The 56,508-nt window shown below is 69.0% G+C and carries 53 protein-coding genes, 1 tRNA gene and 2 pseudogenes (2 of these 56 running past the window's edge); 25 read left to right on the top strand and 31 right to left on the bottom strand.

Features of this window, described 5'->3' with window-relative positions; all coding sequences use genetic code 11:
* On the top strand, positions 1–716 hold the 3' portion of the coding sequence (locus FHX42_RS24255) for an amino acid deaminase/aldolase (RefSeq protein ID WP_182546759.1). Its footprint begins 469 nt before the window's first position; the window shows 716 of its 1,185 coding nt (coding positions 470–1,185); its start codon lies beyond the left edge, outside the window; it ends in the stop codon at positions 714–716.
* Here FHX42_RS24255 and FHX42_RS24250 read toward each other — a convergent pair.
* On the bottom strand, positions 686–1,333 hold the full coding sequence (locus FHX42_RS24250; RefSeq protein WP_235987855.1) for a TetR family transcriptional regulator: 648 nt from the start codon (positions 1,331–1,333) through the stop codon (positions 686–688). The genes FHX42_RS24255 and FHX42_RS24250 overlap by 31 nt on opposite strands.
* Before the next feature lie 485 nt (positions 1,334–1,818).
* Here FHX42_RS24250 and FHX42_RS24245 point away from each other — a divergent pair, with 485 nt between their 5' ends.
* The gene (locus FHX42_RS24245; RefSeq protein WP_328796713.1) at positions 1,819–4,500 is read left to right on the top strand and encodes an L-tyrosine/L-tryptophan isonitrile synthase family protein; all 2,682 of its coding nucleotides are present in this window, start codon (positions 1,819–1,821) and stop codon (positions 4,498–4,500) included.
* Positions 4,501–4,913: 413 nt separating this feature from the next.
* Here the strand turns inward: FHX42_RS24245 and FHX42_RS24240 are convergent, their stop codons facing one another.
* Entirely contained in the window at positions 4,914–5,252 is a 339-nt protein-coding gene (locus tag FHX42_RS24240) for a hypothetical protein (RefSeq protein WP_182546810.1), read from the bottom strand.
* A 304-nt stretch (positions 5,253–5,556) separates the two neighbouring features.
* On the opposite strand from FHX42_RS24240, the gene FHX42_RS24235 reads away from it, so the two are divergent.
* The 4 genes from FHX42_RS24235 (at position 5,557) to FHX42_RS24220 (ending at position 12,700) form a co-directional block, all read left to right on the top strand.
* Positions 5,557–6,933, top strand: coding sequence for a helix-turn-helix domain-containing protein (locus FHX42_RS24235; RefSeq protein ID WP_182546758.1), 1,377 nt, complete (start codon positions 5,557–5,559; stop codon positions 6,931–6,933).
* A complete protein-coding gene (locus tag FHX42_RS24230; protein ID WP_182546757.1) occupies positions 6,933–7,886 on the top strand; it encodes a phosphotransferase enzyme family protein in 954 nt (317 codons plus the stop codon). Before FHX42_RS24235 ends, FHX42_RS24230 begins: the two co-directional genes overlap by 1 nt.
* A 1,075-nt stretch (positions 7,887–8,961) precedes the next feature.
* Positions 8,962–10,656, top strand: a complete 1,695-nt coding sequence (locus tag FHX42_RS24225; protein ID WP_182546809.1) for a BCCT family transporter — start codon at positions 8,962–8,964, stop codon at positions 10,654–10,656.
* Positions 10,657–10,999: 343 nt separating this feature from the next.
* Positions 11,000–12,700, top strand: a complete 1,701-nt coding sequence (locus FHX42_RS24220; RefSeq protein WP_182546756.1) for a BCCT family transporter — start codon at positions 11,000–11,002, stop codon at positions 12,698–12,700.
* An 82-nt stretch (positions 12,701–12,782) separates the two neighbouring features.
* Here FHX42_RS24220 and FHX42_RS24215 read toward each other — a convergent pair whose 3' ends face one another.
* Complete coding sequence (locus FHX42_RS24215) at positions 12,783–13,319, bottom strand: DUF6474 family protein (RefSeq protein ID WP_220480790.1); 537 nt, start codon at positions 13,317–13,319, stop codon at positions 12,783–12,785.
* A 182-nt stretch (positions 13,320–13,501) separates the two neighbouring features.
* Here FHX42_RS24215 and FHX42_RS24210 point away from each other — a divergent pair, with 182 nt between their 5' ends.
* The gene (locus FHX42_RS24210) at positions 13,502–15,148 is read left to right on the top strand and encodes a TM0106 family RecB-like putative nuclease (protein ID WP_182546755.1); all 1,647 of its coding nucleotides are present in this window, start codon (positions 13,502–13,504) and stop codon (positions 15,146–15,148) included.
* 73 nt (positions 15,149–15,221) lie between these two features.
* On the opposite strand, the gene FHX42_RS24205 is transcribed toward FHX42_RS24210, so the two are convergent.
* Together FHX42_RS24205 and FHX42_RS24200 are read right to left on the bottom strand one after the other, a co-directional pair.
* Positions 15,222–15,980, bottom strand: coding sequence for an SDR family NAD(P)-dependent oxidoreductase (locus FHX42_RS24205; RefSeq protein ID WP_182546754.1), 759 nt, complete (start codon positions 15,978–15,980; stop codon positions 15,222–15,224).
* Positions 15,981–16,032: 52 nt separating this feature from the next.
* On the bottom strand, positions 16,033–16,995 hold the full coding sequence (locus FHX42_RS24200) for an aldo/keto reductase (protein WP_182546753.1): 963 nt from the start codon (positions 16,993–16,995) through the stop codon (positions 16,033–16,035).
* 168 nt (positions 16,996–17,163) lie between these two features.
* On the opposite strand from FHX42_RS24200, the gene FHX42_RS24195 reads away from it, so the two are divergent.
* On the top strand, positions 17,164–18,474 hold the full coding sequence (locus FHX42_RS24195) for a UDP-glucose dehydrogenase family protein (protein WP_182546807.1): 1,311 nt from the start codon (positions 17,164–17,166) through the stop codon (positions 18,472–18,474).
* A gap of 117 nt (positions 18,475–18,591) precedes the next feature.
* A complete protein-coding gene (locus tag FHX42_RS24190; RefSeq protein WP_182546752.1) occupies positions 18,592–20,394 on the top strand; it encodes a gamma-glutamyltransferase family protein in 1,803 nt (600 codons plus the stop codon).
* Positions 20,395–20,501: 107 nt separating this feature from the next.
* On the opposite strand, the gene FHX42_RS24185 is transcribed toward FHX42_RS24190, so the two are convergent.
* From FHX42_RS24185 to FHX42_RS24140, 12 genes and pseudogenes are all read right to left on the bottom strand, one after another.
* A complete protein-coding gene (locus FHX42_RS24185) occupies positions 20,502–21,656 on the bottom strand; it encodes a glycerate kinase family protein (protein WP_182546751.1) in 1,155 nt (384 codons plus the stop codon).
* Between the two features lie 19 nt (positions 21,657–21,675).
* On the bottom strand, positions 21,676–23,199 hold the full coding sequence (locus tag FHX42_RS24180) for an SLC13 family permease (RefSeq protein ID WP_182546750.1): 1,524 nt from the start codon (positions 23,197–23,199) through the stop codon (positions 21,676–21,678).
* 159 nt (positions 23,200–23,358) lie between these two features.
* On the bottom strand, positions 23,359–23,988 hold the full coding sequence (locus FHX42_RS26890) for a serine hydrolase domain-containing protein (RefSeq protein ID WP_235987853.1): 630 nt from the start codon (positions 23,986–23,988) through the stop codon (positions 23,359–23,361).
* Positions 23,989–24,011: 23 nt separating this feature from the next.
* Positions 24,012–24,185, bottom strand: a pseudogene (locus FHX42_RS27205) (serine hydrolase domain-containing protein); the annotation flags it as partial.
* Between the two features lie 160 nt (positions 24,186–24,345).
* Positions 24,346–24,684, bottom strand: coding sequence for a DUF6895 family protein (locus FHX42_RS27935; RefSeq protein WP_407926320.1), 339 nt, complete (start codon positions 24,682–24,684; stop codon positions 24,346–24,348).
* Positions 24,576–25,280 (bottom strand): annotated as a pseudogene (locus tag FHX42_RS24170) (DUF6895 family protein); the annotation flags it as partial. The pseudogene FHX42_RS24170 and the gene FHX42_RS27935, both read right to left, overlap by 109 nt.
* Positions 25,280–25,675, bottom strand: coding sequence for a hypothetical protein (locus FHX42_RS24165; protein ID WP_182546748.1), 396 nt, complete (start codon positions 25,673–25,675; stop codon positions 25,280–25,282). The pseudogene FHX42_RS24170 and the gene FHX42_RS24165, both read right to left, overlap by 1 nt.
* Complete coding sequence (locus FHX42_RS24160) at positions 25,564–25,956, bottom strand: hypothetical protein (RefSeq protein WP_182546747.1); 393 nt, start codon at positions 25,954–25,956, stop codon at positions 25,564–25,566. Before FHX42_RS24160 ends, FHX42_RS24165 begins: the two co-directional genes overlap by 112 nt.
* A gap of 17 nt (positions 25,957–25,973) precedes the next feature.
* Entirely contained in the window at positions 25,974–26,237 is a 264-nt protein-coding gene (locus FHX42_RS24155; protein ID WP_220480789.1) for a hypothetical protein, read from the bottom strand.
* Positions 26,238–26,386: 149 nt separating this feature from the next.
* The gene (locus FHX42_RS24150; RefSeq protein WP_182546746.1) at positions 26,387–27,049 is read right to left on the bottom strand and encodes a response regulator transcription factor; all 663 of its coding nucleotides are present in this window, start codon (positions 27,047–27,049) and stop codon (positions 26,387–26,389) included.
* Positions 27,050–27,053: 4 nt separating this feature from the next.
* Entirely contained in the window at positions 27,054–28,478 is a 1,425-nt protein-coding gene (locus FHX42_RS24145) for a sensor histidine kinase (RefSeq protein WP_182546745.1), read from the bottom strand.
* Positions 28,468–28,779: a hypothetical protein gene (locus FHX42_RS24140; RefSeq protein WP_182546744.1), complete on the bottom strand. Its 312-nt coding sequence runs from the start codon at positions 28,777–28,779 to the stop codon at positions 28,468–28,470. The genes FHX42_RS24145 and FHX42_RS24140 overlap by 11 nt, the downstream gene beginning before the upstream one ends.
* Positions 28,780–28,933: 154 nt before the next feature.
* Between FHX42_RS24140 and FHX42_RS24135 the strand changes: the two genes are divergently transcribed.
* Positions 28,934–32,206 (top strand): glycosyltransferase, encoded by a 3,273-nt coding sequence (locus FHX42_RS24135; RefSeq protein WP_328796711.1) that lies wholly within the window; start codon positions 28,934–28,936, stop codon positions 32,204–32,206.
* 93 nt (positions 32,207–32,299) lie between these two features.
* On the opposite strand, the gene FHX42_RS24130 is transcribed toward FHX42_RS24135, so the two are convergent.
* Positions 32,300–33,544 (bottom strand): hypothetical protein, encoded by a 1,245-nt coding sequence (locus FHX42_RS24130; RefSeq protein WP_182546742.1) that lies wholly within the window; start codon positions 33,542–33,544, stop codon positions 32,300–32,302.
* A gap of 394 nt (positions 33,545–33,938) precedes the next feature.
* Here FHX42_RS24130 and msrA point away from each other — a divergent pair, with 394 nt between their 5' ends.
* Entirely contained in the window at positions 33,939–34,595 is a 657-nt protein-coding gene (gene msrA / locus FHX42_RS24125; protein WP_182546741.1) for a peptide-methionine (S)-S-oxide reductase MsrA, read from the top strand.
* 257 nt (positions 34,596–34,852) lie between these two features.
* On the opposite strand, the gene FHX42_RS24120 is transcribed toward msrA, so the two are convergent.
* The 3 genes from FHX42_RS24120 to FHX42_RS24110 form a co-directional block, all read right to left on the bottom strand.
* On the bottom strand, positions 34,853–35,461 hold the full coding sequence (locus FHX42_RS24120) for a lytic polysaccharide monooxygenase auxiliary activity family 9 protein (protein ID WP_182546740.1): 609 nt from the start codon (positions 35,459–35,461) through the stop codon (positions 34,853–34,855).
* 315 nt (positions 35,462–35,776) lie between these two features.
* Positions 35,777–35,848 (bottom strand) — tRNA-Gly (locus FHX42_RS24115).
* A 93-nt stretch (positions 35,849–35,941) separates the two neighbouring features.
* Positions 35,942–36,352: a PPOX class F420-dependent oxidoreductase gene (locus tag FHX42_RS24110; RefSeq protein ID WP_182546739.1), complete on the bottom strand. Its 411-nt coding sequence runs from the start codon at positions 36,350–36,352 to the stop codon at positions 35,942–35,944.
* 224 nt (positions 36,353–36,576) lie between these two features.
* Here FHX42_RS24110 and FHX42_RS24105 point away from each other — a divergent pair, with 224 nt between their 5' ends.
* From FHX42_RS24105 to FHX42_RS24065, 9 genes are all read left to right on the top strand, one after another.
* Entirely contained in the window at positions 36,577–37,014 is a 438-nt protein-coding gene (locus FHX42_RS24105; protein WP_182546738.1) for a DUF983 domain-containing protein, read from the top strand.
* Positions 37,015–37,177: 163 nt separating this feature from the next.
* Positions 37,178–38,452, top strand: a complete 1,275-nt coding sequence (locus tag FHX42_RS24100) for a GAF domain-containing sensor histidine kinase (RefSeq protein WP_220480836.1) — start codon at positions 37,178–37,180, stop codon at positions 38,450–38,452.
* Positions 38,445–39,359, top strand: a complete 915-nt coding sequence (locus FHX42_RS24095; protein WP_182546736.1) for a S49 family peptidase — start codon at positions 38,445–38,447, stop codon at positions 39,357–39,359. The genes FHX42_RS24100 and FHX42_RS24095 overlap by 8 nt, the downstream gene beginning before the upstream one ends.
* 74 nt (positions 39,360–39,433) lie before the next feature.
* Complete coding sequence (locus FHX42_RS24090; protein ID WP_182546735.1) at positions 39,434–40,255, top strand: LytR/AlgR family response regulator transcription factor; 822 nt, start codon at positions 39,434–39,436, stop codon at positions 40,253–40,255.
* A gap of 3 nt (positions 40,256–40,258) precedes the next feature.
* Positions 40,259–40,645 (top strand): DUF485 domain-containing protein, encoded by a 387-nt coding sequence (locus FHX42_RS24085; RefSeq protein WP_182546734.1) that lies wholly within the window; start codon positions 40,259–40,261, stop codon positions 40,643–40,645.
* A 192-nt stretch (positions 40,646–40,837) separates the two neighbouring features.
* Entirely contained in the window at positions 40,838–42,616 is a 1,779-nt protein-coding gene (locus tag FHX42_RS24080; protein WP_182546733.1) for a sodium/solute symporter, read from the top strand.
* Between the two features lie 54 nt (positions 42,617–42,670).
* Positions 42,671–43,012, top strand: a complete 342-nt coding sequence (locus FHX42_RS24075; RefSeq protein WP_182546805.1) for a rhodanese-like domain-containing protein — start codon at positions 42,671–42,673, stop codon at positions 43,010–43,012.
* A 32-nt stretch (positions 43,013–43,044) separates the two neighbouring features.
* Positions 43,045–43,920: a DUF4328 domain-containing protein gene (locus FHX42_RS24070; RefSeq protein ID WP_182546732.1), complete on the top strand. Its 876-nt coding sequence runs from the start codon at positions 43,045–43,047 to the stop codon at positions 43,918–43,920.
* Between the two features lie 162 nt (positions 43,921–44,082).
* Positions 44,083–45,036, top strand: a complete 954-nt coding sequence (locus FHX42_RS24065) for a DUF5926 family protein (RefSeq protein WP_182546731.1) — start codon at positions 44,083–44,085, stop codon at positions 45,034–45,036.
* A gap of 129 nt (positions 45,037–45,165) precedes the next feature.
* Here FHX42_RS24065 and FHX42_RS24060 read toward each other — a convergent pair whose 3' ends face one another.
* A complete protein-coding gene (locus tag FHX42_RS24060; protein ID WP_182546730.1) occupies positions 45,166–45,726 on the bottom strand; it encodes a ferritin in 561 nt (186 codons plus the stop codon).
* 354 nt (positions 45,727–46,080) lie between these two features.
* On the opposite strand from FHX42_RS24060, the gene FHX42_RS24055 reads away from it, so the two are divergent.
* The 3 genes from FHX42_RS24055 to FHX42_RS24045 all read left to right on the top strand — a co-directional run bounded on the left by FHX42_RS24055 (position 46,081) and on the right by FHX42_RS24045 (position 47,575).
* Positions 46,081–46,392 (top strand): ArsR/SmtB family transcription factor, encoded by a 312-nt coding sequence (locus tag FHX42_RS24055; RefSeq protein WP_182546729.1) that lies wholly within the window; start codon positions 46,081–46,083, stop codon positions 46,390–46,392.
* 65 nt (positions 46,393–46,457) lie between these two features.
* Complete coding sequence (locus FHX42_RS24050) at positions 46,458–47,072, top strand: SdpI family protein (RefSeq protein WP_182546728.1); 615 nt, start codon at positions 46,458–46,460, stop codon at positions 47,070–47,072.
* Entirely contained in the window at positions 47,069–47,575 is a 507-nt protein-coding gene (locus tag FHX42_RS24045) for a hypothetical protein (RefSeq protein WP_182546727.1), read from the top strand. The genes FHX42_RS24050 and FHX42_RS24045 overlap by 4 nt, the downstream gene beginning before the upstream one ends.
* A 64-nt stretch (positions 47,576–47,639) precedes the next feature.
* On the opposite strand, the gene FHX42_RS24040 is transcribed toward FHX42_RS24045, so the two are convergent.
* The 7 genes from FHX42_RS24040 to FHX42_RS24010 all read right to left on the bottom strand — a co-directional run bounded on the left by FHX42_RS24040 (position 47,640) and on the right by FHX42_RS24010 (position 53,477).
* Complete coding sequence (locus FHX42_RS24040; protein WP_182546726.1) at positions 47,640–48,713, bottom strand: sporulation-delaying protein SdpB family protein; 1,074 nt, start codon at positions 48,711–48,713, stop codon at positions 47,640–47,642.
* Positions 48,707–49,213 carry an SdpA family antimicrobial peptide system protein gene (locus FHX42_RS24035; protein ID WP_182546725.1) on the bottom strand — a complete coding sequence of 169 codons (507 nt, stop codon included), beginning with the start codon at positions 49,211–49,213 and terminating at the stop codon, positions 48,707–48,709. The genes FHX42_RS24040 and FHX42_RS24035 overlap by 7 nt, the downstream gene beginning before the upstream one ends.
* Positions 49,214–49,430: 217 nt before the next feature.
* Entirely contained in the window at positions 49,431–50,117 is a 687-nt protein-coding gene (locus FHX42_RS24030) for a sporulation delaying protein family toxin (RefSeq protein WP_182546724.1), read from the bottom strand.
* Between the two features lie 332 nt (positions 50,118–50,449).
* Positions 50,450–51,964: a tetratricopeptide repeat protein gene (locus tag FHX42_RS24025; RefSeq protein WP_182546723.1), complete on the bottom strand. Its 1,515-nt coding sequence runs from the start codon at positions 51,962–51,964 to the stop codon at positions 50,450–50,452.
* A gap of 141 nt (positions 51,965–52,105) precedes the next feature.
* Positions 52,106–52,306 (bottom strand): DUF397 domain-containing protein, encoded by a 201-nt coding sequence (locus FHX42_RS24020; protein WP_182546722.1) that lies wholly within the window; start codon positions 52,304–52,306, stop codon positions 52,106–52,108.
* Between the two features lie 71 nt (positions 52,307–52,377).
* The gene (locus FHX42_RS24015) at positions 52,378–52,596 is read right to left on the bottom strand and encodes a DUF397 domain-containing protein (protein ID WP_182546721.1); all 219 of its coding nucleotides are present in this window, start codon (positions 52,594–52,596) and stop codon (positions 52,378–52,380) included.
* On the bottom strand, positions 52,593–53,477 hold the full coding sequence (locus FHX42_RS24010; protein ID WP_182546720.1) for a helix-turn-helix domain-containing protein: 885 nt from the start codon (positions 53,475–53,477) through the stop codon (positions 52,593–52,595). The genes FHX42_RS24015 and FHX42_RS24010 overlap by 4 nt, the downstream gene beginning before the upstream one ends.
* A 195-nt stretch (positions 53,478–53,672) precedes the next feature.
* On the opposite strand from FHX42_RS24010, the gene FHX42_RS24005 reads away from it, so the two are divergent.
* Both FHX42_RS24005 and FHX42_RS24000 read left to right on the top strand, forming a co-directional pair.
* Complete coding sequence (locus tag FHX42_RS24005; RefSeq protein ID WP_182546804.1) at positions 53,673–53,954, top strand: zinc finger protein; 282 nt, start codon at positions 53,673–53,675, stop codon at positions 53,952–53,954.
* Positions 53,954–54,418 (top strand): hypothetical protein, encoded by a 465-nt coding sequence (locus FHX42_RS24000; protein ID WP_182546719.1) that lies wholly within the window; start codon positions 53,954–53,956, stop codon positions 54,416–54,418. Before FHX42_RS24005 ends, FHX42_RS24000 begins: the two co-directional genes overlap by 1 nt.
* A gap of 181 nt (positions 54,419–54,599) precedes the next feature.
* On the opposite strand, the gene FHX42_RS23995 is transcribed toward FHX42_RS24000, so the two are convergent.
* On the bottom strand, positions 54,600–55,958 hold the full coding sequence (locus tag FHX42_RS23995; protein WP_220480788.1) for a hypothetical protein: 1,359 nt from the start codon (positions 55,956–55,958) through the stop codon (positions 54,600–54,602).
* Positions 55,959–55,973: 15 nt separating this feature from the next.
* Positions 55,974–56,508, bottom strand: partial view of a DUF3558 domain-containing protein gene (locus tag FHX42_RS23990; protein WP_182546718.1) — the 3' portion only. 65 nt of this gene lie beyond the right edge of the window; 535 of the gene's 600 nt are visible here — the last part of the coding sequence; its start codon lies off the right edge, out of view; the stop codon is at positions 55,974–55,976.

Raw genomic sequence — 56,508 nt, 5'->3', positions numbered from 1 at the left:
GTTCACCCGTGCACACCCCCGCGCAGGCGCGCGAGCTGGCCGAGGCCGTGCTCGGTCGCCGGGGATACCGCCTCGTCGGAGCGATGGCCTACGAGGGCCAGATCGCCGGCCTCGGTGACGCACCGCCGGGGCGGCCGGTGCGGGCGGTCGTCCTGCGCTGGATGCGGCGGCGCTCGGCGGCCGAACTCGCCGACCGGCGCGCGGCCGCGGTCGAGCGGCTGCGCGAGCTCACCCCGCTGGAGTTCGTCAACGGGGGCGGGACCGGCAGCATCGAGAGCAGCGGTTCCGAGGCCGCCGTCACCGAGGTGGCCGCCGGGTCGGGCCTGATCGGGCCCACCCTGTTCGACGCCTACCGGGCGTTTCGCCCGCGCCCGGCCGCGCTGTTCGCGCTGCCCGTGGTGCATCGCCCGGCACCTCGGGTGGCGACCGTGTTCGGTGGCGGCTACCTCGCCTCCGGGACGCCGACCGCCGACCGCCTGCCCACGCCGTACCGGCCGGCCGGGTTGCGCCTGACGACGACCGAGGGCGCCGGGGAGGTGCAGACCCCGGTCACCGGGCGCGCCGCCGTACGGCTGCGAATCGGTGACCGGGTGTGGTTCCGGCACGCCAAGGCGGGAGAGCTCGCCGAGCGCTTCGACCACTACCAGCTCGTCGGGGGTGCGCGACTGCTCGGCTCCGTCCCCACCTACCGGGGCGAGGGCAGGTCCTTCGGATGAGGCCCGGGAATCCGGTTGGCCAGGTAGCCCTGTACGAGTTCGCGGGCCTCGGCCACGTACCCGGGGTCGCCCGTGGGGTCCCGTCGGAAGGCCAGGCGCAGCACCGCGTCGGCGGCCTCGACCGCCACCGCGAGGGGTTTGTGCAGATCCTCGGTGGCGAGCCCGAACCGGTCGGACAGCACGTTCACGAGTTTCTCGGCCAGCACCGCGTTGTTGTCCTTGCTCTCGTCGAGCAGCCGCAGGTCCACCACGTCACCGAAGTGCAACCGGTTGAACCCGGGAATCTCGCGGTGCATCGTCATGTAGATCTCGAAGACCGCGTCCACGGCCTCCCACCAGTTCGTCATCTCGGAGTGGTCGAAGCGCTCTGAGACGGTCTGCACGAACCGATCCATGTTGCGCAGCGTCAGCTCCTGCACCACGGCCCGCTTGTCCGGGAAGAACTGGTACAGCGATCCGACTGCGACTCCGGCCCGTTCGGCGATCAGCGTGGTCGTTAAACCCTCGTAGCCCACCTCGTCGATGAGCTGGGCGCAGGATTCCAGCATCTTCTCGACGCGCTGGGCGCTGCGCTGCTGAACAGGCTTGCGTCGCAAGGGGGCTGCTTCGGTGGGCAAGACGTCTCCTTGATCGTTTCCGGGCTCCACGATGAGACCACCTCCAGTTTCTCCCCTTCACGGCGATCACGCCGGATGGGAAGCCCGGCCGGGTGTCAATCGAACGGGTGGTTCTCGCTGCTGCTTCATTGCGCCCCACCCCGCGCTGTGCTGACGAGCTTCCGTCACCGACGGCGCAGGGCACTCGACGAAGTCCCCCGGCAGAGGGTGCCACGTATGCGGCGCGTCACATTGTCGTCACGATGATCACTATTTAGCGTGATGCAAGTGTGTGCGAACCGGGTTCTTGACGTCATTGTGAGTGAGCGCCGTGCTGGCTCTCGTCTTTTCGGCCTCGGTCGTGGTGTGCTCGGTTCGTGGGCACCGACTCCGGCTTCCGCGAGTCACCTCGTCGAGGTGACCCGGCCGTGCTGCACTCACCGGTGAGGCCGCGAACAGCTCCCGACCAGCTCGAGCGTGGAGGCCATCGGCAACAGGACCTCTCGGTGCGCGGATGGATCCCGGGCCACTCGACGCCGGTGGGCACCGTCGCCCTGGACGTCGACGAGGCCAACACGATGCTGGCCGAGGGAGACTACGGCGTCCACCTGGGGCGGCGTGACGGTGCGGTGGTCCTGCTCGGCGTCGGTGCGGGGATTTCGCTGGGTACGGCGCCGACCTGGGGCGAGCTGGCCCGGGTGCTCGTACGGACCCGGCGCACCCGCCTGCACCATGACCCGGCCCGGCTGCACCACCTGGCCCGAACGCTCGACGTCCCCATGACCGCGCTCCCGTCGTGGCCGTCGCAGGAGTGGTCGCGCTTCGCCGCCGCAGTGGGCGCCGATCCGCTGCTGAGGATGCACTGCGCGACGCAACCCCTGCTCGCCGTGTTGTCGCCGACCGAACCCATGGCCGCTCCCGTGCCCTCCCACCCCCGCCATCCCGGTGGCACGCTGGCGGTGACCGCCTCCGGACTGGTGCGTACGAGCACCGGGTTGCCCAACGGCCTGCTGGAACAGGTGGTGGGCAATCGGTTCGAACGCGGGGAGGGGGACGCGAGCTACTTCCTCGAACACTTCGTCCGACCGCCGCTGCGAGCGTTCCGGTTGGCGCTGGAACGGTGCCGCACCCTCCTGGTGGGCCTGCACGGATGCGGGATCGGCTTCGAGCTCTCCCCGGAGCTGGAGGCCACCGGCAGGATCGTGGTGACGACGGCGGCCAACGTCCGCGACTCCTCGTGCGTCGACTCCTCCGAGGTCGCCGCGGCCGTCCAGGCACTGCTGGAGACCGTCGACATCCTGAGCACGGCCTTCACGCGGACCGGCACGCTCGGGGACGGCGTGAGCAGTGTGATCACCGAGGAGCTGAGCGACCTGGAGCCCCACGCCGCCGCCACGCTGGCCGGGCGACATCGGCTGCGCTCTTTCGTGCGCACGGTGCCACCGGTTCAGGACGGCGTCCTCAAGGACGTGCTGCACACCGTGCAGGAACGCACCCGCAACCGGCGCTGGGACACCGCCCGCCCCGTTCCCGCCGTGATCGTCGACCCGGACCTGCCCGAAACCGCCCAGGCGGGTCTCGACCGGTTCGCGTGGGACGTCCGCGACGCCGGCGGGCGGGTCGAACTGGACGGCAGGATTCACGAGGACACCGACGTGGTCGCCGTGTTCGGTGCCGCTTCGGCCCGGTGCGTCGCGACCGCCGAGGAGTGCTCCGGAGCTCGGCCCGTGACCGTGGATCCCGTCGGCGCGCCCTCCGGGGACCCGGTTCCCGTGATCTCCTCCTTCGAGACCTCCCCCAGGCGTGGGCGGGCGCGCGCGGCGTCGGGACTGTCGCACGCGCACTCGCTGGAGGAGGTGCAGATCGGTCAGCTGCGCGAGAACCGCGCCGCCGAGCGGTGGGCCGTGCGTCTGAGCACCGACGAGTCGCTGGGTCTGGTGGAGTCGATGGTGGCCGACACCGATCGCGCCGCCGAGCGCACCGTGGCCGGTGCGCGCGCGAAGTTCGCCGAGGGCGAGGGCGACGAGCGGGAGCGCGCCGTGGAGATGCTGCACCACGTGTTCACCCGCAAGCAGTTCCTCAAGGGATCGCGGTCGCATTACGGCCCGGAGGACATGCGTCGTGACGCGTGGCCGTTCCTGCGCACCTCGAGCCCCATCGAAGTGGTCCTGCTCGGCTTCCCCGTCAAGCAGTGCCTGAACCGGCTGAAGGCGTCCGGGCCGATGCCCGACCTCGCCGAGCTCGGCGCGCTCGTCCGGTTGCGGGAGTTGCAGACCGCCGTGAGCGCGATCCACCCGCCGGGACTGCACTTCAACGTCCTCACCGACGGCAGGCACTTCCGGTCCCGGCCCACGTCCGTCACCGCGGCCTACAGCGGGATGCTGCGCCGCTACTCCGAGCTCGCGGGCATCGGCGAACGCATCACGTTCACCGAGATCGACGAGCTGGCCGCCGACCGGATGGACATCGACGTGCCCGGCGAGCGGACGGTGCGCTTCGCGCGGTACCGCCGGTTGTTCGACGAGACCCTGCGCGGTTTCGACATCACCGACGATCCGTTGCGCACCCTCGCCGGTGTGGCCGAGCTGGCCACGGCGGTGGACGGTCCGTACGCCGCCGTACTCGCCCGCTCGCTCGGGGTGCTGCCCGAGATGGTGATGTCGATGGTCTACTCGGTCTCGGTTCCGCTGCCGCGCCGGATGAACCGGCTCTCCTGGTCGCGCCTGGTCCACGCCGACGTCTACGACCTCACCGAGCGGGTCGCTCCCGACGTGCGCCGGGCTCGGGCGGCGGTGCTGCGCCGGGCGTGGCACAACGTGATCGACTACTTGGCGACGATGCGGGTCGACGAGGACCTCGCCTACGACGACCTCTTCCCGCACCGGGTGCGCCTCACCGTCAACGCGGCGACGCCGGGGCGTTGCGGGTTCACCTACCTCGGCGGTTCGGGACTGCTGCCGTGGCAGGGCACGGGGGTGCTCGACGAACGCGGTCACGTCGCCGTCGATTTCGCCGTCTCGTTGCTCGACCAGGGGTTCGTGCCGGTGTACTCCCCGTTGCTCGGACCGCGTCAACCGTGGCTGATGGTCCCCGCCGGGCGTACCGGCGTACCCGGCACGGGGGCGGAGGAACCGGGCATGAGACTGGACGGGTCCTTCGCCGCCGGAGCACGCCTCCGTCGCAGGTGACCTGTCGATTCGGCGTGTCGGATTCCCGGATGCGGAGGGGATGTGCGGGCCTTTCCGCGGGGGATCCCGAATACATGAGGGGTCCCGCGCTTGTTCGGGGTAACAAGCTCCGGGACCCCTCACAACTCCTGCGTCCTGACGGCGAACCGTCCGGGGAAAGGTGGACACGGGAGTCGGTGGAATCCGCGAACCGGTACCGGTCGGGGAGGGGAGTAACGTCAGCACCGGTTCGCGGAAGTCTGCGTCCGCGGTGGGAAAGCTCCCACCGGGCGTTCCTTTGTGGATTTTTCGGTGGGTGGTCGGCGTCGGCATCGACGCGGTCGGGGGACGTGCCGATGCCGACTGCCGCCACCCGGGCGGTTGCTCGGTCTGGTCCGGATCGGGGAGGTGCTCCGGTACCGAGGCCGCCCGGATCAGGGCACTGCGGCCGTTCCGGGCAGTGCGTGCGCGGGGAGCAGGTGTCGCGCGGGACGAGGGGCGAGACCGCCGGCCACCAGATGCTCGTAGGCCGAGCGCCACACCGCGCACGGTGCTCGGGAACGGCGCCAGCGGCTCGAGCACTCCGGGCAGTCGCCGCGGTCGTCCGGCTCGTGCACGGTCAGCAGCGCCCGCCACTCATTGGTGATTCGAGGAAGTTCGGAGCACGCCACGGACAGCAGGGACGGGGCGTCCGCGTGCTCGGCGAGCTCGGTGAGCACGTCGAGTCGTTCCCACACCGCGTCGCGCAGTACCTGTCCCAGTATCTCGTCCACCCCTGCCTCACCCTTCGCCTTCTCGTCGTGACCGGTTGGTCGCACCGGAGTTCCGCGTCGACAACGTCGTCGGGGATTACATCGGCAAAACCGAGTTCCTTTCGTGCTTCGCTGCTTGCCGATGACTAGATTGGACCTCGTGCGTCCGGCTTGGCTAGTGGTCCGGCGACGACCGGACGCCCCGTGCCGATGAACGGTCGGTGGAATTCATCCCCGCCGATCACCTCCACCGATACGTACTTCACCGGCTTGCCGGCGGGGACTTACTCTGCGATCGACGCCCGAGAAATGCAAAGGGGTCCAAATGAGCACCATCGGTTCGAGCGGCTCGCTCGTTACACCTGACATCTGGGAAGAGCCCGAGATGCGGGAGGCGCTGGCCTCTCGCGACGTCAGCCACATCTACAAGCGGCTGCGTCGCAAGGGGGTCTCGCAGCGCCTGATCGCGGCGTCGACGGGCCAATCGCAGTCCGAGGTCTCGGAGATTCTCAAGGGCCGCCAGGTCATCGCCTACGAGGTACTGGCCCGGATCGCCGACGGACTGGGCGCGCCGAGGGGCTACATGGGCCTCGCCTACGAGGGGGCGGCACCGAACAAGGCCGAGGCCGCCGCCCGAGCCGCCAAGGCTGAGGAGGAAGAGAACGTGAAGCGCAGGCACTTCCTGACCCATGCTGCTTCGGTAGCCATGGGTGGGTGCGTTTTCGGGGCCAGCGACGGCGACTGGTTCCCCACCAGCGTGCAGACCCCCGCACCGACGCGGATCGGCATGACCGACGTGCAGCAGGTCCAGGCCGCGACCAAGGCGCTGCGGGATCTCGACTACCGCTACGGCGGTGGCACCTGCAGGGATGCCGTCGTGGCCCAGCTTTCCTGGGCACAGCAGCTGTTGGAAGCCGACGCGAAGGACCACGTGCGGCAGAAACTGCTCGTGTCCCTGGCCGACATGCACAGTCTGGCCGGATGGACCTCCTTCGACACGGGACTGCTCGACCCGGCACGAGGGCACTTCGGCAAGGCGCTGGAGTACGCCAAGCAGGCCGGGGACAACAGCCTGGCGGCCAACGTGCTGTACCGGATGGGGCGTGTCTACCTGCACCATCAGCAGCCCAACGAGGCGTTGAAGTTCTTCCAGCTCGGTCAGATAGCCGCCCAGGAGTCGGGCTCGTCGATGGCCGTGGCGATCATGTGCGCCAACGAGGGCTGGGCCTACGGGATGCTCGATCGTCCCGACCAGGTCGAGCGGATGCTCGGCCGCACCCAGGACGAGTTCGTCCGGGCCAGCAAGGAGAAGCCGGACTGGGTCCGCTTCTTCGACGAGAACGACCTGCACGGCATGACCGGATCGGCCTACGACGCGCTCGCGGAGTTCAACCCGGACAAGTACGCGCCGATGGCCGTGTCCGAGACGATGAAGTGCAACAACGGTTACGAGTCGCCCATGCAGCGTTCGCACGTGTTCGGGATGAGCTTGCAGGCCACCAACCACATCCGCGCCGGTGACCTGGAGGAGGGCGTCACGGTCGGCAGAAAGGCGTTGGAGTACGGCGCCAACGTCAGTTCCGCTCGTGTGCCGGACCGGCTGCGTCCGTTGCAGCTGGAGGCGGCCAAGCACCCCACGCACCCCGACGTCAGGGACCTGGCCGAGCAGATTCGGCGGTTCCGCGAATCCCGTGCCGTGTGATGGCGGCGAGAGTGACGCTGCGCCGATCCGCTCCGCCCGGCGAGACGGCTTCCCGGACCGGTGACGGAGAAGGGCGCTACACGCGGCCGAAGTTGGCTGTGGCGCTGACTCAGGTGTGTACCGCTGCCGGTCTGGACTCCCGGGGTGCTCGCCTGCTGCGTTTCGTCAACAACGGCGTGTTCCTGTTGCGCGAGCAACCGGTGGTGGTGCGCATCGTGCTCGCACCGTCCTTCTCGTACCGAGCCGAGCGCGTGGTCGAGACCGCGCGGTGGCTGGCTCGGCACGAGGTACCCGCGGTGCGGTTGCTCGAGGACGTCGAGCAACCGGTGCGCGTGGGGGAGCATCTGGCAACTCTGTGGCACGCCGTCCCGGACGCGGGGCGGGAACCCACGGCCGCTGACCTCGGTGAACTGTTGCGGCAGGTGCACGAGCTGCCGCTGCCGCCCGGACTGCCCGACTGGCAACCGATGGCCGAGATTCGGCGGCGGTTGCGCGACGCCGAGGTCCTGGACCCGGGTGACAGGGAGTTCCTGGAGCGGCGCTGCGCGGAGGTCGAACGGCGGCTGACCGAGCTGACGTTCCCGCTGCCCCGCAGCGCGGTACACGGTGACGCTCACCTGGGCAATCTCATCGGTGGGCCGCACGGCCCCGTGCTCTGCGATCTGGACTCGTTGTGCGCGGGGCCTCCGGAGTGGGACCTGACGCCGATGGCGGTGGGGCGCTGTCGCCTGGGGCATCCGCCGGAGCGGTACGAGCAGCTGGCGGGGGCCTATGGCTTCGACATCACCACGTGGTCCGGTTTCGAGGTGCTGCGCGAGCTGAGGGAGCTTAAGATCACCGTGAGCGTGCTGCCGATCCTGCGCAGCAACCCCGTGCTGAGCGAGGAGCTGCACCATCGGTTGAGCTCCATGCGTCGCGGGGACCGCGAAACCCAGTGGTCTCCCTACCAGTGAGGACCTCCACCGCCGGAGCCCGCTCCGGCGGTGATCGCTCCAGCGGAGCGAGTACCGCTCGACGCCGGTACGACAACTCACCGAGCGCGAGCGACCGCTCGGCGATGGAAGCGGTTTTTTCGCGATGTGAAACTTTATTGCCATTTCGGCCGGAAATTCGGCCGGGCCGAACTCTGGTGTCTGTGTGGCCCGCGTGGTCGCGCGTTCGCGACCGCGGCTCCGCGGATTCACTCGACCACGTGGGAGTGTCTTATGTCACACGAGGATCCCGAAAGGGACTTAGGAGACAATACGGTTGTCTCTTCTTGGTAACGAAAGCAGAAAAGGGTCGCTGCCGGAAAGGCGGGCGACAAAACTGAACGTGTCCACGTCATCTCGCATGGTGAGTAATAACCCTACAGCGGGTAACGAGTCCGCGAGGCCGAAAGTGGCAGTGCCGTAGCTACGAAGAGTGCATGCTCCCGTGGCGGGAACCGGGGCGGTCGTCGCCGTGGTGCGGTCGGCTTCCCGGTCGTCGCGCACGGGTCGACACCGGCTCCGCGGCACGGCCCCTGTCCCTGGTGAGCGGCCAAGAGCTGGAAAAACGAGCGAACAGTCATCGGAGTGGCCCCCTCGGGACCTACAATGGTGGACGGTCCTCGTCAGCGTTCGGCGGGGATCGGGCCGACGCAGGTCGACGAAACGGTGAGGAGTGTGGTCGTGACCGAGCCCGGTGGCATCCCTCGTCCGCCATGCGCTCGAATACCGAGAGTAACTGCGGTGTGGTGGTGAGCACGATGCCGCGGAGGTGCGAGTAGCACCCACTTCTGATTCGAGAAATCGTCACCAGGGGTGTGTCTTTCGTGTCGAACCGGCCACGTTGAGCGCGGACGAGCTTGCCTTGAATCACCCATCGGGGCCACGGTTTACGGACCGTGGGGCCGCTGGATGCATCCCGCTGTGCTGAGGCAGGAGGCGACGGCTGCGGCCGTCGCCTCTGACGACGAAAGGAGGGGCGTCGGAGACGGCGCTGAAGCCTGTGTCGACAGAAGAATTAAGCAAAGACGGTGCGAACGGTCCGCAGGATCGACGACAGCTGGATACGGAGTCGACGGAAGCGCTCGTCGACCAGCCGGGGCGTACGAACCCCACCGTGTTCGGCGTGGCGGCTGTCCTGGCGTTGGCTTTCATCGCCTGGGGAGTCCTGGGGACCGAATCGCTGGACGCCGCCGCTGATGTGGCGCTGAAGTACCTGGTCCGTGACGGCGGCTGGGCGTTCGTGATCGCGGGCACCGGATTCGTGCTCTTCGGCGTGTGGTTGTCGTTCAGCCGGTTCGGCAAGATCCGCTTGGGGCGCGACGCGGAGGAACCCGAGTTCCGGACCGCCTCGTGGATCGCGATGATGTTCGCGGCGGGCATGGGCATCGGCCTGATGTTCTACGGCGTCAACGAGCCGTTGAGCCACTTCACCGATCCGCCGCCGGGAACCGTGGGGCCGGAGAGCGACGAGGCGGTCCGCACAGCGATGGCGACCTCGCTGTTCCACTGGACCCTGCACCCGTGGGCGATCTACGCCGTGGTGGGGCTGGCGCTGGCCTACAGCAGCTACCGCCGGGGTCGCCCCCAGCTGCTGAGCTCGGCGTTCGTGCCGCTGCTCGGTGAGCGTCGTGCCAACGGCCCGCTGGGCAAGGTGATCGACGTCCTGGCGATCTTCGCGACGATCTTCGGGACGGCCGCCTCGCTGGGGCTCGGTGCGGCCCAGATCGCCTCCGGGCTGCGCGAGGTCGGTTGGATCGACTCGACCAGTCGCAACGTGCTGGTCATCATCATCGCGCTGTTGATCGCAGCCTTCGTGGCCTCCGCGGCCTCGGGGGTGTCCAAGGGCATTCAGTGGTTGTCCAACAGCAACATGGTCCTCGCCATCAGCATCGTGGTGTTCCTGTTCGTGGTCGGACCCACCGTGTTCATCCTCGACCTGATTCCCACCTCGGTGGGCGCCTACATCAACCAGTTCGGGTCGATGATCTCCCGCACCGGCGCGACCGGCGGTACCGAGATGCAGGAGTGGCTCAGTGGCTGGACGATCTTCTACTGGGCGTGGTGGATCTCCTGGGCCCCCTTCGTCGGCATGTTCATCGCCCGCATCAGCCGCGGTCGCACGATCCGCCAGTTCGTCGGCGGCGTGATCCTCGTCCCGACCGTGATCAGCCTGGTGTGGTTCGCCATCCTCGGTGGCACCGCCATCTACCAGCAGCGGTCGGGCACTGATCTCGCCGCGTCGGGTGGTGCCGAGGCGCAGCTGTTCGGGATGCTGGAAAGCGTTCCGCTGGGTGGCGTCGTCAGCGTGCTGGCGATGTTGCTGATCATCAACTTCTTCATCACCAGCGCGGACTCGGCGTCCGTGGTCGTCGGGTCGCTGTCCCAGGACGGCAGCACTCGCCCGCAGACGTGGATCGTCATCTTCTGGGGCGTCGTGATCGGCGGTGTCGCGACGGTGATGCTGGTCACCGGAGGCGACAGCGCCCTCACCAGCCTGCAGAACATCACGATCATCGCGGCGTCGCCGTTCCTGCTCGTGGTGGTCATGCTGTGCATCTCCCTGCTGAAGGACCTGCGCAACGACAAGGCGATGATTCGGGACGAGAAGGGCGCTCAGGTGCTGGAGGCCGCGGTCATCCAGGGCCACGAGGAGCACGAGGGCGACTTCCAGCTGGAGATCTCCCCCACCGAATCGGAGGGGGAGACCGACCGGAGCGAGGAAGTGGACGCGAACTCCGGCACGAGCCGGTGATGGACGGGTGACGACGAGGACGACACCCTCCGGGAACTAGTTCGCCGCTCACGAGCACGTCGTTCGTGCGGATTTCGCGTTTCCCGCACGAACGACGTGTGAGCCGGGTTACCTTTGTTCGGCCACGCTGAGCGAAGGTGGGCTTGCTTCGTTTCGTTGGTCGGGTCGTTGCTTGTGGGGTGAACTTTCCGAACGCGTGCCCGGCCGGGAGTGTGGGCCGGTGGCGGACGGTGCAACTGAAGACTGGAGAGGAGGGGGCGCCGCACCGTCGGTGCCGAGACCTGTGTCGACAGATACCTCGCAGAAACAGGAAGCCGGGGGGAGTTCGGCTCCCGATCCGGGTATGCAGGCCGCGCCCGACGGGCGCTCGAGGACCGACTGGGTGGTTTTCGGGGTCGTCGCGGTGATCATGTTCGTCCTGATCACCTGGGGTGCGGTCTCCACCGGCTCGTTGAGCGGTTTCGCCTCGAGCGGGTTGCACTGGTTGATCGAGTACGCCGGGTGGGGTTTCGTGCTCGCCGCCACGGGCTTCGTCGTGTTCGCGCTGTACCTGGCTTTCAGCCGCTACGGGCGCATCCCGCTGGGGCAGGACGACGAGCGACCGGAGTTCCGGACGATTTCCTGGATCGCCATGATGTTCAGCGCCGGTATGGGTATCGGACTGATGTTCTTCGGCGTCAGCGAGCCGCTCTCGCACTTCGTGAATCCTCCGCCGGGGACGGTTCCGGGACAGAGCGACGATGCCGTCTACACCGCGATGGCGACCTCGCTGTTCCACTGGACGTTGCACCCCTGGGCCATCTACGCGGTGGTCGGGTTGGCGATCGCCTACAGCAGCTTCCGCCGCGGTCGCAAGCAGTTGATCAGCGCCACGTTCATCCCGATGATCGGCAAGCGCAACGCCGAGGGGCCGGTCGGCAAGCTCATCGACATCCTGGCGTTGTTCGCCACCCTGTTCGGTTCGGCGGCCTCGTTGGGCATCGGCACGATCCAGATCCGCACGGGTATGGAGCAGGCCGGGTGGATCAGCGGAGCGGGCACGGTCGTCCTGGTCCTGATCATCGTCGTGCTGACCGTCTGCTTCATCGCCTCGGCCGTGTCCGGCATCGCCAAGGGCATCCAGTACCTGTCGAACATCAACATGGTGCTGGCCGCGCTGCTGGCGCTGTTCGTGTTCTTCGCGGGGCCGACGGTGCTCATGCTGAACCTGGTGCCCACCTCGATCGGCTCCTACCTCAGCGACTTCTTCGACATGGCCGCCCGCTCCGGCGCGACCGGCGGTACCGAGATGCAGGAGTGGCTCAGTTCCTGGACGATCTTCTACTGGGCGTGGTGGATCTCCTGGACGCCCTTCGTCGGCATGTTCATCGCCCGCATCAGCCGCGGTCGCACGATCCGCCAGTTCGTCGGCGGCGTGCTGCTGGTGCCCAGCGTGGTCAGCGTGATCTGGTTCGCCATCTTCGGCGGCGCGGCCATCGGTCTGCAGGGCATCGGCGAGAGCGGTACCAACATCGCGATGGGTGGTCCGGAGGCCCAGACGTTCAACGCGCTGGGCGAAATGCCGCTGTCGGCGATCACCTCGGTGCTGGTCATGATCCTGGTGGCGATCTTCTTCGTCTCCGGTGCCGACGCCGGGTCGGTCGTGATGGGAACGCTGTCCCAGCGGGGCGACATCGATCCGAGTCGCTGGATCGTGATCTTCTGGGGTGCCGCCACCGGTGCGGTCGCCGCCATCATGCTGGTCATCGGTGGTGGCGGGGACTCCGCCCTGTCGGGCATCCAGAACCTCACCTTCATGGGCGCGCTGCCGTTCACCGTCGTGATGGTGCTGATGTGCTTCGCGCTGCTCAAGGACCTGCGCAACGACCACATCACCAAGCGCGACGAGAAGGGCGCCGCCGTCCTCGAGGCCGCCGTGATGCAGGGCCACGAGGAGCACGACGGCGACTTCCAACTCGAAATCTCGCAGGCCGAGCCGAACGAGGACGACGAGGCGGGCGGTCAGGCTTCCGACGAGGAGAGTTCCCCGGCTTCCACCTCCTGAACGCTCCCCGGCCGGGTTCCGCCCGGTCGGGGAGCCGTAACGGGGTCGCGACCTTCGCCGAAGGTCGCGACCCCGTGTGCTTTCAGACCCCGAGGCGGTGCAGCAGGTCCGCTTCGATGCGGTCCAGCTCTCCGGTCACCGCGCGGTGCGCGGCGCGGCGGCGGCCGACCGGCATTCGTTCGGCCGCCCGGACCGCGCTGGTGAGCTCTGTGAGCCGCTTCTCGGCGGTGGCGGCGAACTGCTCGGTGGATACCCCGTTCCCGCCCGTCGCGCCCGCCGCACGGGAACGCAGGTCGCCCAGTGCCGTGGCGTCCCCGGCGATCCTGGCGTGCAGCGCGGCTCCCCTGCCCGTGAAGCGCCCCAGTTCCTCGGGCGCCACACCGAGCCGGCGGGCGCGCATCCGGTCGTAGCTCTGCCGCGCGCTCGCCGCGGCCCTCATGGCGTACGGGGCGACCACGGGGGAAACGACCTTGGCGACTCCCAACACCTTCTTGGCATTGCCCGGCGTGATGCGACCGCGCTCCCCCTTGCGCTCGGCTCTGGTTGCTTTTTTCGCCTGCTTGCGGCTCTGGGCGGAGGTCACATCCGGCTCCTCGCGCTTGCGCACGGCACGTGCCATCGCTTGCCAACACCTCCGGGCGGGGGAACGGACTACTGCGATCAGTCTAAGCCTCCGCAGCGCCGCGCACGACAGCGGAAACACGACTTGATCACCCTGCGTCACTCGATGTGCTCGTCGGAACGAGCCGCGTCACCGGGGCGGTGGGCGCGAACGTCGGAGCGACGACCTACCCTGCTGGTGTGGATTCCGAGGTGTCGCTCGACGGGGGCGTGGTGAGCCGGTGCCGTCGGCGAGTGCATCTGGAGCACGATCCGACGGTCGCCGACGCGCCGAAAGCACCCCCCGACCCGGGCGTGGAGCAGCGCATCGCCGACGCCGCCGAGCACCGGCGCTACGTCGCCGACCGGCTCGGCAGGTTGTTCGGCTCGGCGTGGACGGAGGTCCCGCGCAACGCGAGCAGGAGCGTTCGGGAGCGGGCCACCCTGGCGGCCATGCGCGCCGAAGCCCCCTACATCTCGGGCGCCCAGTTGCCCACCGACGCCGCCGGTGGTCGGCACGGTGGTATAGACCTACTGGTGCGCAGTGGTGCGGGGTACGTGCCGGTCCTCGTGGTGCGGCACAAGGTCAGCGATCCCGGCCGCGGTGCCAGGACCTCTCCGCTGACGGACCTCTCGCCGGAGTCCGCACGGGCGGATCCGCTCCGCAAGGTGCGCGGACAGTCGCGCGACCAGCTGCGGTTGGCGCACTGCGCGCGGATGTTGCGGGCCGGCGGCTGGAACGCCCCCGGCCGCCTGTGGGGCGGAGCCATCGGTGCCGACGCCGACGTCGTGGTCTGGCACGATCTCCAGGCCCCGAACTGGCACGCCGGGCGCAGCGTGCTGGAGGAGTACGACAAGCGCTTCGCCGACCGGTTGGCCGTGGCCGAAGCCGCCTCCTCGGGCGCGGAGCCGCTGGCGCGGCCGTCGCGGGTCGTGGAGTGCAAGACGTGCCCGTGGTGGACGTTGTGCGGCGAGCAGTTGCGGGCCTCGCGGGACGTGAGCCTGGTGGTGCGTGGCGAGGACGCCGTGTTGCTGCGGAACGCCGGAATCTCGACCGTGGACGAGCTCGCGGCGCTGGACCCCGACGCGACGGACGCGACGGACGCGCCGCCGTTGTCGTCGGCGAAGACGGCGGACGCGGTGGTACTGGCCAAGGCGTGGAAGCGAGACCTGCCGGTGGTGCGCCGCGTGCGCAGGCTCGCGGTGCCCCGTGCCGACGTCGAGGTGGATGTCGACATGGAGAGCTACGCCGACTCCGGTGCCTACATGTGGGGATGCTGGCTGACCGGGGCCGGGGTGGACGAGGACGAGGGATACCGGGCCTTCGTCACCTGGGAGCCCCTGCCCTCCGACGACGAGGCGCGCTCGTTCGCGGAGTTCTGGTCCTGGTTCACCGCGGTGCGTCACCGCGCCGCCGAGCGCGGGCTGAGCTTCCGCGCCTACTGCTACAACGAACTGGCGGAGAACCGCTGGATGATCGCCTCCGCCGAGCGGTTCGCGGGCAAGCCCGGCATTCCTCCGGTGGAGGAGGTGCGGGAGTTCATCGGTTCCGCGGAGTGGGTCGACGTGTTCGCCACGGTCAGCGAGCAGTTCCTGTCCCCGCGGGGCAAGGGGCTGAAGGTGATCGCGCCGAACGCGGGCTTCGCCTGGCGCGACGCCGAGGCCGGGGGCGAGAACTCGATGCGCTGGTACCGCGACGCGGTCGGCATGGACGGTGCCGCGCCGGACGAGGCCCAGCGGCGACGGCTGCTGGAGTACAACGAGGACGACGTCCGAGCCACTCTGGCCATTCGCCGTTGGATGAGCACCACCGCCGAGCACGAGATCCCCTACGCCGGGGACCTGTGAGCGCGTCCCGATCCGCCGGCACGAAGCGGCCTCCCCCCGCGTCGACGCGGCGGAGGAGGCCGCGAGCTCGCGGTTACTTCGGGGGCATCCGCAGGGCGCCGTCCAGCCGGATGACCTCACCGTTGAGGTAGTCGTGCTCGATGATGTTCAACGCGAGCTTCGCGTAGTCGTCCGGCTGGCCCAGCCGCTTCGGGAAGGGCACGTTCTCGGCGAGCCCGGCGCGGATCTCCTCGTTGACGGTGGCCAGCATGGGAGTGTCCACGATGCCCGGTGCGATCGTCATGACGCGGATGCCCGTCGAGGACAGGTCGCGGGCGGCGGGCAGGGTCAGGCTGGCCACCCCGCCCTTGGAGGCCGCGTAGGCGGCCTGCCCGATCTGGCCGTCGTAGGCGGCGACCGAGGCGGTGTTGACCACGACGCCGCGCTGACCGTCCTGGTCGGGTTCGGTGCGACCGATGGCCTCGGTGGCCAGCCGCAGCATGTTGAAGGTACCGACCAGGTTGACCTCGACGACCTTGCGGAACAGGCCGAGGTCGTGCGGTCCCTTGCGGCCCACGGTCCGCGCCGATGGACCGATGCCGGCGCAGTTGACCAGGGTCCGCAGCGGCACGTTCGCTCCGGATGCTCGGTCGACGGCGTCCTGCACCTGCTCGGCGTCGGTGACGTCGGCTCCGGTGTAGGTCACGCCGTCCACGGCGGGGGCGTCGTCGATCGCCTTCGGCAGGTCGACCGCGAACACCCTGGCGCCGCGAGCGGCGAGCGTCCGGGCCGTGGCCGCGCCGAGCCCGGAGGCCCCGCCGGTGACGATCGCCGCGGTGTCGTTGAGCAGCATCTGGTCTCCTCGTCCTGACTGTTCGGTCGGTCGGCAGCCTAGTTCGGCCGGGTCACCGGCGGGAGGGGGGACAGATGGTGTCGATCTCGTCGAGGTCGGCGGCGGTGGGGCGCCACTGCCCCGCCCGCGCGTTGGATTCCACCTGTTCGGGGTTGGTGGCGCCGCTGATCACCGAGCCCACGGCGGACTGCGCGGCCAGCCACCCGACGGCCACCGCGATCATCGACAGCCCCCGCTGCTGGGCGAAGGCCCGCAGCTGCTCGATGCGCTCCCACGGAGCGTCCGCCAGCAGCCGCTCGCGCCCGGAGAGGCGGCTGCCCTCGGGAGGCACCTGGTCCTGCCGGTACTTGCCGGTCAGCAGCCCGTTGGCCAGCGGGAAGTACGGGATGAGCCCGACTCCGAAACGCTCGCACGCGGGGATGACCTCCCGCTCGGCCTCCCGCTCCAGCAGCGAGTAGTGGTTCTGCGCCGAGACCGGGGTGGCCAGCCCCGCCGATGAGGCCGTCCACGTCGCGTCGGCCGTCTGCCAGCCCGCGAGGTTGCAGTGCCCGACGTAGCGGATCTTGCCCTCGCGCACCAGGTCGTTGAGCACCGCCAGGGTCTCCTCCAGCGGCGTGACCGGGTCCGGCCGGTGCAACTGGTACAGGTCGATCCACTCGGTACCCAGCCGCCGCAGCGACGACTCGACCGCGCGCCGCACGTATCGGCGGGAACCCCGCGCGGAGAAGTCCGGTCCATTGGCCCCCTGCATGTCCATGCCGAACTTGGTGGCGATGACGGCGTGTTCGCGCCTGCCGGTCAGGGCCTTGCCGAGCATCTCCTCGCTGCGCCCGCGCGGCGCGCCGTACACGTCCGCCACGTCGAAGAAGGTGATCCCGGACTCCAGTGCCCGGTCCACCACCGCACGCGCTCCGGCGGGGGATTCCGTCGCGGTGCCCGGCCTGCCGAGGTTGTTGCACCCCAGCCCGACAGCGCTGACCACCAGACCGGAGTCGCCCAGACGTCGTTGTTCCACGGTGAACGAGACTAAACGGCCGATCACCGCGCCGTCACGCGAGTAGGGACCGGATCGACTCTTTGGGAGGAAACGGACCGCGGCGGTTCTTCGGTGTGTCACGCTCGTCGAAGACGGTGTTCGGTCCGGGACTCGGGCCGCGTGAGTCGGGAAGTCGGGGTGTGGGTGGTGTTCGCCCGCCGGATCATTGTGATGGGCACGGGTTACGTCGGGTTGACCACGGGCGCGTGCCTGGCCTCGCTGGGGCATCGGGTGGTGTGCTGCGACGTGGACGTCGTCAAGGTCGAGCGGCTGGCGCGCGGCGAGGTGCGCATCCTGGAACCGGACCTGCCCGAGCGGGTGGCCGAGGGCATCGCCGCGGGACGGCTGGAGTTCGCCTCCTCGGCGGCTGCCGCGGCCGAGGAGGCCGAGGTGGTGTTCCTGTGCCTGCCGACACCGATGTCGACGGGCGGTGCGGCGGATCTGACGGCCGTGGAGTCGGTGGCGGGCGAGATCCGGGGACGACTGCCCGCGGCGAGCGTGGTCGTGACGAAGTCGACGGTGCCGGTGGGCACGGCCGCGCGGCTGGGGCGGTTGCTGGACCGCGACGACGTGGCGGTGGCCAGCAACCCGGAGTTCCTGCGTGAGGGCTCGGCGGTGCACGACTTCCTGAACCCGGACCGGATCGTGGTCGGCTCGGACAGTCCGGACGCCGCCGAACGGGTCGCCGCCCTGTACGCGCGGCTCGGGGCGCCCACGGTGCTGACCGACGCGGCCAGCGCGGAGATGGTCAAGTACGCGGCGAACTGCTTCCTGGCCACCAAGCTGTCCTACGTCAACGCCATCGCGGAGCTGTGCGAACTGCTCGGCGCCAACATCACCGACGTGACCGAGGGGATGGGTTACGACCGCCGCATCGGTCAGTCCTTCCTGGAGGCGGGGCCCGGCTGGGGCGGCTCCTGCCTGCCCAAGGACACCCGCGCGCTGCTGCGGGTCGCCGAAACCGCCGGATTCGACTTTCCGCTGCTGGAGGCCGCGGTCAACGGCAACACGCGGCAGCGCGAGCAGGTGGTGTCCAAGGTGGCCGATGCGTGCGGCGTGGGGGTGGAGAGCTCGTTGAGCGGGGTGCGGCTCGGGATCCTCGGGCTGGCCTTCAAAGCCGGGACCGACGATCTGCGGGACTCCCCGGCGTTGGCGGTGGCGCGTGCGCTGGTCGACCGCGGCGCGGAACTGATCGCCTACGATCCCGGGCTGCGCGGGGACGAACCGGAGCTGGCCGGGATCGCCACGCTGGTCGACGATCCGTACCGGGTCGCCAAGGAGGCGGCGGGGCTGGTGTTGCTGACCGGCTGGCCGGAGTTCCGGACGCTGGACTGGTCCCGGCTGGCCGGAATGCTGCGGGGCCCCGTGGTCGTCGACACCCGTAACCACCTCGACCCCGACGTGCTGCGCCGCGCGGGCATGTCCTGGCGTGGTATCGGGCGCGCTCCGGTCGGTTGACCGAGACCTTCCCAAAGGGTGAACGGACCGTTTTGGCACTCACACCGCCAAAACGGTCCGTTCACCGGCCGCGTACGGGGATGTACCCGCGGGCGGAGAACACTCTAGAGTGACCGAATGTTCACGACTCGTCCTGAACTGGCCGGCACGCACGGCATGGTCGCTTCGACGCACTGGCTCGCTTCGGCGTCGGGGATGGCCGTGCTGGAGGACGGCGGCAACGCCTTCGACGCGGCGGTGACCGCCGGTTTCGTGCTCCAGGTAGTCGAACCGCACCTCAACGGTCCCGGTGGCGAGGTCCCGGTGCTGTTCGCCGCCGCGGGGGAGTCGCGTCCGCGCGCGCTGTGCGGTCAGGGCCCCGTTCCGGCTGGCGCGACCGTCGGGCACTACCGCGACGAACTCGGCCTCGACCTCGTGCCGGGGACCGGACTGCTGCCCGCCACCGTGCCTGGTGCGTGGGACGGCTGGCTGACGCTGCTGCGCGACTACGGCACGAAATCGCTGCGCGAGGTCCTCACCTACGCGATCGGCTACGCGCGCGACGGATTCCCGCTGGTCGACCGGGTGAGTTCCACGATCGCGATGGTGCGGGAGATGTTCGCCCGGCACTGGACGTCGTCGGCGCGGTTGTGGCTGCGCGACGGCGCCGCGCCGGAACCGGGCAGCCTGTTTCGCAACCCCGTCCTGGCCGACACCTGGGAGCGGTTGCTGGCCGAGGCCGACGCGGCGGGAGGTGACCGGGAGAAGCGGATCGACGCCGCCCGTCGCGCCTGGTCCCAGGGGTTCGTGGCCGAGGCCGTCGAGAAGTTCGCGCGGGATCCGGCGCGGGACAACTCCGGTCGCGACCACGCCGGTGTGATCACCGGTCAGGACATGGCCGAGTACGAGGCGAGCTACGAGGACCCGGTGACGGTGGACCTTCCTGGCGGCTGGTCGCTGGCGAAGTTCGGCATCTGGTCGCAGGGGCCCGCGCTGCTTCAGCAACTGCGCCTGCTGGAGGGCGAGCACCTCGGGTACACCGACGGCGCGCCCGACGCGGCGACCGTGCACGCCGCCACCGAGGCGAGCAAGCTGGCTTTCGCCGATCGCGAGGCGTTCTACGGCGACTCCGCCGATCCCGGTGTGCTCGACGACCTGCTCTCCCGCGACTACGCGGCCTCCCGTCGGGCGCTGATCGGCGAGCACGCCTCGCTGGAGCTGCGGCCCGGAACGCCGGGGGGACGCACCGCGCGGCTGCCCTCCTTCGTCGCCGAGGGCAGGGGAGCCGACGGCCCGCAGGACCCCAGCGGGGTCGGTATCGGGGAGCCCACCGTCTCCCCGACCGGGGAGAACCGGGGAGACACGGTGCACGTCGACGTCGTCGACCGTTGGGGCAACATGGTCAGCGCGACGCCCTCCGGGGGGTGGTTGCAGTCCTCTCCCACGATTCCGGAGCTGGGTTTCTGCCTGGGCAGTCGCGCGCAGATGTTCTGGCTGGATGAGGGGTTGCCCAATTCGCTGGTGCCGGGGAAGCGTCCGCGCATCACCCTGAGCCCGTCGCTGGCACTGCGTGGCGGTGCGCCGGTGCTCGCCTTCGGCACGCCGGGCGGCGACCAGCAGGACCAGTGGCAGCTGTGCTTCTGGCTCGCGCACGTCCACGGTGGACTGAACCTGCAGGCCGCGATCGACGCTCCGGCCTGGCACTCGGGGGCTTTCCCCGGCTCGTTCTACCCGCGCACGTGGCAGCCGGGGCGGCTCATGGTGGAGTCCCGCCTCGGCGCCGAGCGCATCGCGGAGCTCTCCCGGCGCGGTCACCGGGTGACCGACTCCGGCCCCTGGTCGCTCGGTCGACTCTCGGCCGTCTCCCGCGACCCCGAGGCCGGTCTCCTGGGCGCGGCCGCCAACGCCCGCGGAGCCCAGGGCTACGCCGCCGGGCGGTGACCGTGGCGCCCGGTGCTGCACCGGAGGAGCACGCGACCCCGACGCCGAGATCGAACCCCGGTTTCGCGCGAAACCGGGAAATCCCACTGGCGCCGGGGCAACCGCTGTCACGCCGCTCGGAGGGTGCGGCCCAGCAGCAGCATTCGCAGGGTGCGCGCGGTGGCTCCGGCGATGAGTTCGGGCGCTCGGTTGATCGCGTCGGCAGGCTCCATCGGGCCGGACGTGATCGCGGCGAAGGCGTCGATACCGGTGTCGTCGCTGCTCTCGGCCCCGGCACCGATCGCGCCCGCCAGGGCGATCACGGGTTTGCCGTGACGTTTCGCGCGACGGGCCACCTCGGCGGGGACCTTGCCGTGCGCGGTGGTCCCGTCGATGGCGCCCTCGGCGGTGATGACCAGGTCGGCCGCGGCCAGCAGCCGGTCCAGCCAGGCCCGGTCGAGCAGCACGTCGAACCGCGACTCCAACCGTGCTCCCGCGATCCCGGCCAGTCCCGCCCCGAGCCCGCCGGAGGCGCCGCCCCCGGACGCGTCGGACAGCCACTTGCCGCCGTGTCCCCGGAGCAGGTCGGCCCACACCCGCATGGCGGCGGCCAGCTCCTCGACGCGCTGCGGAGTCGCTCCCTTCTGGGGGCCGTACCGCCGAGCCACGCCGTTCGGGCCGCACAGCACGTTCGCCGGGTTGGCCGCCACGACGAGCTCGACCTCGCGCAGTCTCGGATCGACTCCCGTGGTGTCGATCCGCCGTGCGCGGGTGAGTTCCGCCCCACCGCCGACCAGCTCCCGTCCCGTCACGTCGAGGATTCGCGCCCCCAGCGCACGCAGTGCTCCCGCTCCGCCGTCGCAGGTGCCGGAGTCGCCGCACCCGATGATGATCTTCTCGACCCCCGCGTCGAGCGCGGCCGTGATCAGCTCCCCGACGCCGTGGCTGGTCGTGCTGCCGGGATCGCGTCCGTCCGCCGGTACGAGCGAGAGGCCGGCGGCAGCGGCCATCTCGACGAAGGCGGTGCGGATCCCGGTGTCGCCGAGCAGGGCGAACCGCGCGCGCACGGGGTCTCCGGTCGGGCCGGTGACCCCCACGGGGACGAGAGCGCCGCCGGTGGTCTCGGCCAGCTGCCGTGCGGAGCCCTCGCCACCGTCGATCAGCGGCACCGTGGTGGTCACGGCTTCGGGCACCACGCGGTGGACGCCCGTGGTGATCGCCTCGGCGACCGCCCCCGCGGGCAGGCACTCCTTGAATCCGGTGGGTGCGACGACGAAACGCATGGTGATCCTTTCGTTGGGCTCAGTACAGCGGCAGACCGAGGTACGGCCAGAGAGTGAGGGAGCAGAGCAGGACGAGCGCGGCCGTCAGCAGCCCCAGCGGAGCCGCGAGCGCGGCGAGGTCACGGGTGTCGTAGGTGGTCACGCCCTCGACCCGGGCGAACATGGCCACGGGTTTGGCCGAGGACGGAAGGGTGTGGCAGAAACCCGCGCCCGCCGTCGAGGCGAAGGCCAGCGCCGCCGGGTTCATCCCGACCGCGGTGGCGGCCGGGATCACCAGCGGGATGAGCACCGACGAGCGTGCCGACCGCGACTGCACCAGCAGGTGCGCCGCCACGCTGAGCACGATCACCAGGATCAGCAGCCCCGTGCCGCTGCCCACGTCGAGGACGTGCCCCGCCAGCCAGCTCGCCGCTCCGGAGGAGGTCAGCGCGGTTCCGAGGGCGGCGGTGGCGGCCATGAACAGCAGCAGGGCCCAGGGCACCTCGGACACGGCGGTACCGAGCCGGACGGTGCCCAACCGCGGTGAGGTGATCAGCAGCGCTCCGGCCAGCGCGACCAGCGCGGGCGGGAACCCGTGCAGCGGCCCGGTGCTCCACAGCGCGATGACGATGCCGAGCAGAGCGGCGGCACGCAGTTCCTCCCGCCCGACCCGGTGTCCGACTCCCACCTGCTCGCGGAGCGCGGCGGCGTCGACCCGCAGCGGGACGCGGCGGTCCCGGCGACGGGTGTGCACCAGCAGGATGAGCTCGGTGGCCAGGTGCGAGCTGACGACCGCCAGCGGCAGGCCCAGCAGCAGCCACCGGCCGAAGCCGATGCCCGCTCCGGTGGTGCCCGCCAGGACCTGGCTGGTGACCAGGTGCGCCCCCGCCCCGACGAGGGTGGCGATGGCCGACAGCAGCACCACGCTCGGAAACAGCAGCGCGAGTGCGCGAACCAGCCGTCGGTGCTCGGCGAAGGCCCCGGCCAGGGCGGTGAACACGGGCAGCACAAGCGCGGCGCGCCCGCTGGTGCTGGGCACCAGCAGGGCCGTGATCACCAGCCCGGCGGTGAGCAGGTGCGTCAGTTGACGTGCCGTCGTCGCCCGCGCGGCGAGCGCGATCGCCAGTCGCGTGGGCAGGCCGGTGCGGTTGACGCCCGCCGCGAGGACGAAGGCCACCACCAGCAGCCAGATCGGCTCGGCGCCCAGCGTCGTGAAGAGGTCCTCCGGATCGAGGGTGCCGAGCACGACCAGGGCGGCGGCCGCGGTGAGCGCGACGAACGTGTCGTCGAGCTTGTCGGTGACCCATCCCGCCACGGCGGCGGTGAACACGAGCATCGTGCCGATCGCGCCCCAGTCCACGGCGATCCCGCTGCTCTCGGTGACGGTGCCGACCGGGGTGTGGACGAAGGACACCGCCGCGACGAACCCCAGCGCACCGAGAGCGACCAGCGTGAGCCCCACCGCCCAGCCACCACCGGCGTGGGGGTGCTCCCGTCGCGCCGGTGCGGGCCGGGACGGGGTGGCGTACTCGACGAGCACCCGCCCGGGGCTGCTGGTGTTCATGTTCCCGACGATGTGTCCTGCGGCTGAGTCGTCCGTGAACCTCGGATGAAACCGGATTCACCTCACGGTCGTGGAACGGGGATGTCACCCGGCCGAGCGAGTTGTCCACAAGCTGTGGACAAATTGTGCACGGTATGTGGATGACTCACCGACAGGCGGTCAGGAGTTCGTGGACGATCGCGACGAAGGGGCCCCGGTGGCAGTACCTGCGGGTGGCCACGGCGGCCAGCGCGGTCCGGGTCGCCGCTCTGGGTCCGAGGAAGGCCTGTTGACCGAGGGTGGAGCCGGTGTGGAAATAGGCGGTTCCCCGATCGGTGGGGTGCCGGAACCAGGTGAGGGCGTGGGTGTGCGGATGGCCGAGGTCGGGACCGATCGTCGGGTGCGCGTTCGGTGCAGCGCCGCCGCCAACGGGCTCGTCGCCGGTTCGAGATGGGCCTCCAGGTAACCGAGCAGGTCCTCCGGGGTGGCGCGGACGGCCCCCGCCGGGGCGAAGCCGCCCATGTCGAGGGCGGGGGCCGGGGTGTCGCCGTCCGCTCCGTGCCCCGTCGCGTCGCTGTCCGCGGTCCGCAAGCCGGTGTTGCGCAGGCCGAGTGGATGCAGCACGTGTTCGGCGAGGAGATCGCCGCAGCGGGTTCGGGTGGCGCGCGCGAGAGCGTGTCCCAGCACCGCCATCCCGAAGTTGGAGTAGTGCCAGCGTCGCCCGCGCGGGTGACTGCGGGTGAAGGCACCGAGCAGTCGGCCGGCGAGTAGCCGGCGTAGGGGTTGGTGTTCCAGCGCGGCAGCGCCCACCAGTAGAGATCCGGGGGCAGGCGCGGTGGGCCGGAGGTGTGGGTGGTCAGCCGGAACAGGGTGGCGCGGGGCTTTCGGGCGGGCAGCCGCAGGTGTGCGGCTGCGTGGTCGTCGAGGTCGACGACTCCCCGCTCGACCAGGTCGGCCAGCAGCAGGACCGCGAAGGTCTTGGACGCGGAACCCACCTCGTAGCGCATCCGGACCCGTGTTCCGGGGGCCGCGATGCCGTGCCGCCGGAGACGACGCCGCGCCGGCCGTCCTCGGAGTACGCGATGACGACGTCGGGGGCCGTCGTGCGCTCCGCGGCGGCGAGGACGCGCTCGGACAGGGTGCCGGTGGGCAGCGTGACGCCGCCGGTCATGACGGAGTGCGGGTCATGCCGGTCAGCGCCCGCGAGGTGGCCATCGCCGAGGCGAAGACGGCGACCAGCGTGGGGTGGTAGACGATGTCGAAGACGTCGTTGGTGTCGCCGGTCGGCAACCCGCCCGCGGCGGGCATGGCGCCCCGGTCGCTCTGCGCCCCGCGTAGCGCTGCCAGCTGTCCTCGTCGAGGGACGGAGTGGGCAGGCAGGCATCGACCACGAGCAGTTCCCCCACGAGGTCCCAGTGCAGTGCCGTGATCCAGTCGTCGATCCACGCGGGCAGCCACAGGGCCAGGTACTCGGCGATGTCGGCCGGAATCCCCTCGGGGCGCCATCCCCAGTTGGTCAGGTGGAACACGCCGTGGGTCAGCGCGTAGGCGGCGAAGAGCTCGATGGCCCACGGTTCGGGCAGACCACCGAGCCAGGTCCGTCGCGTCATGGCCTCCACGTCGCGGTCCGGCGGGACACCGATGCGCTGCTGCGCGTTCACTACTCCCAGGGCGCGCGTGGGCTCCTGCTCGATCACCGGCCAGTTGCGCGTGGTCGTCATGCGGTGGGCGAGGTCCTCGAACACGTGGTGCCGGAGTCCCACCTCGGTGAACGGTGCGTAGAATTCCATCGGATACGTGGTGCAGGGCGCGGCTCCCAGCAATTCCATGAACAGTTCCCCGTCGTGGAATTCCCGCCAGCAGAGATCGATCAGTTCGGTGGCGATCCTCTTCGTCGCGGTTCCCGGGGCGCTGTCGCGGTGCAGGGCCACGCCGATCCTGGCCAGTTCCCCCAGCGGTTCCAGGGTGAGGTTGACGTCGTTCCCCGGTTCGGTGATGTCGTCGGGGAGCCGGAATCGCGGCAGGTGCTCCTCGGTCCAGGCCAGTGCCCGCAGCGTCAACGTCTCCAACCGCCCGGTCTCCGACCGTTCCGTCCCCTCCATCACCCGACTTCGTTCCTGAGCAGCCGAGCCGCGCTCACCCGCAGGCCCACCCGGGCGTCGCCGGCACCCATGTGGTCCAGGAACCGCGGCCCCGCGTCCAGGCCCAGCGAGGGCGGCCAGTCGGGCATCGTGGCCAGCCAGCGACCGGCACCGGCGGCCTGCAACCGGTCCCTGCGCCGCACGGGCCGGACGAATCCCCTGACCACGTCCTCGGGGCGCCTGGTGGCTCCCGCGGTCAGCGCCGAGACGCCCGCCGGATGGGCGAGCGCGGCCAGGCGGTACGTCAGCGTCGGCCACGGCTCCCCGTCGACCCAGGTGGCGTCGGGTTCCGACGCGGCCCGTTCCGCGCCCACACCGGACTCGGCGAGCCGCAGGGCTCCGGCCAGTGGCTCCACGCCGAGACGGGAGAGGAATCGGCTGCGGGCGGGAAGGCCCGCAGCGCGGCGCGAATCACCGCGAGATCGTGCGAGCCGATCGTGTGCCCGGTCAGCAGGCGTGGTGCCAGCAGGTCCGCTTCCAGCGCGCGGGCCGCGGCCAGTACCACCGTGTCGTGCTCGGCCTCCGGAAGATCGTCCAGCAGTCCGTCGTGGTCGGCTCCGCCCCGCAGGACGGAGTCGACCACCGTGGCGAGTCGCTGGACCGTGTCGGTCAGTCGCGCGGTTTCGTCGGTGCGCATCGCTCGAACCCGCGCGATCAGTCCTGCCGCTTCGGCCGCGGAGTCGGAGGGGAGGCCAGCAGCAGGGCCGCCCCCGCCGAGCGGGGCGAGTCGCGGAACACGCCGTCCGGCTCACCGGGATCCAGCAGGGCGTCGACCTCGGTGGTCAATTCCTCCGGCCGAACGGCCTCCGAAACGGAGTCGACTTCGGACAACATGTGGATCACCTCTTCGAGGGTGTTGTTGCCGGCGTACTCGCCCACCATCTCCCCGGATTCCGGAAGCAGAAATAGAAAAATCATTGCCGAGCGTCTTCAGCGTCCATTCCGGTCATTTGTCATGCACAGTTTTGTCCGGACAGGAAATCCGATATTTCGCGTCCGAACGGTTTCGTCCCCTCCCGGTGTCGGACCCGGACGGTGCGGAGGCGCGGAGCGTCGCCACGGTGGCCTCACGCACCGAGCCGGTAGCCCATGCCGCGCACGGTGCGAATGCGTTCGGTGCCGATCTTGCGGCGCAGCGCCCGCACGTAGACGTCCACGACGTTGGAACCGGGATCGAAGTCGTAGCCCCACACGTGCGAGAGGATCTGTTCGCGGGAGAGCACCTGCCCGGAGTGGCGCAGGAACAGTTCCAGCATCGCGAACTCCCGCGCCGTGAGGTCCACGGTGGAGTCCGGGATCCGGGCGCGCCGGGTCCGCAGGTCCAGCGACAGCTCCCCGTCGCGCAGCACGGTCACCTCGGGCGTGCGCTCGGCGGGACGCAGCCTCAGCCGGATGCGGGCCAGCAGTTCCTCGAACCGGAACGGTTTGGTCATGTAGTCGTCGGCGCCGCCCTCCAGGCCCGCGACCGTGTCGTGCACGGTGTCCCGCGCCGTCAGGATGATCACCGGCATCGAGGCCCGCTGGTCGCGCAGCGCCCGCAGCACGGCGAACCCGTCCTTGCCCGGCAGGCCGAGGTCGAGCACGACCAGGTCGAAGTCCCCGGTGATCGCGTAGTGCAGCGCGCTCTCGCCGTCACCGACGACGGTCGTGGCGAAGCCGTTGGACCGCAGCCCCTTCTCCACGAACGCCGCGATGCGGGACTCGTCCTCGACGATCAGCACCTTGCTCATGCCTTCAGCTCTCCTCGGTCGGGTTGCTCGTCGGCGCGGCGGGCAGCTCGAGCACGAAGGTGGTCCCGTCGCCCGTGCGCACGCGCACGCGACCGTGGTGGGCCTCGGCGATAGCACGGACGATGGACAGGCCGAGCCCCGCGCCGCCACGGCCCTCGCCGCTGCCGTGCGTGAAGCGCTCGAAGATCATCTCAACCTTGTCGGGGTCGACACCGGGGCCGCTGTCGGTGACCCACAGGGACAGTTCGCCCTGATCCAACACGGAACCGATGCGGATCTCGGAACCCTGCTCGGTGTGCTGGACGGCGTTCTGCGCGAGCTGCACGACGGCTTGGGTGAGCCGTTGCCGGTCGACGGTCACGTCCCCCTCGCCGATGTTCTCCAGGATCCAGCGGCGGTCGCCGAGCGTGCGCACCTTCGAGTCGACGTCGCTGGTCAGCTCGACCAGGGAGATCGGTTCCGGGGTCACGAAATCCGGTCGGTCGACCTTGGCCAGCACCAGCAGGTCCTCCACGATCCGGGTCATGCGGTCCAGCTCGTCGGTGCACAGCCGCACCACCTCCTCCCGCTCCACCGGGTCGGAGCCGAGCAGTTCGAGGTTGCCGCGCACGATGGTGATCGGGGTGCGCAGTTCGTGGCTGGCGTCGTCGACGAACTGACGCTGGGTGGCGAACGCCTCCTGCAACCGGTCGAGCATCGCGTTGAACTGCTCGGCCAGCGCGGCGATGTCGTCGCGCCCCTGCACGGGGATGCGCTGGGTCAGGTCCCGCTCGCCGATCTCGGCCGCGGTGCGCCGGACCTGGCGCACCGGGGCGAGGATGGCCCCGGCCACGATCCACGCCGCGATCGCCGCGAGCACCACACCGATGCCGCCGACCAGTAACAGCGTCTGCACGATGCGGTTGGTCTGGGCGGTCTCGTCGGCCGTGAAGTGCCCGGTGACGAACCAGGCGGGTTCGCCGTTGCCGGTCACCGTCCGGACCCTGGACCAGCGCATCGGGCCGGCGGGAGTCTCCGCCGTCCCGTAGGAGCGCTCGGAGGTGGTGATCTCGCGCAGCAGGGCGGGGGTCTCGGCGATGCGCTTGGTCCGGTCCCGCTGGGCCTGCGGCAACGCGCGCAGCCTGGTGGGGGATCGCCACACACCGATGAGTGCTTCCGACGCGTCCGGGTACTGGCGCTCCAGGTAGGCGTGGAACAGCTGTTCCGGGTTGTTCAGCAGTCGCGGGTCCCGCTGCGTCGAGGCGAACTGGACGAACTCGGTCGTCTCCTGCTCCAGCGCGTTGGTCACCCGGCTGGCGGTCTCGTTGTGCAGGTACTGCCGCGCCAGCAGTACGACGGTGGTCAGCACCACGACCAGCACCAGCAGCAACCAGCCCATGATCTGGGCGCGGGCGGGGATCCGCGTGCCCCGTCGTCGCTCAGTCGTCATCGCGGTCACGATCGTCGTCGTCATCGTCGGGCGCGGGTGCGGGCGGCCCCAGGTCGTCGTCGTCATCGTCATCGGGCCCGGGTGCCTTCGGGGCGCCGTCGTCGCCGTTCGGCGGCGGGGGTTGCCGCGTGTCCGGCGGGACCGAGGTCGTCGGTGGGGAGGAGGGCGAGCTCCCGACCTTCACCTGCGTGGGCGCTCGCGGCGCGGGGGGACCGCTGGTGAGCGCGTAACTGCCGTAGATCACCGCGATCGGTAACGCGACGGCCGCCACCAGCAGCGCGACCCGGGAAGCTGATCTCATATCTCCCACTGTGATCGTCCCGTTCGAGGCGTTCCATGAAGCCCGGATGAAAACTTTTTCATCACTGCGTTCGGATTACGAGCACGGAACGGTGGACCGGGTGAGCGATAGTCTCTCCGCGAGGGGTTTTCCCAGGTTTCGAAGAGGGGCGCAAGTGAACGACAGCGGTGCCGACCGGCGGTTGATCGACTGGACCGGGGAGCGCTGCGTGCCGTGGGCAGACGACACGCAGGTGATCTACGAGCACTACCACCGCTACGCGGTGGCTGCACGCTTCGCCAGGGGGAAGAGGGTGCTGGACCTGGCCAGCGGAGAGGGATTCGGCGCGTCGTTGCTGGCGGCCGAGGCCACCGAGGTCGTCGGCGTGGACATCGACCCGGATGCCGTGGAGCACGCCAACCACAACTACGCGGGCCACCGGCTCGAATTCCGGACCGGCTCGATCACCGACCCGGGAACGCTCGCCGGTCAGCGGCCGTTCGACGTGATCGTGTGCTTCGAGGCGATCGAGCACGTCGACGACCACGCGGCCGTGCTGCGGCTGGTCCGCTCCGGACTGGCCCAGGGGGGCTTGTTCGTCGCGAGCACTCCGGACACCGACGTCTACCACGACGAACAGGGCAACGAGAATCCGTTCCACGTTCACGAGCTCTCCGCGCGGCAGTTCGAGTCGCTGCTGGAGGACAACTTCCGGCACGTGGCGATGCTCCAGCAGAACGTCGCCGTCGGATCGCTGATCGTCCCGGCCGAGCCGGGTGATCCGGACACCGCCATCGACGGGGTGCGGCTGCAGACGCTGCGTCAGGACGAATCCGGTGGTTGGGCGGTGCACCAGGGCGTCCCGCACACCTACATGCTGGGGCTGGCCTCGGACGGTCAGGTGCCCGGACTGCCCGCCGCCGCGATGCTGCTCGACGCTGACCTGCGGTTGGCCCGTCGTGCCGGGGCCGACTCCCCCGACCGGCTCGACGAGGTCGTCGAACAGCGGGACGCGGCCGTGGCCGACGTCGCCCGGGTCAACGAGCTCTACCGGCGCAGCGTCGCCGAGACCGAGGAGTTCAGGTCCACGATCACCCGCCTGGAGTCGCTGCAACGCGCCGCCGAGCAACGCGCCGAGTCGGGTGAGCACGAGCAGGCACGGCTCCGCGGTGAGCTCGACCGCCTCGGAATCGAGCTGCACGAAGCGCGGTTGGCCGGTGAGCGCGACACGGCCAGGATCGAGTGGCTGCGCGACACCCTCTCAGTCCTCGAGGACCGGGTGGCCGAGGCCGATCGGCGTGTCGCCGCCCTCGCCGCCGAGAACGCCACGCTGGCCGAGCAGAACTCGGCGCTGGTCCAGCGCGCGGCGACCAAGTACCGCAAGGTGGTCGAGCGCGTCGCCCCGCGCGGCACCGCCCGCCGCGACGTCTACGAACTGGCGCTGGGCCGCCCGGCGGGGCGGCCCGTGGTGGGCGAGGTGGGCGAGACCGGACCCGTTTCGGTGCCGCGCAGTGACGCCCCGCTGGTCAGCGTGGTCGTGCCGGTGCACGGCGAGTGGCCGCACACCCGGCAGTGCCTGCGGATGCTCGGCGGGCACCTGGTGTCGGTGCCGTTCGAGGTGATCGTGGTCGACGACGCCTCCCCGGACGACAGCGCCGAGTACGTGGCCGCCTGCGAGGGGGTGCGGCTGGTGCGCGCCGAGCACAACCTCGGTTTCGTCGGTGCCTGCAATCTCGGGGCCGAGCACGCGCGCGGCGAGCACCTGTTCTTCCTCAACAACGACGCCGAGGTCACCGAGTCCTGGTTGGACCACCTGATGGCGGCGATGGACTCCGACGAGCGGATCGGTCTGGTCGGGTCCAAACTCGTCTACCCGGACGGCCGGTTGCAGGAGTGCGGCGCCGTCGTGTGGTCCGACGGCACGGGGTGGAACCTCGGCCGGCTCGGTGATCCCGGTGCCGCCGAGTACAACGTGCTGCGCGACGTCGACTACTGCTCCGGTGCGGCGCTTCTGGTGCGTGCGGGGCTGTTCCGTCAGGTCGGTGGCTTCGACTCGCGGTACGCCCCGGCCTACTACGAGGACACCGACCTCGCTTTCGCGGTCCGTGCGGCGGGATTTCGCACGGTGGTGCAGCCGAGGGCGGTCGTGGTGCACCACGAGGGCGTCTCCCACGGCACCGACACCGGTGGCGGCGTGAAAAGGCACCAGGAGCTCAACCGGCAGGTCTTCGCCGCGAAGTGGGCCGACACCCTGGCCGTCGAGCACCTGCCGGAGGCCACGGCGCGCAACTTGTGGATGGCCAGGCATCGGGGCAGTCGAGGCCACTTCGGTCCGCTGGTGCTGGTCAAGGACCACCAGGTGCCGCGCCCGGACTTCGACTCGGGGTCGGTGCGGATGCGGTGCGTGCTGGAACAGCTCGTCGCACTCGGCTGCCGCGTGGTGTTCATGCCCGCCAACCACGCGCGGCTGGAGCCCTACACCGGTGACCTGCAGCAGCTCGGGGTGACGGTGCTGCCGGAACCGGAACTGCAACAGGCGTTTCTGGAGGAGGCGGGCTCGGAGATCAGCCTGGCGCTGCTGTCCCGGCCGCAGGTGGCCTGGAGCGTGCTGGAGCAGCTGCGCACCTCGGCACCCCGGTGCGTGATCACCTACGACACCGTCGACGTGCACTTCCTGCGGCTGGAGCGGCAGGCCGAGCTGGAGGACGAGGAGGGCCGCGCCGAGACCGCCCGGGGGTTGCGCAGCAAGGCGTTCGCCTCCCGTCAGATGGAGCTCGGGCTCGTGCGCAGCTGCGACGTCACGATGGTCGTCTCCGAAACCGAACAGGTCCTGCTGCGCGAGCTGGTGCCCGACGCCGACGTGCGGGTGCTGTCGAACGTGCACGAGGTGCGGTGGCAGTCGATGCGGCCGGAGGGGCGCTCCGACGTGCTCTTCGTCGGCGGTTTCGACCACCCGCCGAACATCGACGCGGTGGTCTGGGCCGCCGAGGAGGTCATGCCGCTGGTTCGCCGACGTGTCCCGGAAGCCGTGCTGCACGTGGTCGGCAGCAACCCGACCGACGAGGTCTCACGGGTGCACGGTCCCGGTGTCGAGGTGCACGGCTGGGTGGCGGACCTGACGCCGATGTACGAGCGCACCCGGGCGACGGTGGCGCCGCTGCGGTTCGGTGCCGGGGTCAAGGGCAAGGTCGGCGAGAGCCTCGGTGCGGGGGTCCCCGTGGTCGGCACGACGCTGGCGATGGAGGGGATGCACCTGACGCCGTCCGCGGACGTGCTGGTCGCGGACGACGCTCAGGGGATGGCGGACGGGATCGTGCGGCTGCTCACCGACGACGCCGAGTGGCGGCGCCTCTCGGCGGCGGGCAAGGCCGCGGTCGCCGCGCAGTTCGGCCCCGACGTCTCCCGCGCCACCCTCGCCGAACTCCTGCACGTGGCGGAGGTCACCTGACGGAGCCGGTAACCGGATGCGTGGGGAGTCCGGTTTCGCGCGAAACAGGAAGATCCCGATTTCGCGCGAAACCGGGTAACCGCCGAAGGGCGGTTACTCCCGAACGGTGGGGGGCGTCTGGGCGAGCTGCTGCGTCAGCACGTCCTGGAACCGGCTCTTGGCCGTCTGGTCCTGCCCCTCCGGAGCCCTGGCCGTGACGATGATCGTCCAGCCGTGGCTGGTGTAGGCGGTGCGGAACACCCTGCCGGTGGAAACGACCTCGACGCCCTGGTAGGAGAGTTCCTCGACCGTGCTCAGACCGGTCTGGGAGTCCAGGTACGTCCGGGTGAGCTCCTTCGCGGCCTGCTGGTTCGGCATCCGAACCGCGATCAGGGAGGTTTTCTGCGGTGCGATGGTTCCGTTGAACCAGCCGTCGACCATCCCGTTGCCCAGGGCGAACTCGCGCACCGATCCGGTCAGCAGCCCCGACTTCTTGCCCCGGAGCTCCGCCGGAGGCAGCGGTCCGGTGAACGTGCTCGGCTGTCCCTCGGGAGCCGGGACGAGCACCTTCGCCGGGTCGACCGGAGGCGCGGGTTCGGCCGGCGGAGGCTCGGGGAGCGGGTCGGAGGTCGGTGTCGGCGGCTGGGTGGATGTCGATGCCGGGGGCTGCGCTCGCGGCTGGGACCCCGGCAGGAAGTAGAACACCCCGGCCGCGATGAGTCCGAGCAGCACCACTCCGCCCACGGACAATCCGATGATCAAGCCCTTGCGGGACTTGCCCGCGCCCTCGAAGACCTCCGGGCCCTGCCGCATCCAGCTCGTGTCCCCGTGCTCGGGAGGCAGGTCGGAGTCGCCCCAGGGCGTCCCGCCGTCGGCGGCAGTTCCCCAGTTCTGGCCCCACGCCGGCTGGTCCGGCCAACCCTGCTGCTGGGGCTGCGGAGGTTGCTGCGCCTGCCAGCCCTGGGCCGGCCACCCCTGCTGGGGTGGAGACACCTGGTTGAGGTTGACGACCTGGGTGGAGTCGGACTGGTCGTTCGGCGCCGCGGGCTGCCCCGGAGGTTGCTGCCCCGCCACCGGGTTCTGCACGACCTGGGTGGAGTTGTCCGGTGCGGGTGGTTGCTGGTTGCCCTGTTGTGCCGCCTCACCCCAGTTGAACGCGGGCGGGAACGGGTTCGGCTGCTGTCCGGGGTAGCCGCCTCCCGGCTGCCCCTGCTGGGGAAAGCCCGCGGACGGACTCCCCGGCTGCTCGGACTGCGCGCGTCCCAGTGCGGCATCCCGTCGTTGACGGTACTCTTCGGCGGAGATCCGCCCCGCCGCGAGTTCGGCGTCGAGATGCTGCAACTCGTCTTGCCAGGTCACCGATGAGCCCCTTCTGAATCACCGATCGCATCCGCGACCGACCGCCATTCTGCCCCCCGAAGGCGGTTTCCCGGCAGCGACCGGATAACGATCTCATCGGCATTGTCGTTCACCGGCCCTCACGGCAAACCACACCATAGGCGAACGCGCGACACGATACGCCACTCGCCGCTGTCGGAGGAATGAAGTGGTGCGATCGATCGGGTGACCTGGACGCGCGAGGTGCTCGCCGTGCGTTCACGCCCCGAAACGCGCACCTTCCGTGCTCTGTGGACATGTCCGGCGGAGCCGTTGGCTCGCGCGGGCGACGGCGGAGCCGTCGGCGGTGGAAGTCACGTCACCGCGTCCGGGCCACGAGCGGTTCGACGGTGCGTGACGGGCGTATCCTGGTGGCATGGTTCTGTTCGGTGGCACACCCCGAGTGATCGAGGCGGACGAGGCGTTGCCGGGGCGGCCCACGCCGCTGGCCGTGCCCGAGCACCACGCGGTGTTCGGCGATCGCCGGATCGTGCCCCCGTTTCCCGCCGGCCTGTCGACCGTCGTGGTGGGCATGGGCTGCTTCTGGGGAGCGGAGCGCACCTTCTGGCGCACCGAAGGAGCGTGGTCGACGGCGGTCGGCTACGCGGGCGGGCACACGCCGAACCCCACCTACGAGGAGGTGTGCAGCGGCTTGACCGGGCACACCGAGGCCGTGCTGGTCGTCTTCGACCCGCAGGTGATCGACCTCGCCGGGGTGCTGCGGGTGTTCTGGGAGAACCACGACCCGACGCAGGGGATGCGCCAGGGCAACGACGTCGGCTCGCAGTACCGCTCGGCGATCTACTACGCCGAGGAGCAGCAGCGCCAGGTGGTCGAAGCCAGCCGTGAGCAGTACCAGCGGGCGCTGACCGCGGCCGGTCGCGGTTCGGTGACCACCGAGATCGCCCCGCTGGGGGAGTTCTACTACGCGGAGGGCTACCACCAGCAGTACCTCTCGGAGGGCAAGAACCCCAACGGTTACTGCGGTATCGCCGGAACCGGCGTCTCCTGCCCCACCGGCCTCGCGGTCTGAGCTCGGCGGTATCCGGCTCATCGTGATCACTCGATGGTGACCGACGCCACTCCGGCCATGCGATCAGTGGTATGAGCTGGGAAGCGATGGGTGATGAGTGAACGAGTCGGGTGGCGCCGACTCCGCGCCAGGCGCATGGCCGAACCGGGAGCCGAGGAGGCTCACGAAGTCGCTCGCCTCTCCTTCGGAGGGGAAGAAGCCCGGCACGACGCCCCGGCGCGTCAGGGGAGCGCCGGGGCGTGCGGTGCGGGGAACGCTCAGCCGAAGTTCACGTCCGAGCAGGCGTAGAAGGCGTTGGCCGTGTCGGCGACCTCCCACACGGCGAAGATCACGTGCCTGCCGCTCTTGCCGGAGGGCAGCTGACCCTCGTGGGAGAAGCTCGACGGAGGCTGCTTGCCGCCGTAGTCGATCGACAGGAACGGGGCCGGTTCGAGCGCGGACCTGGTCAGCGGCTGGCTCGGGTCCCAGCTGTCCTTGGTGACGAAGTAGCGCCAGGACTCGGTGGAGTGCATGGCGCTGAGGTCCCAGTTGAACTGGAAGTTCTGGCCGGCCTGGACGTCGGTGGTCGGCCAGTCGCCGCCACGCGGGTCGTCGAGTTCGGAGAAGCGCGAGTTGCCACCGCTGCACAGGTGGCCGTCGGCCGGACCGGCATCCGGGAAGTTGCCCGGTCCCTCGACGCTCTGCGGTTCCCACTGGATCGCGCCGCAGTTCTGGACCGTGCCGTTGGCGCACAGTGCCTGGCGGCTGATCGGGCTCTGGGGGTAGCCGTGCCCCTGGGCGACGCCGGTGGTGACCATCGACAGGGCCAGCGGTGCCACGCCGAACGCGGCGATTCCGAGTGCTCGTTTCACACGTTTGGTGAGCATGGGTGCTCCTTTTCCGGGTCCGATGGAACAGCAAGCTACTCGTGGTTGAACCTTTCGGGACAGCACCGTTCTGGGGAACCTGAGGCGCTGTTACCGCCGCCACTATGGTCTAGACCTCTAGGGTGAAAGGACCAACCGCACCCGCTGCCGGGCGGTCGTGGGACACAGCTGTTGCGGGCAGCCGGGGAGGAGCCGAGGAGCTCGGGAGCGGGTGACCCGGTGCGGCGCGAGGTGGCCGGTCGGACGGGTCGTCGAGAACCCCCTGGTGAAATGACGAACCCGCCGGGGGGTATACCACCGACGGGTTCGTCATTGAGCGGATGACGGGATTCGAACCCGCGACCCTCAGCTTGGCAAGCTGATGCGCTACCGCTGCGCCACATCCGCGTTCTTCAGTCGCTCACGGAGTCCGACTCCGTGCTGCTGTGAATACCACTTTAACCCATCGTTGACGGGCGTTCGAAGGGGGGTCCCCGTCGCTCAGCGCGAGCGTGCGGGGCCGGCCCGGGTCAGCTCGACCCGCACGACGACGCGCTCCTCCGCCCGCATCGCGGCCCGGTAGGACTCCCAGTCCTCGTGTTCGCCGGAGATGCTGCGGTAGTACTCCTCCAGCAGCGGCATCGCCTCGGGCAACTCCGTGATCTTCACGTTCCCCTCCACCTGGATCCACGGGCCGAAGAACTGGTCGGGCAGCACGCACAGCCAGGCGCGCGGATCCCGGCGGAGGTTCGCCACCTTGGTCGATCCCGCCGTCGTGCTGACCACGATCCGCCCCTCGCCGTCCACGGTCGCCAGCACCGGAGTCATCTGCGGCGTGCCGTCGGCGCGGAGGGTGCTCAGTACCGCGTGGTGCTGGTCCTGTACGACCTTGCGTGCCTCGTCGAGATCCATCGGGTGTCCTTCCCGTGTGGAGTGCTGCCGTGGATTCCCACGATAACGCCGATCACGGCCGTGGCGAGACCTTCGACGATCCCCTCGTCGGGTTGGATCGGGGGCACGCGGCGCGGGAGTTTTCACCCACGAGGCGGTAGGCGTTCGCGGTACCGTGGAACCGCTCTCGGTGATCACCGAAGGCGACGGGAACCGGCGAACGATCCCTGGGCGAGGAGGCGGCGATGAACCGGGTGGTGCGTGGCTCCGACGGGCGCATGTGGAACGTGCGCTCCCACTTCGAGTGGTCCGATCCGCTCGAGATCAACGAGTGGGAGCACGACATCGGCGGCGGTCGGGCCTCGGGGATGGGCGTGGGAGCGGTGGTGCTGTTCCTCTACGTCGTGTTCATCCTGTGGACGCCGAACGGGGTGTACCTGCCCAGCTGGCTGTTCCTGGTGTTCCTGGTGGTCGTGCTGTTCTTCCCGGCGCGGTGGTTGGTGAACCGGCCGTGGACGGTGATCGCGGAAACTCCCGGTGACCAGGACGACGCCCCGCCGGAGCGATGGGTCGGCGTGGTGCGCGGAGTCGTCGTCGTGCGTCGTGAGAGCGCGCGGGTCTCGCGCAACATCGAGCTGCACGCCGAGCCGGACATGAACGGGCCGTTGCAACCCGTTGAGTGATCGACGCAGGAGGTATTAGCACGCAAGGATTACCACGATCGGCCTAACATATCGCCCCGCTTCCGCCGGACGGAAGTGTTCGCGACCGCTCACCGATGATCAGGGTGCGTTGAACCCGATCAACGGCGAACAGCCTTGATTCTTGCTCGGCCCGCACACGAGTATGGTCCGCGTGCCCGAGCTGCTGACTGATCGGACAGTGCTGACCGTGATCGCGGCGCTCGGTGTGCTCGGTATGTTCGTCATGCTTTGCCGCGCGCGCCGAGTGAGTACCTCGCGAGAGGACGCCACGCTGGCAGCGCTTCACCGCGTGACCACTGCCGCCCCCTACCTGAGGGACGGGCTGGACCAGACCTCGGCGGACCGGACCGCTCCCCACCTGCGCGAGCTGCTGTCCTGCGTGGCCGTCGGCATCGTCGATTCCGACGCCACCCTGCTGAGCTGGGACGGCGCCGCGAACCAGCACTACGCCGACATCACCGGCGAGATCGAGCGCGCCCTGCGCACCGGTAAACGCGAGTACGTCGACCACGCCAAGCTCTCCTGCGAGTGGCGACCGTGCCCGATGCGGCACGCGGTGGTGGTTCCCCTGGAGGTCGAGGGGCGCAACCGCGGCGCCCTGGTGATCATCACCGAGGGCGACCGGCGGAGACTGCTGCGCGCGGCCGGAGAGGTCGCCGACCACGTCACGGCACAACTCGAACTCGCCGAGCTCCAGGACTCCAAGGAAAGGCTCGCGCGGGCGGAGGTGCGTGCGCTGCGCGCGCAGATCTCCCCGCACTTCATCTACAACGCGCTGAACACCATCTCCTCCCAGATCCGCACCGACCCGGAAGGAGCGCGCGACCTGCTGCAGGAGTTCGCCGACTTCACGCGCTACTCGTTCCGCACCAGCGGGTTGTACACGACGCTGTCCGAGGAGATCCGCAACGTCGACCGCTACCTGACCCTGGAGAGCGCCCGGTTCGGCCCCGATCGGCTGCGGATGCAGTTCAAGATCGCCCCCGAGGTGCTGCCGGTGGTCCTGCCGTTCCTGGCGCTGCAGCCCCTCGTGGAGAACGCCGTGCGGCACGGCCTGCTGAACAAGCCCGGCGGCGGCACGGTGTCGATCACCGCGGAGGACAACGGCAACGAGGCGCTGATCAGCGTCGACGACGACGGCGTCGGGATGGATCCGCGGCAGCTGGAGGCCGAGCTCGACAATCACCTCGACGGCTCCCAGGTCGGACTCGGCAACATCAACAACCGGATGCGGGCCACCTTCGGCAACGACTACGGCCTGGTGGTCGAGACCGAGCAGGGGGCGGGCATGAAGGTCATCATGCGGGTCCCGAAGTTCTCGCCCGGTGTCCGTCCCGTACCGGAGAACCCCGACGCACTGCCCGAGCAGCGGGACAACCAGGACATGGCTGAGCCGGTAACGTCGGGGTATGAGTGACAGCCGCACGAGCAAGAGGAACGGGTCCGGGGTCGCTGACGTGATCAGTGACAAGCTGGTGTCCCGGCTGCCGAGCAAGTTGGCCGAGCGGGCCGAGCGCGGCCCCGTGGTACCCGTGGTCAAACTGAGTGGTGTGATCACGCCGACGCCCTCGCCGATGGGGCGCCCCTCGATCTCGCTTCAGACCGTCGAGTCGGCGCTGACCAGGGCGTTCGGTCACGAGCGGCTGGCCGGTGTGGCGTTGGCGATCAATTCACCGGGCGGAGCGGCCACCCAGTCCGCGCTGGTGGCCGATCGCGTCCGGGAGCTGGCGCGGTCGAAGGACGTGCCGGTGCTGGCCTTCTGCGAGGACGTCGCGGCCTCCGGCGGCTACTGGCTGGCCTGCGCCGGTGACGAGATCTACGCCCACTCCACCTCGATGGTCGGTTCGGTGGGGGTGGTCAGTGCCGGCTTCGGTCTGCACGGGCTGCTGGACCGCTTCGGCGTGGAGCGCCGGGTGCACACGGCGGGCGAGGCCAAGATGCGGCTCGACCCGTTCAGCCCGGAGAAGGAGGAGGACGTGCGCTGGCTGAACTCGTTGCAGACGGAGATGCACGAGCAGTTCGCCGAGTGGGTGCGCGGGCGTCGCGAGGGCAAGCTGCGGGGCACCGAGGACGAGCTGTTCTCCGGGGAGGTCTACAGCGGCACCAGGGCCAAGGAGCTCGGGTTGGTCGACGGCGTCGGCACGCTGCGCGGAGTGGTCAACGAGCGGTTCCCCGACGCGCACATCGTCCCGGTCGAACCCCGCAAGCCGCTGCTGGCCCGACTCGGTCTCGGCACCCCGGCCGCCCGCGGGCCGGGCGGAGCTGTGCTGACCGCGCTGGATGCTCTCGAACAGCGGACCGCGTGGTCACGTTTCGGCCTGTGAGCCTCACGGACCACGGTGATTTCGCGAACCACCGTGGACATTCGCCCGCCGGGACGGCAGGATATGGCGTTGCTGTGGGTACTCAGGAGCGCGCTCCGGGGCTCGTCGTCCTGGTCGTGGACGACGAGACCGCCGGGCTGAACGAGATGAAGCACATGCTCGGCGACAACTCGCGGGTCGGTCGTATTCTGGCCGCCTCCGACGCTGCCGAGGCATTACGCATGTTGCGCAGCGACAACCCCGAGCTCGCCGAGCGTGGATCGCACCGTCCGATCGTGGACGCGGTCTTCGCCGACGTGGTGATGCCGGGGCTGAGCGGATTGGAGCTCGCCCGTGTGCTGACCGCTTTCGCCAATCCGCCCGCGCTGGTGTTCCTGACCGCGCACGGGGAGAACGCGCTGGAGGCGTTCGAGATCGGCGCGGTCGACTACATCATGAAGCCGGCCAACGAGGAACGCATCGACCGTGCGCTGAAGAAGGTCGAGACAGTCGCCCCAGCGACAGGAGCGATCGCTCCTCCGAGCGAGCCGGAGCCGGCGCGGCAGGGGGACGACGAGGTCATTCCGGTCGAGCTGGCCGGCACCACCAAGCTGGTGCCGCGCAGCCACGTGCGGTGGGTCGAGGCCCAGGGCGACTACGCGCGACTGCACACCAGGGACGGTTCGCACCTGGTGCGCATTCCGCTGTCGCAGCTCGAGGAGAAGTGGTCCGAGGTCGGTTTCGTGCGGATCCACCGCTCGTACCTGGTCTCGCTGTCGTTGATCAGCGAGTTGCGGATGTCGTCGTCGGGGTACTCGGTGCTGCTGGCGGGCGGGGAGCTGCGCGAACTGCCGGTCAGCCGCAGGCACACGCGCGAGCTCAAGAACCGGCTGGTCCGCGCTCCGCGACTGGGGTAGTCCATGAGCGCGAGCAAGGACACCGGGGAGCGGGCACCGCGCCGCAAGCGGGTCGTGCTGGCCGATCGCCGGGGCACCCGCGAGGTGCCGCGCACCATCATGGAGCTGGAGGAGCAGAACAGCGTGGGCGAGGCGATGGTGACCCACCTGATGAAGGCGCAGCTGCGCGGTTCGCTGGTGCTGGCCGGGGTCACCGTGGCGGTGTTCCTGGCGCTGCCGCTGCTGTTCTGGTCGCTGCCGGACTTCGCGCGGGCGACCGTGTTCGGTATCCACCTGCCCTGGCTGATCCTGGGCGTGCTGCCGTTTCCGTTCATGGGGCTCATCGGTTACCTCAGCGTCCGGTGGGCCGAGCGCCACGAGCGCGAGTTCCTGCACATGGTCGAGCGGTGAGCCGGTGACCTGGTGTTCTCGGCGCCCCGCCCAGGCGTGGGTTTCGGCGGTTTCTCGCGAAACCGCATTACGGCACCTCCACCGGTGACACGGTGCGCGACTGGGTACGCCGACAGCCGTGGCCGCGGAGCTTCCGTCGAGCAGTGGTTTAGCATGATCGACGCTAAGTGCTAGGCGGACCGGGGGCCTGCGATGGAGTGGAACGTCTGGGCGCTCGGTGGGATCGTCGTGCTCGGTGTCGCCACGTGCACCCTCGCCCTCTGGGGCTCGCGTACCGCGCGGACCACCTCGGACTTCCTCGTCGCGCGCCGCTGGGTGGGTTCCGAGCGCAACGCGGCGGCGATCTCCGGTGAGTACCTGTCGGCGGCGTCGTTCCTCGGCATCGCCGGTCTCGTGCTCAAGGACGGCGTCGACGCGCTGTGGTACCCGATCGGGTTCACGGCGGGCTACCTGGCGCTGATGCTGTTCGTGGCGGCTCCGCTGCGGCGCTCCGGGGCCTACACCCTGCCGGACTTCGCCGAGGCGCGGCTGAACTCCTCGCGGTTGCGCCGCGTGGCGACCGTGCTCGTGGTCGTGCTCGGGTGGCTGTACCTGGTGCCGCAGTTGCAGGCGGCGGGGGTGACGCTGGCGACCGTGACGGGGATGGGGTACTCCGGCGGCGTCGTCGTGGTGGCGGTCATCGTGTTCCTCGGGGTGCTCGGCGGCGGGGTGCGCGCGGTCACCCTCGTGCAGGCGTTCCAGTACTGGGTGAAGCTGTTCGCGATCACCGTGCCCGCCTTCGCGCTGTGCGTGGTCTTCCTGGGCGACGACGCGCTGTACCGCAACGGTCTGACGGAACCGGCCCCTCCGGTCTTCGAGCGGGCCACGACCGTGCGGATCGAGACCGCGGTGGAGCTGCGGGTCACCGATCCGGTGTGGGTGCGGGTCACCAACGGCGCCGACCACGGCGTCCTCCAGGACGGCGCCGTCTACGTGCGTCCGGGCGTCTACCCGGCCCACGCCGGTACCGAGCTGCGGTTCCCCGCGGGGTCCCCGGTACCGGTGGTCGCCGACGCGGAACCGAGCAACGCCTCCTGGGCGCGCCCGGAACACGGGGGTGCGAGCGGGCTGCTGGAGACGTACTCGCTGATCATGGCCACTTTCCTGGGCACGATGGGGCTGCCCCACGTGCTGGTGCGCTTCTACACGAACCCGAGCGGGTACCACGCCCGGCGCACGACGCTGTTCGTGCTCGGGATGCTCGGTGTGTTCTACCTGTTCCCGACGATCTTCGGGATGCTCTCGCGGCTGTACACGCCGCGACTGCTGGTCACGGGCCACACCGACGCCGCCGTGCTGCTGCTTCCCGGGGCGATGCTGCACAACTGGGTCGGCGGGCTGCTCGGCGCCATCACGGCGGCGGGAGCGTTCGCCGCCTTCCTGTCCACCTCGTTCGGCCTGGTCATGAGCGTGACCGGGGTGCTGTCGAGCGACGTGCTGCCCGGCCAGGTGCGGGACTTCCGGGTGACGGTGGCGGTCGCGTCCGTGGTGCCGACCCTGCTGGCGCTGGTGCTGGTCGAACGGGACATCTCGGAGACCGTCGGACTGGCCTTCGCGATGGCCGCGTCGACCTTCTTCCCGCTGCTGGTGCTGGGAATCTGGTGGCGGGGACTGACGGCGGCCGGTGCGGTCAGCGGGCTGCTGACGGGCAGCGCGCTGGTGCTGAGCACGCTCGCGCCGGGGTTGCTCCTCGGCGACTCGACGAGCTGGTGGGCGGTGCTGCTGCGGCAGCCCGCCGTGGTCACGGTCCCGGTGGCGTTCCTGGTGACGGTGCTGGTCAGCCGGGCGACCCGGGGGCAGGTGCCCGCCGACGTGTCGCGCGTGATGCTGCGGATGCACGCTCCGGACCGGCTCGGCTTCATCCGGGACCGGGCGGTCGAACGCTTCGGTCAGACCGGCGGTGCGGACCGCCGGGGCCGCCATCGCCGGTGAGGCCTCACGACAGCCCCACGAGACCCGTGGCAGTATCGGGGTGTGACTACACCGATGCACGGTCAGGTACCAGCGGTGCAGCCCGAGGAGATCCCGGCGGAACTGTCCGAGGGCGCGCTGCTGGATGTGCGCGAGAACGACGAGTGGCTGGCCGGGCACGCGCCCGGAGCGGTGCACATCCCGATGAACGAGGTCCCCGAGCGTCTCGACGAGATTCCCGAGGTCGACCAGCTCTACGTGATCTGCCGTTCCGGTGGCCGCTCCTCCAAGGTGACCGCCTACCTCAACGCCGCGGGCTGGGACGCCGTCAACGTCGAGCGGGGCATGAACGGCTGGTCGGCGGCCGGGCGTCCCGTCGTGGCCGACGACCCCGACGCCGACCCGTACGTGCTGTGAACCGACCCGGTCCGGGCGCGCCGGTGGAGTGGGTGGCCACTCCGCCGGGCGGCGGCCGGCCCGCGCGTCGTGAGGCTCCGCCACGTCCGTACACCGGTCCGCCGTCCTACCCGGTGACGCCCCGATGGGGGTTTCCCCCGCTGGGCTGGCGCTGGCCGCTGGCGTTGCCGACCCGGTACCGGGCCGATCCGGGAGAGCGTGTGCTGTCCCTGTCCTCCACGGCGGTCACGGCGTTGTGGGGACTGGCGGGCGTGGCGGCGCTGGCGTGCGGGGCCGAGGTGTGGCGCTACGTGCTGCTGCTGCGCAGCCGCGAGGAAGCGCTGCCCGCGGTCACCCTGGCGATCTCCGACGCCCTGGTGGCGACGGCGGGTGTGCTGACCTGGCTGGTGGGAGCGCTGGCCGGTGTCGTCGCGGTCCTGTGGGCCCTGCGCGCGCGGGACTGCGCCGGGGAGAGAGCGGGCGTGCGCCCCGCGCGCCCGGACTGGCGGTTCGTCGCCGGTGTGCTGGTTCCCGGACCGAACCTGGTCGTGCCCGGGTGCGTGCTGGCCGAGCTGGAGCACACGGTGCTGGTCGACGAGGGGGCTCGCGACCTGGACGCGCGCCCGAGCCCGTCACGACTGGTGCGGGCGTGGTGGTCGGCCTGGGTGGCGAGTCTGCTCCTGGGCTGGGTGACGTTCTGCTGGGGCTTTCGCGACGGCGTGCAGGCGATGGCCGACGGCGTGGTGCTGCACGCGTGGACCGACGCCGTGGCGGCCGTGCTCGCCGTGCTGACCCTCCGCGTCGTCAAGCAACTGACGCGCCTGCTCACGCCGGTGGACGCGACCGAGGTGCCGCACCCGCGTGTGCTGGCCGTGCGCGGCGCTCCAGAACCACAGCGCCCGCCACGCCCGGACACCGCTCCTCGCTGATGTCACTCGCCCGGCCGGGCCGAGGTGCACCCGTCCGTGTGGGGCTTCTGCGATTTTCCCTAAAGTTGTTCCATCTATCCGCCCGCGTCGCCGACGCCGCACACGGTCCGATACCGTCGCGTCCACCTGTGTAGTCATCATCAGGGGAGCGAGGAGGCACCGGTGACGAAGCGGACATCCGATCAGTCCGCCGCGGAAGCACCTGTCGGTAAGCGGCAGCCGTGCCCCTGCGGATCGGGCAAGCGCTACAAGGCGTGCCACGGCGCGGAGAGCGGCTCGCGGCAGCCGATCGTGACCCGTCCGTTCGGGGGTCTGGCCGCCGAGGGCGAGCTGGTGGCGCTGCGCGAGTTCGTCCCCTCGGCCACGGCCGAGCTGCCGCTGCGCACCGGCGACCGGAGCATCCTGCTGGCGACCGTGCTGCCGATGGCCGCGGCCGCGATGGTGCGCAACGACGGGCAGGCCTTCGTCGGGCTCCAGGTCCAGACCAAGTCCGGCGACATCAGCAGCGACCTGGCGCGGGCCGTCGAGTGGGCGCAGCAGGCGGAGCCGGGCCAGTCGTTGCCGGCGGTGGGCCCGGAGAACGTCCCCACCAGCGTGGCCCCGAACCGCCTGCAGGACCTGATGGACCCGCAGGAGCAGCTGTCGCCGCAGCTGTACGACGACTTCTCCTGGTGGATGCCCGAGGACACCGAGCCGAGCCGCGAGGTGCAGCTGTCCCTGGAGCGGGCGAACGCGGCGATCACACCGACGCAGCGGATCGACGCCGAGGGGGTGTGCTCGGCCTACTGGGTGGACACCGGAACCAAGGCTCACCTGCGGTGGGTGCGCTCCGAGTCGGAGGATCGGCTGATCGCCGCGCTGGCTCGGTTGTCGGCGCGCGGTGAACTCGCCCTCGACGAGGACAGCCGCTACGCGGGCTCGTTCCGGGCGCACGGCCTGATCGTGCCGGTGTGGGACCTCGACCGCGAGAAGCACGCCAGCGAGTGGCGGGAACCCGCGAGGGCGTTGGGGCAGCGGCTGGAGGAAGCGCTGTCCTCGCTGGACGACGAGCCGCTGACCTCGACCGAGCGTCGTGCCCGTGAGGGGCTGCGGGGGCGGCAGGTCACCATCCGGTGATCTCCGCGCGGCCGCGCGTGGAACCGTTCCCCGCGGCCGGAGCCGGTTCCGCCTCGGACGACTTCGCGGAGTTCGTCCGAGGCGAGCTGCCCGGCGCGGGACGCGGCTGAGTGACCCGGCGAGCGACGCTCACACCCCGCCGCCGGCCACCGGGGGAGCGGTCGGGTCGTGGTGCTCGCTTCCGGCGCCCTCGCGGGCGAGGAAGTTCTCGATGTCGAAGGTGTTCCCCTGCGCGCGCTCGGCGATGTTGAGCAGCGTGGACATCTGGGAGACCTCCTCGGTCTGCTCCTTGAGGAACCACTGCATGAACTGCTCGCCGATGTAGTCGCCCTCCTCGCGGGCGGTCTCGGCCAGCGTGACGATCTCCCGCGTGACCGCGCGTTCCTGCTCCAGCGCCAGCGCCAGGAGCTCGCGGGTCTCGGTGAACTCGTTGCGGACCTCCCCGATGGCGGGAACGGTCGGGGTGACGTCGTTGTCCATGAGGTACTGGACGATCATCATCGCGTGGTTGCGCTCCTCGAGCGCCTGGCGGTGGAAGTGCTTGGCCAGCCGGGGTAAGTCCTCCTTGTCGAACCACACCGCCACGGCGACGTACTGCTGCGAGGCGGTGAACTCGTTGCGGACCTGCTCCTGGAGCAGCCGGTGGAATCCCGAGTCCTGCTTCTCGAATTTCTTCGTGCTCGTAGTCATGCTTTCAGGCTACGCGGGAATTGTGGGAATCGTCATCGCAGGTTACCCTCACGATGATTAGTCTTCCCTTTTTGAGGTGAACCTTTGAAAGGGAAGGCGATCCTCGTGAAGGAAAGGCGATCCTTATTGTGAAAGGGCTCGCCTCCTGTCGTGGTGCGCCGCGTGCGCGAGAGTCTCCGGTAGTGGCCCCGCTGGGCGTCGGGGCCGGATGCCGCGGCGAGTCCGTCCGGCTCCGACTCCGCGATGGCGGCATCAACGCCGTGTTCCAACTCGTCTCACCTCTGACACGGACTGCTGACCAGCCGCGATCGATGTAGTTGCAACTTATACACTAGTTCATGTATAAAGCTAAAAGTGAAGCTTTTCGAGGCCCTGGCCAACCCGCTACGACGTCGGGCCCTGGAAGAGTTGCGCCGGGACAGCGTTACCGCGGGGGAACTGGCCGCACGCCTGGGAGTGCAGCCGTCCGCTCTGAGCCAGCACCTGAAGCTCCTCAAGGAGTCGGGGTTGGTGGAGGCCGAGCACCGTGGCACGGCAACGGTCCTGCACCTGAGTACTACTGCCGTGGAGGAGGCGGCGCGTTGGATTCTCGACCTGACACGGCCGCGCGAAGAAAACGAGCAGGCCGATAAACCAATGACGCGATCGGACGACGAATCCGGGTAAGGATCCTCTTCCGCGGTATGATGCAAAACAAACCACCCAGGCTTACGTGGCTCACTCTGTGCGCCGTGATTTCGGTCGCCCTGATCGCCGTGATGGTCGCCCTGGCGGTGATCACTTGGAGTGTGACACCGCCCGGAGAGATTATCAGTCGGCACGGCCCGGATGGTCGGGTCGCTGCCACGGGACCGAAGTGGCTGGTTTTGTTGCCGGCACCGGTAATTTCCGCTGTCGTCGCCGGGACGCTGTACCGGCAGGCGGCACGAACGGGACTTCTCTCCTCGGAGGGACGTACGCGGCACGCTTACGTGTGGGGCTGGTTGGGTACGCTCGTGATCGTCACTGTTGGTCAACTGGCTACTGTGGCAGGGGTGTTCGACCTGGGAACGGATATTTTCGTTCGTGGGGCCTTGGTCGCCGTGGGGACTTTTGTCGCCGTGCTGGGCAACAGGCTGCACAGTGCGCCACCGCATGCGGCTTTCGGTGTCCGTGCGAGTAAGAACGATCGGCTGCGTGGATCACGTGGGGTCCACAGGGGTACGGGGATCGCGCTGCTGCTGGTAGGTGTTCTTACGGTCGTCGGGGCCGTGTTGTTGCAGTCGGCCGTGGTCGCTGTGTTCGTGGCTGTCGCCGTCGTCGTGATAGCAGCGGCGTCCTTGACGCGTGTCTGGTTCGCCGGGTGACGCCGCCGAACACCGGATGCGGTGTGAAAAACAAACCAGTGGATCGTGGTGATAATATGCATTATGACAATCGCACCTTCCCGCCTCGTTTCCTCCAGGCGGTCTTCTGCTTGCTGCTGGTCGCCAGCGTGGCCGGCAGTGTCGCGATATGGGTCCTCAAGGGCGACCAATTGGTTCCGGCGATTTTGTTCACGGTGATCACCGTCGGCCTCTTCTCGGGGCTGCTTTTCATGCACATGCGTGTTCGCGTGGACGACGAGCACCTTGTTGTCTCGATCGTTCCCGTGTTGCGTCGACGTTTTGCGCTGCGTGACGTCGAGAGTGCGGAATTGGTCGACTCGGGGCCGCGCGAGTTCGGCGGTTACGGCATGAGGTTCGGCCCGGGCGGAGCAGTCGGTTTTCTCATGGGGCCCGGTCCCGCGGTGCGGTTCACGACCGGTTCCGGGCGGATTTACGTCGTCGTCGACGCCAATGCCGAGGAGATAGTCCGTTTATTGAGGTGATCTCGGTGAATTCGCGGAGCTCGGAAAAGTGAGTCTCGGCGATCGCACGAGCCGGGCCGCGGTACTAGTTCTGTGGTTGCTTGGCCCCCGGCTGAGAGGTCGACGACGGATCCCGGTCGTCCGATGTGATGTCCTCGGGTTCTCCTCGAACAGCGGTCGTTGATGCTTCTTCGCTCGAAGGATCGGGACCGCTGTCCCGAGACGGGCCGTGGTACAGCTGCGAGACCGGCCCGCCGATGGGTACCAAAAGCAGCAGCAAGGCGCCGGTCATGGCCGCTGCGAAGCTCCACAGCCCCATGACGACCGCGATCAGGGCGTGGAATGTCACACCCAGCGGAAGAAGAATCGCACGCAGGCGTCGCGAGGAGTTCAGGACGCTGAGGGCCAGGGCGAGTTCCAGCACCAGTGGTAGCCAGGTCAGCAGTGCTACACCGACGGGAACTTCGACGATCCACGACAGCAGCGGTCGCAACCAGGGGGAAGCGCCGAAGGTGGGACTGTTGATCCAGTAGTACAGTGCCGTTCCGTCCACCCACTCCGGCACGGCGAGCTTCGCCAGGCCGGACTGAAAGTATATGCCGACCACTTGGAGGCGGGCGAGAACAAGGCCCGTGACTCCGATGACCGCGGATACTTGAACGGCGTTGTTCTTCCACGGGGTGCCGCTTTCCCCGTCGAGTCCGTGCTGTCGGTTCCAGTGCCATTTCCTCGGGTCGGTCAGGGCCACTGGCAGCAGCAGTATGGCGAGGATCATGGAAACTTGGTCCCCGCCGTCGGGAATGGAGATGGAGGTGTGGAAGCTGAAGGTTATCCAGGCGTGGGGCAGTGCCGTGACGCGAGGCCGCCACCCGCTCGCCACGACGAGCAGGATCCCTGCGGCCACGAACCGCCAGATGTTGTGGCTGTCGCTCGGTACGAGGCAGAAGAGACTTCCTCCCGAGATACCGTCGCACTTGGGGTAGGAACCGAATTGGGCCACCGGGTGAAACAGTGTTTCATCGGAGCTGAAAATCAGCGTTCCCGCCACTCCGAGCGCCAGGAACGTACGCGCCGCGCCGTATGCCGGTCCCCACGGCACCGGCAGGCGGGACGGTTCGCGAATAAATTGCGAAAACTGGCGTACCAGATAATTCAGCATGATACCTCCGCCGGCAGAACCCGCTTGATGCTCCATCGCTTTTCCGTGACATTGCGGAAGGCCCAGGGTTCCGGGACACGTTCGACGAACATGATGTGCCCACAAATACTGGGTTCCGGAGACGGGTTGTGGATGGCCATCGCGCCGTGGTCCTTCTCGGCCAAGCACACCGCCAGGTCCTCGTAGCATTTTTGCCACTCGTCGTTCGGTGCCTCGTGGATCAGCAGTGCTACTTCGACCTTCTGGGCCCGGGAGTAGCGGTTCAGGCCGAACATGTTGACCGGACGAGAGTGCGGAGATCGTATCTCCCCCCGCCATTGCTCTGGTCCGATTTTTCGGTAGGCCGTGAAGTTCTCCGAGCGAGGTGACTTGGTGAAGAAGGCCCACCCCTGCTTGAACAGCTGGCTCGTCGCCGGGGCGACGTGTTGCTCGAACGGCAAAGTGATCACGTTCTTGGGCAGGTGGATATGCACCACGTACGTGAAAAAAACGATGGCCACGAGCGCGGCGGGAATTATCTTTAGCTTGCCGACTCGAAGGTGCGGAGTGGGTTCAGCGGGATCCCTTCGCGGGGTCTCGCGGTCGTCGGTGGTATTTGTTTTTGGCATGACTCGTATGGAAACTCTTGTCTCTGACGTGTTTTCCGTCTGACGGATTTTCTTGCGACGAGGAAGCAAGGTGGGGGCGGGCGGAGAGCTCGTCTCCGCCCGCTTTCGATCATGCCGTCCTGAGCGTGTTCAGCAACTGTGCGAGTTTTTGGTCCTGCCCGAGCTCGCTGGCACTCGCGGCCTTGTTCGGCCAGAAGTACGCCGATCCGTACACCAGGAAGTGTCCGACGGCCACGGTTTCGGCGACGGCGACTCCGGCGGCCGTGAACGCGGCCGCGGCGTGGACGACCGCGAGTCCGACGGCCACGGTGACCCCGCAGGTGGGCTTGGCGTCACCATTGGTCTCCTTCGTGCTCACCTGCTCGGGAGCCGCTTTTTTGGCGAGTGCCACCGAGTTCTCCACCGCGCGTGAGACCCGCACGGGATCGCCACTGCGGACTTCTTTCTCGAAATCGGCGAAGAAACCGGGTTGCGTTTTCTCCATCTTGGCGGTGATCTGGTCGACCGCCTTCATGGCCTCGGGAGAGTTGTTCCTGTCGATCATCTCCTGGTCGCCCGTGAAGATGGGCAGGCCCATCAGCTTGTCGCCGACCCCTCCCTGAAGGAAGAATATGCCGCGGAAGAGATCCTTTCCGTTCGTTTGCGCCTGCTCGATCTTGGCGGTTTTCTCGGTGATGTGCCGCTCGGTGATGACCCGCTGGTCATTACCGATGGCGGCCTGCGCGATACCCGTTCCAGTGGCCAGCACGACGGCGCTGGAAACGAGTACGGCTATTCCTTTGGAGCGTAATTTCATTTTTTCCGCACACCCAGTTTAGTAGTGACCAGATCGGGATTCTGGCACGGCCAGCGCTGTTTCCCCAATTCGCTTGCACGAGCCAAAGTATCAAGCGGTGTGGTTGTGGTCTACAACGGACTGCGTTCGTTTCGGTCTCGTTACTTCGCGATGCTCCATGTGGAGCAATCGGTGGGGCTGCTCGGGTGAGAGAGATTCACGCGGACGGTTTTCGACGGTCTGACAATACGATCCGACGTGTTTGTTGATCATAGGCCGTGTCCTGCCGAAGGGTCGAGCTCCGTGGCGACGCGATCCGTTGGTCTTCGCAAAGCGTCGGGCCGTCCCGTGCGCTACCCTTCCTGGCCGGTCTCGGCCGACGACCCGTCGGAGCGGTCCGAACCATCCGAAAGGCAGCGAACCCGCTGGTGGCACTCCCGCGCGGCCTCGGGGCCACCGGCTTGCTCCAGGGCTGTTGCCAGGGACCGGAGACTGTCGACCTCGCCCTGCCGGTGTCCGATCTCGTTCCGGTGGGCCACGGCCTGCCGGTAGGTCTCCACGGCGTCGTCGAGGTTCCCGGACCCCAGGAGAGCCCCGGCGAGGTCGTGGAGCACGACACCTTCGCCGTACTTCTCGTCGACCTCGCGGTAGAACGACAACGCCTGCCGCAGGTGTTCGAACGCCACGTCGAAATTCCGCAGCTCGGATTCCAGCGCGCCCAGCGCGGCGTGAGTCACGCCCTGGCCGAACGGTTCGCCGTCGGCGCGGTGCATTTCCAGCGCGCGGCGCAGGTGGTTCCGCGACTGCCCGTGCCGCTCCAGAATCGTGTGCACCTCGCCGAGCGCGACGAGCAGCGTCGCGGTCCAGTACCGGTCGTCACGGTGGTCGAACAGGCTCAGCGACCGCTCCTGGTGCCTGGCGGCCGTCTCGTACTCGCCGCGCTGGAAGTGCGCGATGCCGAGGCCGAGTCGCAGGTGCGCCCGCGCCTCGTCGTCGCCGAGCTCGCGGGCCGAGTCGAGCCCGGTGGAGAAGGTGGCGATCCACTGCTCGGTGTCCCCGCGCAGTCGCAGCGGGTAGAGCAGGGTGTGGGCGAGCTGCCACGAGTGCACGTTCATGCCGACCTCCCGGGCCTGCCGGACGGCGGCGGTGAGGTTGGGCAGTTCGGTCAGCCACCAGTCCAGCGCATGCCGAACTCGGGGCAGCTCCAGCTCCTCGCCCTCGGCGCGCGGGATGTCGGGGGTGAACTGCCGGGAGTGCCCGAGCAGCTGGTGCTCGATCCCGAAGCTGGTGCGCAGGTAGTGGTCGAACAGGCGCCGCAGGGCGGCGTCGCGCTCCTCGGCGGGTTCGTCGGTGCCCGCGCACTCGGAGGCGTAGGCGCGCAGCAGGTCGTGGAAGCGGTAGCGCTCGGAGGAGGGGCGTTCGAGCAGGTTCGCCTCGACGAGTTCGCCCAGCAGCGCATGGGTGTCGCGCTTGCGAGTGCCTAGGAGTTCGACCACGGCGGCGAGGCCGATGTCCGGACCGGTGGGCAGGCTCAGCAGCCGGAACAGGCGAGCGGCCCCCTCCGACAGCGACCGGTAGGACCAGGAGAACACCGCGCGGACACCGGTCGTGCCGCCGGTCTCCAGCGCGTCCAACCACTGCTGTTCGTCCTGCAACTCGTGCAGCAGCTCGGGCAGGGGAGCGTCGGCTTCCTTCGCGGCGTGCACGGCCACGATGCCCAACGCCAGCGGCAACCCCGCGCACAGCTCGACCAGCGAGCCGACCGCATCGGACTCGGCCGCCACTCGTTCGTGCCCGAGATACCGCTCCATCAACTCCCGCCCCTCCTCGGGGGTGAGAGCCGCACGACTGTCGGTAACTACGCTCATCGCTCCCGTTCCTTGCCATACCGGTTGATCAGGCAAGGATGACACAGATCGGGAACGCGAAAGCACAAAACGTATCCGATGACCGTTCAGGTGTGTCGCGTGTTTCTATGCGCAGGGGTGACGCGGGTTTTTGAAAGTCGGCTACGCGCGCACGCTGCGCACGAACGACGCCCACTGTTCCCGGTCGAAGGCCAAAGTGCCGCCGTCGCGGTCCTTGGTGTCGCGGACACCTACGAGGCGTGGAGTAACCGCCACCTCAACGCAGGAAGCGTTGGTCGTACTGCGACTGGATTTGCGCCAGGATGCACACGTTAAGTGTTCGTTGACCGCCTCAAGATCCATAATGCCACCCTAACGAGTGACACCCTGGCGAGTTAAGAGAAAAAGGGGCTCTCACGGGTGGATCGGCGTGTTCACGCCAAAGTGAGGTCGCCGTCCTTGAGGGCGGCCGTGAAGGCGGACCAGGCGTGGCGGTCGAAGGCCAGGGTACCGCTGTCGCGGTCCTTGGTGTCGCGCACGCCGACGGCCTGTGGCGTCACCGCTACCTCGACGCAGTGCGAGTTGCTCGTGCTGCGGGTCGACTTGCGCCAGCAGGCGTGGTGTAGGTCGTGAGACAGGTGAACAGGCTTCATGTCTCCACTGTAGTTCGGCTTCGGAGCCGACCGTAAGCATCTTTGATGCGCAGCAACGAACTCTTGCGGTCGAGAGCTGCCTTCGTCACCTCGGTGTAGGCGAGGTGGTATTCACGGACCGTCATCGGATCCGTGATCACCTGCGTTGAGGTCACGGTCTCCTGCCACAGCAGAGTGGGAAGCTTGCCACTGGGGAACGTCATGAGGTGAAAGATCGATCCGCCCATAGCTTCGTGGCCGGTCGCTTCGAACGGCACGATACGAATGTCCAGGTTGCCCGGCTGCTGCTCGACCAGGTCTCCCAGGTACTTCAGTTGCCCAGCGAGCACCTCTCGGCCACCGACCTGCTGGTACAGCACGGCCTCGCTCATGATCGTGCTGAGTTGCAGCGGGTCTTCTCCGGTAAGGCGATTCTGGCGATGCAGACGAGCTTGGATCCTGCGGTCCACTTCGGCCAGGCGGAGGTTGGGGCTGCCAGCTTCGATGAGCGCGCGTGCGTACTCCTCGGTCTGAAGAAGACCGGTCACGATGTCGCTTCCGTAGGTGCGAATGCTTTCCGCGCCGTGTTCGTAGCCAAAGAACCGCAGAAGCTCGTCGCTGAACAGGCCCGTGTAGTCGCTCCACCAGCCGCGCCGACCTGCTTCCTTCCTCAGCACACGGAGCTCATCGGCTTCGTCTTTGTCGAACTCGTACGCGTCGAGCAGAGCCTCGAGTCGATCTTCGCCTACGTTCTTCTTGCCGTGCTCGAACTCCGAGAGATAAGCGGATGTGATTCCAAACCGCTTGGCTGCAGCCGTCGCGGTTAGTCCCGCCTGGTCACGCTTTTCGCGAAGCCTTCGCCCCAGTGCCCAGGCCGCGACGGTAGGAGAGCTTGGTGCCATGTCGTACCTCCGGAGCGATCACACCTTTGGGTGATGTAGCTATCTATTTAGATAGCCATCCTCTAGTCTCGATCTCACGGTAACGCTAGCAACACGTTGGGTTACCGCAGGCGGCGGTCCTGGCTCTGCCCCCGACCCCGGCCGGGATCGCCGCCTCCCAGCAACGACGAGCGAGAGGGCGTGGTCGTGGTGACGATGTTCTTGGAGGAGGGCCTGTTCTGGCGGGGCCCGGTGGTGTGGTGGAACCCGGTCGACGGGGCCCGGCACGCGTTCTCACCGGAGGCGAAACCCAAGCCCGAGCAGGAGCGGGTCACGCTGTGCGGGCAGGCGGTGGTGTTGATCGACCCGAGCGAGTTGGACTGGTTGATGCCGACCTGCGACACGTGCATGGATCGGGCCAAGCAGTGGTCCCAGCAGCGCCAGGACTCCATCGAGGAGCGCCGCCGTGATCAGCGCCGCCGACAGGGGTGGTTCTAATGACTGCCCACGAGCTCGGCGTCTGGCTGCCCCTCGGCGCGCTGCTGGCCGCACCCTTCCTCCTACTGGTGCCCGTCCGAGGCGGGAACGGCCAACACGCCCACGCCGGACCCGGCACCCTGACCGTCAACCAGTTGCAGAACGCAGCGATCCCACAGGGTGAACGGACCGTTTGGGCACTCACACCGCCCAAACGGTCCGTTCACTCCGAAACCGAACCCGACGACGAGGACATCGCCTGGCCGCCCGAACCCGAACACGAGTGGGACGAACCGGACCCCACCCCGCTGGAACGCAACCTCCACCAGCTACTTCACCCGCCCGCCGAAGAGCCCTACGTCGGCCGCCACCGCCTCAACGAACCCGGCGAAACGTATCCGCCCCCGCCCAGGCTGGCCGGACTCCGCATCGCCCTCGCCCCAGCGCTCACAGGCGCGGGCGTAGGTCCGAGCGCAGCCGCGTAACCACGGGTGCACCCGACGACCACTGCAAGAGCGAAGCCGGTTTCGCGCGAAACCGGGAAATCCTGGTTTCGCGCGAAACCGGGCACAACCATCCCCACGACACCACGTCAGGGGGCAGTTATCCACAGGAAGACCCGGGAAGAGCGGGGTTGCCCACAGGAATGTGAAGTTCCGTGCGGGGTCAGCCCTGCTTCTCCCAGGGTGCGATTCCGATGACCGGGGGTGCGCTCTTCTGCATGTCGTTGGTGAAGACGTCCTCGTCCTCGACCAGCCAGCTGGGACGCTCGTGCTCTTCTTCCTCGCCGCCCTGGCCCTGCTGGCCACCGCCGCCCATCGGGCGCATTCCTCCGCCTCGGCCGGACTGGCCACCGGTGGCACCACCACTGGCCGTGGACGACGCACCGGAGCCCGGACCACCAGTCGGGGCCACACCGGAGCGGCCGCCCGCCGAGAGACCACTACCCGAGCCCGGAGTCGCACCGGCACCCGACCGGGGGCCGAAGCCACCGTCGGCACGACCGGAACCGCCGCCGCGAGCACCCCCAGCACCGCCGCGGCCCGCGCCGCCAGGACCCCCGCGAGCCGTGCCGCCGGGGCCACCGGGCGCCGGGGCCCACCGGCCGTTGTAGGGGTTCTGGCGCTGCCACGAGCCGTCCGGCATCTGCCGGTACAACATCCCGTCCTGCCCGCGCACCGTTCCGGGAGGCAGGTTCGAGTTCCCTCCGGCCCAGGTGGAACTCGTTCCGGCCGGAGCCTGCGTCCCCGACCCAGCCGGAACCGAGGAGGGAGACGGTGACGGACTCGGAGCGACCGAACCCGAGGACGGCGCCCACGCCGACTGCGTCGACGACGGCGTACCGCCGCCACCCCCACTACCCAGATTGGGCGTGCTGCTGTAGCTGGACTGCCCCAGACCCCGCGCCGTCGTGCTGTCGCCGCTGTCACCCGGAGGCGGCTGCGGTGGCGGCTCCTGCGGAGGCGGCTCGAACTTCGGCAGCGACTGGATCCGTGACTGGGTCTGCTGCTGGTACTGCTGCATCACCTGGTCGGCGTGCGAGTTGGTGGCTTGGAAGCGACGCTGCTTCTCCTCGTAGTCGCTCGTCCACCCCAGGCCCGGAAAACTGTCGACACCGTGCCGCTCCGCCCAGTTCTTGTCCGGCGGATCCAGCTGCGCCATTTCACCGTTCGGCAGCTTCTCGCCCTGGGCAGGAAGATGCTTGAAGGTCTCTCCCTGGGCGTTTGCCTGATCGGTGATCGCCTTCTGAACGCTCTTGGCGGTGTCCTCGCAGGTCTTGACCCGCTTAGCGACCTGGTCCACCGAGATTTGCGCGGCCTCGGCGGCCTGGCCCTGGTGAGCGTCCCGGGCTTCCTTCATCGCGGTGTCGATACCGCCGCCGACGGCTTTGAGCTCATTGACCACCGTCTGCCATTGCTCGCTACCGGTGCTGCCCGACGGGCGCGGCAGCTCGGTGGCATCCGAGCTCCCGGCCATGGCCTGCCGGTACATTCTCGCGCCGCTGGCGTAGCACAGTTCAATCATGATTGACCCCCATTCCTACTTGGCAGGCGGCAGCGTCGGTACGGTCTCCTCCAGCGCCTTTCGCGCCACCTGACACGGATCCTTCTTGCCCACCTTGGAAGTGGACTGGGTGACCTGGGCTGAAATCATCTGACTCTGTTGCGTACCCAGATAGATGCTGCAGATTCCGGCTTTCTTTGGATCAGAAGTATTTGCCCGCGCGGTCGGATAACCTGCCACTGTCAACTTCTTAAAGTCGCCCCATGTTTCAGGGTGGGCGTAGTAATCGCTAATCTTTCGATTCAGGACGGTGAGTGCCAACTGGCCACCCTCGCTGCTTCCGGGAGTGCGCCAGACACAAGCACTTGGTGAGTCAGGATCAAGCCCACCCTGTTCTTTGCGTCCCTGTGTCTCGTATCCGAGAGCTGTAGCAGTCTCAGCGGGCAGAAGATCACACAGTGGCACCGCCGCCGCGTCCTTGGGATTGTTGATCTGTATTGCCGACTGGTTCTGCGAGGGTTGTTTCGAAGCCGTCGGATCGGATGCCGCTTGCCTGCCCCCGCTGGAGCAG

It is taken from the genome of Halosaccharopolyspora lacisalsi (assembly GCF_014137975.1).
Classification (GTDB): Bacteria; Actinomycetota; Actinomycetes; order Mycobacteriales; family Pseudonocardiaceae; genus Halosaccharopolyspora; species Halosaccharopolyspora lacisalsi.
Note: the sequence above shows the minus strand (reverse complement) of the source record. Positions and strands in the feature narration are given on the sequence as shown.

Coding starts and splice junctions, on each gene's coding strand:
- FHX42_RS24080 (WP_182546733.1), top strand. CDS start 40,838: ATGGAGTGGAACGTCTGGGCGCTCGGTGGGATCGTCGTGCTCGGTGTC.
- FHX42_RS24140 (WP_182546744.1), bottom strand. CDS start 28,779: ATGAGATCAGCTTCCCGGGTCGCGCTGCTGGTGGCGGCCGTCGCGTTA.
- FHX42_RS24075 (WP_182546805.1), top strand. CDS start 42,671: ATGCACGGTCAGGTACCAGCGGTGCAGCCCGAGGAGATCCCGGCGGAA.
- FHX42_RS24025 (WP_182546723.1), bottom strand. CDS start 51,964: ATGAGCGTAGTTACCGACAGTCGTGCGGCTCTCACCCCCGAGGAGGGG.
- FHX42_RS24205 (WP_182546754.1), bottom strand. CDS start 15,980: ATGCTGCTCAACGACACCGCGGCGATCGTCACCGGCGGGGCCTCCGGG.
- FHX42_RS24100 (WP_220480836.1), top strand. CDS start 37,178: ATGGTCCGCGTGCCCGAGCTGCTGACTGATCGGACAGTGCTGACCGTG.
- FHX42_RS24235 (WP_182546758.1), top strand. CDS start 5,557: ATGAGCACCATCGGTTCGAGCGGCTCGCTCGTTACACCTGACATCTGG.
- FHX42_RS24190 (WP_182546752.1), top strand. CDS start 18,592: ATGTTCACGACTCGTCCTGAACTGGCCGGCACGCACGGCATGGTCGCT.
- FHX42_RS24160 (WP_182546747.1), bottom strand. CDS start 25,956: ATGCGCACCGACGAAACCGCGCGACTGACCGACACGGTCCAGCGACTC.
- FHX42_RS24030 (WP_182546724.1), bottom strand. CDS start 50,117: ATGAAATTACGCTCCAAAGGAATAGCCGTACTCGTTTCCAGCGCCGTC.
- FHX42_RS24105 (WP_182546738.1), top strand. CDS start 36,577: ATGAACCGGGTGGTGCGTGGCTCCGACGGGCGCATGTGGAACGTGCGC.
- FHX42_RS24215 (WP_220480790.1), bottom strand. CDS start 13,319: ATGGCACGTGCCGTGCGCAAGCGCGAGGAGCCGGATGTGACCTCCGCC.
- FHX42_RS24180 (WP_182546750.1), bottom strand. CDS start 23,199: ATGAACACCAGCAGCCCCGGGCGGGTGCTCGTCGAGTACGCCACCCCG.
- FHX42_RS24000 (WP_182546719.1), top strand. CDS start 53,954: ATGACTGCCCACGAGCTCGGCGTCTGGCTGCCCCTCGGCGCGCTGCTG.
- FHX42_RS24230 (WP_182546757.1), top strand. CDS start 6,933: ATGGCGGCGAGAGTGACGCTGCGCCGATCCGCTCCGCCCGGCGAGACG.
- FHX42_RS24005 (WP_182546804.1), top strand. CDS start 53,673: ATGTTCTTGGAGGAGGGCCTGTTCTGGCGGGGCCCGGTGGTGTGGTGG.
- FHX42_RS24010 (WP_182546720.1), bottom strand. CDS start 53,477: ATGGCACCAAGCTCTCCTACCGTCGCGGCCTGGGCACTGGGGCGAAGG.
- FHX42_RS24040 (WP_182546726.1), bottom strand. CDS start 48,713: ATGCTGAATTATCTGGTACGCCAGTTTTCGCAATTTATTCGCGAACCG.
- FHX42_RS24015 (WP_182546721.1), bottom strand. CDS start 52,596: ATGAAGCCTGTTCACCTGTCTCACGACCTACACCACGCCTGCTGGCGC.
- msrA (WP_182546741.1), top strand. CDS start 33,939: ATGGTTCTGTTCGGTGGCACACCCCGAGTGATCGAGGCGGACGAGGCG.
- FHX42_RS27935 (WP_407926320.1), bottom strand. CDS start 24,684: ATGGCGCCCCGAGGGGATTCCGGCCGACATCGCCGAGTACCTGGCCCT.
- FHX42_RS23995 (WP_220480788.1), bottom strand. CDS start 55,958: ATGATTGAACTGTGCTACGCCAGCGGCGCGAGAATGTACCGGCAGGCC.
- FHX42_RS24120 (WP_182546740.1), bottom strand. CDS start 35,461: ATGCTCACCAAACGTGTGAAACGAGCACTCGGAATCGCCGCGTTCGGC.
- FHX42_RS24145 (WP_182546745.1), bottom strand. CDS start 28,478: ATGACGACTGAGCGACGACGGGGCACGCGGATCCCCGCCCGCGCCCAG.
- FHX42_RS24085 (WP_182546734.1), top strand. CDS start 40,259: ATGAGCGCGAGCAAGGACACCGGGGAGCGGGCACCGCGCCGCAAGCGG.
- FHX42_RS24185 (WP_182546751.1), bottom strand. CDS start 21,656: ATGCGTTTCGTCGTCGCACCCACCGGATTCAAGGAGTGCCTGCCCGCG.
- FHX42_RS24095 (WP_182546736.1), top strand. CDS start 38,445: ATGAGTGACAGCCGCACGAGCAAGAGGAACGGGTCCGGGGTCGCTGAC.
- FHX42_RS24110 (WP_182546739.1), bottom strand. CDS start 36,352: ATGGATCTCGACGAGGCACGCAAGGTCGTACAGGACCAGCACCACGCG.
- FHX42_RS24155 (WP_220480789.1), bottom strand. CDS start 26,237: ATGATTTTTCTATTTCTGCTTCCGGAATCCGGGGAGATGGTGGGCGAG.
- FHX42_RS24150 (WP_182546746.1), bottom strand. CDS start 27,049: ATGAGCAAGGTGCTGATCGTCGAGGACGAGTCCCGCATCGCGGCGTTC.
- FHX42_RS24220 (WP_182546756.1), top strand. CDS start 11,000: ATGCAGGCCGCGCCCGACGGGCGCTCGAGGACCGACTGGGTGGTTTTC.
- FHX42_RS24060 (WP_182546730.1), bottom strand. CDS start 45,726: ATGACTACGAGCACGAAGAAATTCGAGAAGCAGGACTCGGGATTCCAC.
- FHX42_RS24020 (WP_182546722.1), bottom strand. CDS start 52,306: ATGGATCTTGAGGCGGTCAACGAACACTTAACGTGTGCATCCTGGCGC.